Below are 43,101 nucleotides of genomic sequence, written 5' to 3'. Positions count from 1 at the left end.
ATCTGGTATCTTTCTGTTTCGGTCAGTTGTGTATAGGCCATAGTGCATTCTCCTGTGGCGGGAAAGATGCCTACTATAGCAACTGACCGCCCTTCTGAAAAATTGCACTTATTAGTCGAATCCGCCAATGATTAAGAATTAAGGTAAGTTTCAATCACAATACTGAATAACAATTTTGTGATTCTGATTACATCCTCACCAAATGGTAATACTTACAATTTAATATCAAATAAACTAGCCAGGAAAAGAAACATGTCCACTATAGAACACGGTTTAAGCTTGGTAGATATATTGGTATTCATGTTCTATGTTGCTATTATCATCAGCGTGGGGCTCTGGGTATCTAGAAATAAAAAAGATCAGACAAAAGCACTGAAGATTACTTCCTGGCAAGTAAATCTTTACCTTGGTGGACAATAGGCACCTCATTGATCGCGGCAAATATTTCTGCCGAGCAATTTATCGGTATGTCCGGTTCCGGTTATTCCATTGACTTAGCAATAGCGTCTTATGAATGGATGGCGGCAATGACATTAATTATCGTAGGTAAATATTTCTTACCCATTTTCATTGAGAAAGGCATTTATACTATCCCAGAATTTGCGGAACAACGGTTTAACAAAAACTTAAAAGCCATTCTGGCGGTATTCTGGATTTCACTCTATATTTTCGTCAATCTGACCTCTGTACTTTATTTAGGTGGCTTAGCACTTGAAACCATTCTGAATATTCCATTGATCTATTCCATTATTTGGCTTGCAATTTTTGCCTTGGTTTATTCTATTTACGGCGGACTCTCGGCTATATTCAACGTACCTTTGCTGCGAAATCAGTGCAGCAAGCGCAGAAAGGAATTTTTTTCGCCGCTTTTCTGAAACTTAATTCTGCCTAATGTCGATTTTGTCAACCTAAAAAACAAATTATCACCACAATTACAGGCAGGAGTTAAGGAAAAAGCTTAGTCTTTGGGTTCGGTTTTATCAGCACACTGTCTTTGACGCTGTATACGTCAAATTTAACTTCCGAGGAGTTACCATCAATAAGATATAAGTCGCAAGTTCGCCCGTAGGGGATTACTTTTAACATATTTCAATTTCACCTTCTCAAGCACCACAAAAATTTGCTGTTTATCCGAATCCTTTAAATTGTGTTGTTGAATATTCCTCATAAACATTTCTTTGTCAGAAGCGCCTATTTTCTCTCCGGCTTTGAGCAAGATCGCAATTTGTTGGAGGATTTCCGTACTTAACCCGCTAATTTTAATCCGAACATCATCTAGCGGCTTCGGTTGCCAACCATTTTCAGGGAGTGACAACCAATCAGCTCGATAGCGATATTGAATCGCCTTTGCCGCATTCATCTGGATTATAATGAACGGTGTGACTGATTCTCCATTTAACCCGAAAGATTCAGCCTCACTTATTGATTTAGCAAGAACCTTCTCTTCTTGAGCCAAAACCTCAACAGGTAAATGGTTTTCAGCCTTGTATCCTGCCACATCTTTCATGTAAGAGAGGCGCTGATTAATCAACTGAGCTACCGTCGTCTTTGCCTCCATGGCTAACGTCACCGTTGGTGCCATTGTGCTCATAACCAATGCCAAGCCAACAATAAAGCCAGCCCTTACTTTTTTCAGCCGTTGCATCTTTTCACCCCGAAATTTATTCCAAACAAACTAATCAACATACCAAACTAATTATAAGCTTAAAATGTTGAAATTACCTTTCGATAGGTGGCGGATAAAAGTTCGATTTTTTGATTCTTTCTACAATAAACTCATTGTTCAACGACAAGCACTTTTTGGTCTAAAAGCTGTGACTACCTTATCATCGGTTTCCACATATGGGCCATCTAGCAATTGGATACAATACGGCACACTGGCAAAAATGCCGGATACCAGAACTTTGCCATTTTCGTCTTTCAAACCTTCCAACGTTTCTGCGATTGCTTTTGGTTGCCCCGGCAAATTCAAAATCAGCGCCTGCTTGCGGATAACACCAACCTGACGGGATAAAATTGCCGTTGGAACAAATTGCAAACTAATCTGACGCATCTGTTCGCCATAACCCGGCATTTCACGGTCTGCAACCGCTAATGTAGCATCAGGCGTCACATCTCGGTGTGCGGGGCCAGTTCCACCAGTGGTCAAAACCAGATGACAACCGATTTCATCCACTAGCTCACACAAGGTTTGTTCAATGATGATCTGCTCATCCGGGATCAGACGAGCCTCTATCTGAAAAGGGGTGGTAATCGCACTTTTCAGCCACTCTTCTAATGCCGGAATCCCTTTGTCCTGATAAACACCGCTTGATGCACGATCAGAGACGGATACCAGGCCAATGCGCAATTCATTCATATAAACCTCAATCAACACAATTAAATAGCAAAAAGGCGGCCAATTATGCCGCCTTTAACACTATACCTGTCATCCTTCAAGTTGCCTCTTTGTTGGCTGCACTCACTCACCCCGGTCACATAGTTATCTATGCTCCCGGGGATTTGCTCCCTTGCCGCCGCGATGCATCTTGAAATCCATAAGGTATAAAAGAATAGTTTATCGCCTATCATTACAGCAGATCAGCGATCATCTTCTCAAGTTTGCCCTGATCAATAGCAAATTTACGGATACCATCCGCCAGTTTTTCTGTTGCCATTGCATCCTGATGATGTTCCCAGTAGAACTGAGCTTCACTCAATGGCTCTGGACGCGCTTTAATTTCACCGGTATAACCCAGTTTACGTTCAACTTCACCCTGAGCTTCAGACAGCTCTTTCAACAGCGCAGGCGCAATAGTCAAACGGTCGCAACCCGCCAATTCCAAGATCTCACCGGAATTACGGAAACTTGCCCCCATAACAACGGTGTCATAGCCATGTTGTTTATAATATTGGTAAATTTCAGTCACAGAAATGACGCCAGGATCTTCGTGTGGAGCGAACTCTTTCTGATCGCTGTTCGCTTTATACCAGTCAAGAATACGGCCAACGAACGGCGAAATCAGATAAACCCCGGCTTCCGCACAAGCACGCGCCTGAGCAAAAGAGAATAGTAGTGTCAGGTTACAGTTAATCCCTTCTTTTTCTAGCTGTTCAGCCGCGCGGATACCCTGCCAGGTTGAAGCCAATTTGATCAAAATCCGATCATTGCTGATACCCGCCTCGTTATACAACTTAATCAGGCGTTTAGCTTTAGCAACACTGCGTTCAGTGTCATAAGACAAACGAGCATCAACTTCTGTCGAAATACGGCCAGGGATCAGTTTGAGAATTTCCAAGCCAATATTTACCGCCAGTTTATCACTGGCATCCACAATCTGCTGCTCGCGGGAATCGCTCTGTTCACGCGCCCATGCAATTGCTTCATCAATTAATTTACGGTATTCAGGAATTTGTGCAGCGTTAAGGATCAGAGATGGGTTAGTTGTCGCATCTTGTGGCTGATAAAGCTTCATCGCCGCAATATCCCCGGTATCTGCCACTACTGTTGTCAGTTTACGCAGGGAGGTTAGTTTATCGGTCATTTTGTCATATCTCATCGTTATGCGTGAAATTGTGGCATTGTCATTGAGCCATCCACTGATAATAACACGGTAAGACCTTGCTGCAAGGCGGTAAAACGATCACTCGCAGTCACTCACTCTGTAGCCAATCTTTTCATACCACTTCGCTAATGTTCAATATTGAACCAATAGTTTCCATGTGTGAGACAACGATTATTTTCTTATTTTTATCAATTCTATTTATTAATTTCCTGCAATCAAACTCATCAAATATAATCACATCTGAATCCGAGTTGTTAAGATAATCTAAAAATCTATCGTTTGCTAAATAGGGATCAAAATTATGATCTATATATATTATTGATAGAACATAAGCCTGATTTTTAGTCATAAAAAACAGACTTAGATTATTAATCACATTCAAGATAGGTTTCAACATTACAATAAGGAATTGTTATTATAAAAATAAAAAAAAGAAGATAATAAATTATTATCCCAATAGGATAACAGAATTAAGGTACTATATTGCTTCATTAAATCATTCTTAATTGCAGAAATGTTCATTTGCCACCTTATTTTTTAATAGCTAAATTAGGTCTTCTTTACTCCCTACATAAATTACTTCAATGTGAGTTTATTCTCAACATCAGCGCTTATTTTCTTTGCAACAAAAACTGAGCTCAAAGAACACATTGCAAAAAAGACAAACAACACACTACTTCCTAGCAAAGGGATTAACCATATTATTATAATACCAAAGGCTGATTGATAACTTCTTGAAATTGCATCCGAAGACGATATTATTCTCGCAAAGTATTTTTCTGGTGTCAGCTCTTGCCCTGATGTATAGAGAGATATCCTTAAAAAAGAAAGTCCGATAAAAATAAGCATAGTTCCCAAAGTATAAAATAACAGGACAATTCTTGACAAAGGCATAGCCCAAAAAATAGATCCAACAGCAATCAAAAGAGAGCCAAGAAAGAAAGATTTTTTTAATTTACTTATATTAAAATAACAACCAGATAAATAAGATCCAAATAACATTGAAATAGAAGCTAAAAAGGAAAAATAAGCAACCAAATCAGAAAAAGAAAACGAATATAATCCACTAAATAAAGAGACAATCGTTGTATAGTTAGAAGTCATTATATAGGTTGAAATCACTTGGTATGACACCATTGCAGTTAAAATACTTATCCTGAACAATAATATATTTCTCTGGGTATTATTCTTGATAATATATTCCAACCCACCATATTTCATAGAAATATCTTTTTCCTTTATTTTAGTTCCCCAATCGCTGATAAAGAAGAGAAATATAATTGATAAAATAAAACACATTGATTCAATAAGAAACAAGGATCGTATTGACATCATATTTATCAAAAAACCGGCTATCAATGGAGAAGATATAGAGAGTAACCCATAATAGAATTGTTGCTTTGATATAAAAGCAACTCTTTCTTCTGAGCTGAAAAATACCTGGTATGCCGCTGACCTTATCGATATATTTAAACCTGAAAAAAATGACAGCAGGAAAGATATGAAAAATAATAAATATATATTATTCACAAATACAGCAAGGAATATTGTTACTGCCCGAAATAAATCCGAAGAAATACAAATAGCCCGCATATTAAACCGAGCCGTTAACCCGCCAATAACCACAAAAACTAATATACTCGCCATTAGCCTCACAGATACCATTAAAGACGTATCTATCTCCGACTTGGTAATTGAATATACAAGTGAAAGAAGCGCTATTTCACTTATTCCTGTACCAAAGATAGATATTATATCAGAGGATAATAACCTGTTTTTATTCTCCATATCTTATCCCATTTATATTTTATTTATCCAATCGATTTCATTAATGGTATTTCCCCGACTTCAATTAAATAAGAACAATGATTACAAACGTGCCTAAATTTCCTATTATCAAAATCATCACCGTAAGCATGTGTATATGTAATTCCACAATTATCACATACATCATATTTAGGATTTTCTATATACCCTATGGATTTCAAGATGGATCGCGACGGCAAGGGAGCGAATCCCCGGGAGCATAGGCAACTATGTGACCGGGGTGAGCGAGTGCAGCCAACAAAGAGGCAACTTGAAAGATAACGGGTATATTATAATTTTTATATAATCGCTCAAGTGACTCAAAAAAATTGAATCCCAACCCTGGCCAAACACCCGATAATAAATCAGCTATAAAGTAATTTATATCCCTATTATGATCTCCTCTATCATAGTCTGTAGGCGATCCCTGTTTCGAATGATGTTCAGGAGCCACAATTTTAAGATATAATGTCAATTCTTTTTTAGTTATTGTCCATAATGGTGATACATGCGTAAACTCCCCCCATGTTTTCAATGGAGCCGACTCACCTAACAAGATTCCCAAAGTATATGTTCTAAATATACTGGTAAATAAATCTTCAAAATGGTAACCAAACGATAAATTAAAAACTCCCTTCTCTCTTGCAAATCTTTCAACACAAGCTCTCATAATGGTATGCCACAAAGTAATTGAACGTCCACGTCCACTTGTTACAAGCACTTTTTCAATAACGTTTTCAAAACCATTTGTAAAATGCATCGTTTCATTAACATAAGAAAGCGGTAATATCGTATATACCCGTCATCTTTCAAGTTGCCTCTTTGTTGGCTGCACTCGCTCACCCAGGTCACATAGTTATCTATGCTCCCAAGGATTCACTCCCTTGCCGTCGCGATGCATCTTGAAATCCATAGGGTATATAGTCTCTTACACCCAAATTTGCGATAGCCTCAGCAGCCACTTTAACATCTGCGCCTGATGCTGCCGTATCAGCAACAGTAACTCCAATTAACTCATGCTTTGGCAATTTATCCACATTTCTTCTCAAAAGATATAATAATGCCAGACTATCTCTACCTCCAGATAAGGCAAGTATAATTTTATCGTTTTCCTTAATCAAAGACTTAGTAAGAATCCCTTGAACAAACATGTCATCAATATATTTTACGAAACTATCCTCATTAAATTGTGTTTGTTTTAGATCGCAAATACCATTCTCTTTAAACCAGAGTATTCTCTTAGTATAAATTGAATCTGTATTTTCCTGTGTTACCTCAACGCCATCATCTTCCCATAAACGTAAAGTTCTGCAATATTCTGGGAGTTGATATGCCCTTACCATCTCCAAAACTATTTTATCGCTTTCTTTTACTACATAGCTTTGATCATCTGTTATTTTATCATTCACATAGCAAAGTACAGAATCTTGGGGTATGTAATTCTCCTTCAGGAATCTTCTCAACGGGATCCCAGACTTTGTAGAAAGCACATGAATTTTATCTAACCTATCTTTAAGCAACACGGTGTGTTTTTTCATAATAATCTCTTACAAGAAAGAGCCTGTTGTTAGATACAACAGGCTTCTATTTTAAATATGGGCGATACTCTCACCGACACTCATGAGCAAGTCAGCATCACGTTTAATACGTCCAATAATCATTTGATTGATTTCTTCGAAACCAATTTCATCCTGCGAAACACTAAATAACCTTATAGGTTCAGCTTTACGAGTAAATATAGGCTGAAATAGCTTTTGAGCTGTTGATTGCATCTCTATTCCTCCAATTTTATAAAAAACAAATTTGCAAGAAGTGCTCTCACCTTTAGAATAATTACACTATTACAATCCAAGAAAAATAGATCAAATTCACAAAAATTAATATTTAAAAAATCAATAAAACTTTATTTATATTTATATATAAAGTTAAATTAAAATATACCATGATAAATTATTTAAATATTATTCTCATTAAAGGTAATATCGGTCAATAAAATGGAGTGTAAAATTATCAGTTTGTTACCCCATAGATATTAAATACACAGTTTCCGCTATCATTGTTACTCATTCTTTATTATCCTATCTTTTGTTAAATTAACTTAATCTGAACAATCTGGACAATATTATGCTTATTACTATTTCACCTGCAAAAACCCTTGATTATGAAAGCCCGCTTACCACGGAAAAATATAGTCAGCCAGCATTACTCGACCAGTCAGAACAGCTAATTAGCATTTGCCGTAAACTAACGCCTGCCCAAATTGCGAGTTTGATGGGTATCAGTGATAAACTTGCCGGCCTGAATGCCGCTCGTTTTGGCGAATGGCATGCTGATTTCACGCCAGAAAATGCCCGTCAGGCTATCCTGGCATTTAAAGGTGATGTTTATACCGGTATGCAGGCTGAATCTTTCTCCGATAAGGATTTTGATTTTGCTCAGAATCATCTGCGTATCCTGTCTGGCCTTTACGGTGTACTTCGTCCGTTAGATCTGATGCAACCTTACCGGCTGGAAATGGGGATCAAACTGGAAAATAAACGCGGTAGAGATCTCTACGCTTTCTGGGGAGATCTAATCACAGAAAAACTCAATGAGGCGTTGGAACAACAAGGTGATAATGTGTTGGTTAATCTGGCTTCTGATGAATATTTCAAATCTGTAAATACGAAAAAGTTAGCCGGTAAAATTATTAAACCGGTATTTCTCGATGAGAAAAACGGTAAGTATAAAATCATCAGTTTTTATGCGAAAAAAGCCCGTGGGCTAATGAGCCGGTTTATTATTCAAAACCAATTAACGCAAACTGACCGTCTGGTGGAGTTTAATCTGGATGGCTATGCCTTTGATGAATCGTTATCCAAAGGGAATGAGCTGGTATTTAAGCGCCCAGAACAATATTAAGACCTTATTATCAATAATAAACGCCGCATGATCTGTGCGGCGCCCACTTTCATCATGACTTGGGTGCTCTTTCCATCAAGAAATATCGCAACCTAGCAAAATCTGCCGGCAAGTAATGGGACTGCAACTCCAGATCAGCCCGTTCAGCCAAAGCTTTGGGTAAGGGTAATTCCTCACCCAGAATCTGCTCCACGCTCTCTTTAAATTTCGCTGGATGCGCCGTACCGAGAAATACCCCGTATTCACCGTCTTGTAATTGATCACGCAGAACACGATAAGCAACCGCGGCATGAGGTTCAGAGATATAACCCAGTTTAGCCAATTCCTTAATCGTCTCTTTAGTCACGTCATCACTGACTACACCATATCCCAATTCACTCAACGGCCAGGATTTACGGTGGAACAGTTCTTCAATACGTGGCCAGTTGTTTGGCTGACTCACATCCATTGCGTTGGAAAGCGTAGCAACCGTCTGATGAGGCAACCATTTTCCATCCTCTAGATAACGTGGAACCGTATCGTTAACATTAGTGGCTGCGATAAAGCGTTTTACCGGTAATCCCATCGATTTTGCCAATAAACCCGCGGTCAAATCACCAAAATTCCCACTCGGTACAGAGATAACCAGTTGTTCACGTTTATCTTCTGGTAGCTGAGCAACCGCTTCAAAATAGTAGCAAATTTGTGCCAACAAGCGGCTGATGTTAATTGAGTTAGCGGAATTGAGATACAGAGCCTGTTTCAACTCTTGATCATCAAACGCTTGTTTAACCAACGCTTGGCAATCATCGAAATCGCCGTCAATCGCCACCGTGTGAATATTACCGCCCAAGGTACAGAACAGTTTTTCCTGTAACGGGCTGATTTTGCCCTGTGGATAGAGGATCACCACTTGTACGTTATTTAGCCCATAAAAGGCGTGCGCTACTGCTGCCCCTGTATCGCCGGAAGTCGCCGTCAGGATAGTGACTGGCTGTTCACCGGCAACTTGTGCCAACATTTGCGCCATAAAACGGCCGCCAAAATCCTTAAATGCCAGCGTCGGGCCGTGAAATAATTCCAGCGTTGCAACATCATTTTCCACGTCGGTCACAGGCACCGGAAAAGTAAAAGCATGCTTAACTCGTGTCGCCAGTTGTTCTGGCGGAATTTCCTCGCCAATAAACGCGGAGAGAATGCGACCGCTGCGGGTGACAAAATCCAGTTTCAACAGTTGATCAATTTCTTCACGACTAAATTCGGGTAAATCTTGCGGGAAGAAAAGCCCTTGCTGTTTGCCTAACCCCTGTTTGACTGCTTGTGCAAAACTCACCTGCTCGCGGTTGTCTTTCAAGTTATACAGTTTCATTAGTTACCCTATTTGTCGTGCGCCTGCGAGATCCAGACGGCAAATGTGTACAAAACCTTCATCATTCTGAACATAATGCTGTTGCAGCCACTCAGCTATTTCCTCTGCGGTCGCCATATCATTACAAATGGAGAACAATGTCGGGCCAGAACCAGAAATACCACACGCCAATGCCCCTACCCGTTTTGCTGTTTCACGCGCATTGGCAAAACCCGGTAACAGTTGAGTACGATACGGTTCAGCAACCACATCTTTCATCAATCTGGCTGCCAGCGCTGGTTGCCGTGTATGACAAGCATGAATAAACCCGGCAAGGAAACGTCCATGATCGATAACATCCTGCTTCGAATAGTTCACAGGTAAAATTGCTCTGGCTTCTGCGGTAGAAACTTTGATGCCCGGATAGGCCATCACCCATAACCACTCATCAAACGTAGGTACTGGCTGACAGATAATATCTCCTTGTTCCATAATCAGTTGCAAACCGCCGAGATAACATGGAGCGACATTATCATAGTGAATACTGCCGGAAATACGTCCTTCCAGTTGCCCCATCATTGCCAGTAATTGGCTTTCATTAAATGGGAGACCTGCAAACTCGTTCAGTGCCATCAAACCTGCAACAACAGAACAAGCACTGGAGCCAAGGCCAGAACCAATTGGCATATTTTTTTCCAGCGTCATTTCCACTGGTAATTGTTTGCCCAAACGCTGGCAGAATAATTGCCAGCATTGATAAACGATGTTGTGCTCCAGTTTCTCAGGTAACTTCCCTACAAACTGCCCTTCATTACGCAAACTGAAACTCTTCGCTGCCCGGACAGTAACGCAGTCACCTAATAAAGCACCATTAACTGGAGAGACCGCCGCTCCCAGTACATCAAACCCAACACTAACATTGCCAATAGATGCAGGCGCATAGACTTTAATCACAATTAAACTCCCTGTTTCCAGGACAAGGTACGCAGCATATCTGCGAAAACACCTGCGGCAGTAACATCATTACCCGCCCCGTATCCCCGCAGTACCAGCGGTATTGGCTGATAGTAACGCGTGTAGAATGCCAACGCATTTTCGCCATTTTTGACTTTATAAAGCGGATCATTACCATCCACTGCGGCGATTTTCACCTTACAACGGCCCTCTTCAATTATGCCAACATAGCGCAATACTTTTCCCTGCCCTTTGGCTTCTGCCACCCGCTGGTTGAAAACCTGATCAAGAGAAGGTAAACGTTCAAGGAAAGCATCCACGTCCCCTCGGTTATCAAAGGAGGCTGGCAGTACAGGCTCCACATCAATACCATCCAATTCAAGTTCATAACCTGATTCACGAGCGAGGATCAACAGTTTACGGGCAACATCCATACCGGACAGATCATCACGCGGATCGGGTTCGGTATAGCCTTTCTCTTTTGCCAGTAACGTTGCCTGAGATAGTGACATTCCTTCATCCAGCATACCGAAAATAAAAGAGAGAGAACCAGAAAGAATGCCATTGAACTGAATGAGTTCATCACCCGCATTAAGCAGGTTTTGTAAGTTTTCAATAACAGGCAGGCCAGCCCCTACGTTAGTGTCATACAGAAATTTGCGTTTAGATTTCTCTGCCGCCTTACGAATCTGATGATAATAAGCCATTGACGAAGTATTGGCTTTTTTATTCGGCGTGACCACATTGAAGCCATCACTCAGGAAACTGACGTATTGATCAGCAATTTGCTGATTAGAGGTACAATCCACTATCACCGGGTTCAGTAAATGGTACTCTTTCTCTAAACGGATCAGGCGGCTCAAACTAAAAGGTTCTTTGGCCTCTGATAAACATTGCTGCCAATTATCAAGGCAAATACCTCTCATGTCCGTCAACATGGCCCGTGAATTAGCAATACCACATACCCGCAAATCAATGTGCTTTTGCTTCAACCATGTTTGTTGACGACGGATCTGTTCAATCAAAACACTGCCTACACCACCAACACCGACAACAAAAACTTCGATCACCTGATCGGTATTAAATAACATCTGATGGCACAAACGAACAGCTGTCGTTGCCACTTCATTATCGATAACCGCAGAGATGGAACGTTCAGAAGATCCCTGTGCGATTGCAACAATATTGATATTACCGCGCGCCAATGCCGAGAAGAAACGGGCAGAGATGCCGCGCAGGGTACGCATACCATCGCCAACAACGGAGATAATGGAAAGATTTTCCATCACATCCAAAGGATCAAAAACCCCCTCTTTCAGCTCAAGATAGAATTCTTCACTCAGTGCCTGACGTGCGCGTTCCAATTCACGTTGAGGGACACAGAAGCTGATACTGTATTCTGAAGATGACTGAGTAATCAGCACAACAGAGATCCCTTTGCGGGACATGACAGCAAATACCCTTGCCGCCATACCCACCATCCCCTTCATACCAGGGCCTGATACGTTAATCATTGCCATATTGCTCAGGTTGGTAATCCCTTTTACCGGCGTACTTTCATCTTTCTGCCCGTCACCGATCAGTGTTCCAGGCGCATCTGGATTGGCGGTATTTTTAATCAAACAAGGGATCTGAAATTGAGCAATTGGAGCAATGGTCCGTGGATGCAATACCTTGGCACCGAAATAAGAGAGCTCCATCGCTTCCTGATAGGACATGCCTTTTAATAACCGTGCATCCGGCACAACTCTGGGATCACAGGTATAAACACCATCCACATCAGTCCAGATTTCACAACATGTCGCCCGCAAGCAAGCCGCCAAAACTGCAGCAGAATAGTCAGAACCATTACGCCCCAGAACAACTAGCTCCCCTTTATCATTTCCAGCCGTAAATCCAGCCATCAGAACAATATGGTCATCAGGAATATTCAGAGAAGCAATGCGCTTCGTAGACTCGTTGATATCTACCGTAGATTCAAGGTAATGACCTTGTGCCAACAAATTTTCTACCGGATCAATCACCGTGACCTTGTGACCACGTGCCTGCAATACAGACTCCATGATGGCGATAGAGAGTTTTTCCCCACGACAAATCAGGGAAGCGTTAATGCTGTCCGGGCATTGGCCCAGTAACGAAATACCATGCAGAACCTGTTTCAATTGAGCAAATTCTTGCTCAACCATCATTTTTAACCGTTCATAAGCAAAACCGGGTTGCGCCTGTGCCACCCCCTGTAATAAATCAACAAAGATCTGCTCAGCATCGTGCATATGGGTAATGATCTCTTGCCCAGCTACCGTTTTTTCAATCATAGCCACTAAATGATTGGTAATTTTTGCCGGAGCAGAAAGCACCAACGCAACCCCTCCTTGAGAAAGTTTTTTCTCTGCAATATCGGCAACGCTCAACACTCGCTGGTAATTAGCGATCGAAGTTCCTCCAAATTTAAGCACTCGCATTAACATTTTTCTCCTGATTCCGCGCCAAAAAAAAGCCCGCATCTGATTTGGATGCGGGCTTTTTTCTCTGTTTTATATATGCGTCAGCCCGCTCCGCAACCTGTGGTTCCGGTGGTGGTAATAATTGTGGTTTTCAGGCTGATAGTTCGCATAGGTTCCTGTCTGTCATTTAATGGGTTCGACCCTATATTGGTTAAATGAATTTGTGCGCAAAGTCAAACATTTTATCTAAATAACCTTACGCTTTTGATATTTTTAATATTGGAATAATTCATTTCATGGTCATCAAGACAAACAAATATTTCTTACTGAACCCAATCTTTTAGTTGTTAAATCCATTTTTAACAAAATTAACAATATATTTTATCTTTTCGTAAAAATCAGTTATTTTTGTTCACCGCCAAGCTCATGGGGAATTATTTTTCGAACAAAACCACTCTGTGTGTTAACAAGAATTTGTCATTTGCATGACAGAATACAAGGTATAAAATAACCAATATAAATAATATTAACGTGCTACAATCAATTTTGATGTACGTCAATAAAAGGTAGTTTTTTTAGATGGTAAATGCATTGCAAGCTGTTATATTGCTGTTAATGGACTAACATAACACTGTTTAACCAGTTTTTTTGGGTATATACCCACCAAAGGAAAAGCAACTTTTACTTTCAGTGTAAAACATATCAATAAAATGTTATTACTGATTTGGGCTATAATTTCAGTGATGACAAATAATAACCAGTAAATATCCTGAGATAAGAGTAGTTTGAATCATTCTGATTTATTTTTAAGCGATTCTAGGTAGCAACCATGCAAACCCCGCACATTTTGATTGTTGAAGACGAAATTGTCACTCGCAATACCCTAAAAAGCATTTTCGAAGCTGAAGGGTACATAGTTTATGAAGCCACCGATGGTTCAGAAATGCACCATATTCTGTCAAACAACGACATTAACCTGGTGATTATGGATATTAATCTTCCAGGCAAAAATGGCTTGTTACTTGCCCGCGAACTGCGTGAGCAAGCAAATGTTGCCTTGATGTTCCTGACCGGCCGTGATAACGAAGTAGACAAAATCCTTGGCTTGGAAATTGGCGCGGATGATTACATCACCAAACCATTTAATCCGCGTGAATTGACTATTCGCGCCCGCAACCTGCTTTCTCGTACCATGAATCTGAGTAATGTCAGCGAGGAACGCCGCCAAGTTGAGAGTTATAAATTCAACGGTTGGGAATTAGATATCAATAGCCGTTCTCTGATAAGCCCAGCTGGTGAGCCGTATAAATTGCCACGCAGCGAGTTCCGCGCCATGCTTCATTTCTGTGAAAATCCAGGCAAAATCCAAACACGCGCAGATTTACTGAAAAAAATGACAGGTCGTGAATTGAAACCTCACGACCGTACTGTTGATGTAACGATTCGTCGTATCCGTAAACATTTTGAATCGACGCCAGATACGATGGAAATTATCGCCACCATTCATGGTGAAGGCTATCGTTTCTGTGGTGATTTGGAAGCATAACTTGAACCTATACCCTATGGATTTCAAGATGCATCGCGACGGCAAAGGAGCGAATCCCCGGGAGCATAGCGAACGATGTGACCGGGGTGAGTGAGTGCAGCCAACAAAGAGGCAACTTGAAAGATAACGGGTATATCAGTAAGTCTCTAACAATGACAGGATGGGATATCCCTGTAAGAACCCATCCTGCCCCTCAATTTTCCACCGTCTTCCACGGCATAATGGGTACAGCACTGAGCGCATTCTTCGGTGAACCATCGATCATCTTATCGGAATATGTCAAATAGACTAATGCATTACGGTTTGCATCATAGAAGCGAACGACTTGAAGTTTTTTAAACACCAGTGAGGTTCGTTTCTGGAAAACCACCTGACCTTTTTTGCTGCTCTTTTTAATCTTGTCTGTGAGTTCAATCTCTCCAACCTGCTGACAAGAAATAGCCGCATCAGAAGTATCTTCCGCAAGTCCTAAACCCCCTTTTATTCCGCCTGTTTTTGCCCTGCTCAGGTAGCAAGTCACATTTTTAACATCAGGATCATCAAACGCTTCCACGACAATTTTGTGATCAGGCCCGATAAATTTAAAAACAGTGTCTACCGAGCCAATCTCTTCAGACAGAGCCACCACAGGTATGCACAACAATGTCGTTGTTACGAGTATCTTTATGATTTTTAACATATATAGTCTCATTCCTTAATTAATTCAGCGTAAAATTTCACCGCTGAGATACCAAATAGGATGGTAATACCATCAATAGAAATAATTAATCATTAATATAATTTCATAAAGTAATGAGTGAAATAATAATACGAATAAGTATCCTATTGTAAATATAAGACTTGTTTTACACTTAGTGCTCATATCCAGTAGAGTTATTGTTGAATGCCACGCTTGTCAATTAATTATGAACACGAACAGCACGCAGAAATCAGAACAGACATACGATGTACAAGGAATGATTCGTTTTACCACTCTGTGGGACTGTTCAAGTGGCAAACAAAATAGCCTAGTAGTATAGGTTCTTATATACCCTATGGATTTCAAGATGCATCGCGACGGCAAGGGAGCGAATCCCCGGGAGCATAGCGAACTATGTGACTGGGGTGAGTGAGTGCAGCCAACAAAGGGCAACTTGAAAGATAACGGGTATATTGTTCTTTTGGTCTTAATGACTAAGGAGATGTATGGATCAAACCGGCATCATTCGTGATTTATTACGTTGGCTAGATAACCATTTAGATCAACCATTATCACTCAATAATGTTGCAGCTAAAGCAGGTTATTCTAAATGGCACCTGCAACGTATGTTTAAAGACATTACCGGCCAGGCTATTGGCTCCTATATCCGTGCCAGAAGGTTATCACGGGCAGCCGTTGCTTTACGTTTAACCAGCCGCCCTATTCTGGACATTGCTTTACAGTACCAGTTTGACTCCCAACAAACTTTCACTCGCGCATTTAAAAAACAATTCAATAAAACACCAGCACTTTATCGACTCAGTGAGGAGTGGTGCGCCACGGGTATTTGCCCTCCCATATTGCTGGATAACAGGTATATTCCCGAAGCAACCTATCTCACACTAGAGGAACAACCACTGGTGGGTATAGAACAGACCTGTTCCTATACGCTGGAACAATGGTCCAGTTTTTGTACTGAAATGCGCCACAATTTCTGGACATATTATCTGCAAAATGCAGAGGTGTTACCTCCTGTACTTTATGGCCTTCACCATGCAACTCCCAATCCAGAAAAAGAAGATGAACAAACCGTATTGTACACAACAGCGGTAGAACCCCAATATGCCCAGTTTGATGTGGCAGGCAGCCAGCCTGTTACATTACCGGCTGGAGAATACGTCTCATTTAGTTACTACGGTACCAAAGATGGCTTACAGGATTTCCTGTTTACCGTCTATGGTATTTGCCTGCCAATGCTAAACCTGACACGTAGGAAAGGATACGACATCGAGCGATATTATCTTACCAATACCAATGATAGAGACAAGGAAGCGGCGAATCATATCATCGAATTTCAGTATCTCATTCCTATCCAGCATTAGCGTTGTAATTCATCCAGTGCGGGCGTATCCAGATGTGTGATATCGCCTGCCGTTTCTACAATCCAGCCCGACGCTAGCCACGGACTGTGCTGATAATCCACTCTGGACAGAGAGCAATTTCGCAAGCGAAGACGACGTTCAGCATGTGCGGGCAATCCCAGTATTGTGCCAACCAAACATCCCAAAGCGATGCCATGACTGACTAACAACGGTCGGCTACCAACAGGCAGATTACGACAGCCCTCCAGCGCAGCCCTCATACGCACAGCCAATTCATCCATAGATTCGCCTTTGGGGATACGTCCACCAGGTGTGCCATCAAGGACTTTCTTACGCCAGTTCTCTTCTTCCGATGTTAATGAATCAATATTTCTGCGTTCAAGAACCCCCATGTGCAATTCACGCAAACGTGGCTCCAGAATAATTTCACAACCACAAACCTCAGCAATGATTTCCGCCGTTCGACGTGTACGTCCAAGGTCACTGGTAATAATATGGGTAATACTTTCAGATTTTACTCTTTGCGCCACTAATCTGGCTTGATGTTCGCCTGTTTCAGTCAAAGGGCTGTCAGATTGTCCCTGAATACGACGTGCTGCGTTCCATTCAGACTCCCCATGCCGAACAAGATATACCTGTAACATTTTCATTTTCCGTTATACTGCGTAAATACTCGTTCAAAGGATAACTCATCTATTATGTATCACGTTATTGCCGCAACCACCAACCCTGCAAAAATTAAAGCCATTAGTCTCGCCTTTGATGATGTTTTTGGGCCAGGTACTTATCGGATCGAAGATATCAATGTAGACAGTAGCGTCCCACAACAACCTATTGGTAACACAGAAACCCGTACTGGCGCCCGTCAGCGTGTCATGGCGGCCAGACAAGTTCGCCCTGAAGCAGACTTTTGGGTAGGTGTGGAAGCGGGTATTGAAGACGATATGACATTTGCCTGGATGGTTGTGGAATATCAGCAAATTCGCGGAGAATCTCGTTCAGCCAGTCTGATGCTACCAGAGAAAATTCTTGATGGTATCCGCGAAGGTCGGGAATTAGGCCATGAAATGGCTTACCTTACAGGTATTGATAACATCAAGCAGAAAGATGGTGCAATTGGCTTTTTCACTGATGGCATCCTGACTCGTACCAGCGTGTACCACCAAGCTCTGATATTGGCTTTAGTGCCCGTACATCATGAAATGTATAAAGAGCTGAACGCCCGTTAAACAAACATTCCGCCTAGGCCGCAATTGGCGGCCTGCTATTTCAGTAATTGCTGTTCCAACCAAGCCTTAACATCGTTTGAGGCAAATTTCAGGCTATTAGAGCCGCGCGTAATCGTCGCAATACCCACTCCAAGTTCATTTTTCAGCTCACGCTGGCTCATTTTTCCACTCATCAACTCCTTGATAATGCGTACCCTGGTAGCCAGTGCTGTCCGTTCATCTGGTGTCAATAATAACTGCAAAATCGGATGCTGTAGATTTTCAGCAAAAGCCTGTTGGAGTAATGTCACGAAACATTGCCAATCTTCATGATCTTGCGGCGAAAGTGCTGGATCTGTCAGATGATTTGTCGTCATAATTAATCAGTCATCATACTATTTAACTAGTACAGCAGCATAACATAGTTTGCCATAAATCAATAACGCCTTTGCCATTCCGCGTTAGTCAGCACATTTGATGCTTTGCCCATGAAATGACTATAGAAAACATCATAAACCAAAACATTTTTGACATAATTGCGGGTCTCAGAAAATGGAATGCTTTCAATAAAGGCTATCGCATCGAGTCGCCCACCACTGTCAGATAACCAGCGATCTACCCGAGTTGGTCCGGCATTATAGCCAGCGCTGGCAAGTATCCGATTATTTCCAAAACGCTGATAAACCGATTCGAGATAAGCAGTACCGATTTCGATATTCGTCAGCGGGTTTATAAGTTGGCTACTGTTCATATATCCTTGGATTCCATTTTTCTTAACCGTATCCTCTGCCGTTTCTGGCATTACCTGCATCAACCCAATTGCCCCAACTGGCGAATTAGCTTGCGGATTCCAGGCACTTTCCTGGCGGGCTATCGCCATTGCATAACTTTGAGAAATTCCTTTATTTGCAGTGAAGTGACTAAATTCCCGCCGCCATGCCAATGGAAAACGCTCTTCAAGGTAGTCCCACATTTTTCCGGTTATTGTCGCCTGTACACTAAGCGCTGCCCATTTTTGATTGAAAGCATAACGCGCCAGTTGCTGTTGTTTTAATTTAGCCTGGCTGGCGACCAGATAGCTCCACTCTATGCGAGCAAGATTATCCATTTGCCAATATATCAATTCTCTGACTCTCTGCACTTCAGGTATTGAAGCAATGGCAGCATCTGGCTTTTTTGCGATACTTATCGTCAGCGGATAGTTGACATTCAGTTTTTGCGCAGCAGCCATTGGATAAAAACCACGGCCTTCTGTCAGCTTACGTAGTATCGCTTCACCTTCACTTTTATTACCCTGTGCCAATAGAATGTTGGCTCGCCAATAACGCCATTCCTCTTTGCCTTGGTCCTCTAACGGCAGCAATTTTATCCATTGAGCCAAACCACGCTTATCTGCATGACCCAATGCCAACCGAACACGACGCTCAAGCAATGCAACAGATTGACTACTGCGGATCGCATCATCACGCCACTTTTCCTGTTCATCGCTCACATCCCCCATTAACTGCCAGGCAACAATATCTTTCAACCGCTGACGTTCACTTACATTCATCTTTTGCACTCTGACAATTGATGGGATGATCGCTCTTGCCTGCTCCGGATCTTGGCGAGCGAAACGCGAGAAAGCCGCTAAAGTAGCTACACGGGTAAAATCAGTCGGCCCGGTATGATTAGCAAAATCCGCCACGGTAGCCGGATCATTCTGCAACTTAATCAGGTCTTCACTGATACTTTTGTATCCCAGTGGCAATTGTTTAGCGAGGTAACTGACCAGTGACGTATTCCCCGCTTTTAACGCGAGACTAATACGCTGTAATATCAGTTTCACTGATAAATGACCAGTTTGCTGCCAAACATCAAATAATTTATCGCAACTGGCTGGTAAAGAACGCCCATTCAACCAAATTTCTTTTGCTCCCTGCCAGGCAACCTGTTCCTCACCTGTAGACCATTTAGCAAAATAGTAATGACAGCGAGCTGTAATAGATTTCGGTGCTGTAGGAGTGAACGCCAGTATCCCACGCCACTCTTCGCGGCGTGCAAGCTCATTGATAAAACGGGATGGTAAAGAACGTGCAGGGGGCAGATTAGGGTAACGATCAATAAAATCACGGATCTGCGTTGGTGTGACAAGTGCCAAATCCTGAGTCAGCTCCCGGTATTCTAGATAAGGATAAAGAGGATAGTCTTTCAATGTCGGCATCAGCCTCGCGATTTCATCCCTATCACTGACATTCCACGCTTGCTTAATCTGCTGATATCTCTGCCGCTGATTTTCCAGAGAATCAGCATTTGCTGCTACAGAGATAAAAATCAACCCTATAGCCATCGCAAGGTATTGCCACTTAGCCATTATCACGTTCCTCTGGGAGATAAAATCAAACAGGTTAATATTACGAATGCATAAACACCATAATAATATAATTACCACCACTTACCACATTAATTTTCCCTATGATGAGATATATAACCATATATTTATAATAGATTAGTTTTTTATATAATAAATTGATTAGCTTTAACAAACTCAACCTAGGATCATTTTATTCGAGCAATTGGGTTATAGAGTTTATTGACTTAAATCGGGTAAACTGTGATAAATCGTGCTCAGACGAGCATAAATAACCTAACTTGATATAATCAAATACCAACACGCCCTGTTCATGCGACTTGCTTCGCAAAACAGGCACTATAACAATCAGAGATAGCGAGGCTTATAGCAACGTGGCTCAATATGTCTACACCATGCATCGGGTCGGTAAAATTGTTCCCCCGAAACGTCATATCCTGAAAAATATCTCCTTAAGTTTCTTTCCGGGAGCAAAAATTGGTGTTCTTGGCCTTAATGGTGCCGGTAAATCGACCTTACTGCGTATTATGGCTGGCATCGATAAAGACATCGAAGGAGAAGCTCGCCCACAATCAGGAATTAAAATTGGCTATCTACCGCAGGAACCTAAATTAAACCTTGAGTACACTGTCCGCGAAGCAGTGGAAGAAGCGGTTAGCGAGGTAAAACATGCGCTGACCCGTTTGGATGAAGTCTATGCAGCCTATGCTGATCCTGACGCCGATTTTGACAAACTGGCTAAAGAACAAGGTGAGCTGGAAGCGATTATTCAGTCCCACGATGGCCATAACCTTGATAACCAGCTTGAACGCGCCGCTGATGCCCTGCGTCTGCCGCCGTGGGAGGCAAAAATCGAGCATCTATCTGGAGGGGAACGCCGCCGTGTGGCAATTTGCCGCTTACTGCTGGAAAAACCCGACATGCTGCTACTGGACGAACCCACTAACCACCTTGACGCCGAATCTGTCGCATGGCTGGAACGCTTCCTGCACGATTACGAAGGTACCGTTGTTGCAATTACCCACGACCGTTACTTCCTTGATAACGTTGCCGGCTGGATTCTGGAACTTGATCGTGGTGAAGGCATTCCGTGGGAAGGTAACTACTCTTCATGGCTGGAACAGAAAGATGCTCGTCTGGCTCAAGAAGCCGCAACAGAAGCCGCACGCCGTAAATCCATTGAGAAAGAGCTGGAATGGGTTCGCCAAAATCCGAAAGGCCGTCAGGCAAAAGGTAAAGCACGTCTGGCCCGTTTTGAAGAATTAAATAGCGTTGAATACCAGAAACGTAACGAAACCAGCGAACTGTTCATTCCACCTGGACCACGCCTGGGTGACAAAGTTCTGGAAGTGGAAAATCTAACCAAATCCTATGGCGACCGGGTTCTGATTGATAATCTGAACTTCTCTCTGCCCAAAGGGGCGATTGTTGGGATTATCGGGCCTAATGGTGCAGGTAAATCCACCCTGTTCCGTATGATCTCCAACCAGGAACAACCCGATTCCGGCACCATCACGTTAGGTGAAACCGTCAAACTCGCTTCTGTCGATCAGTTCCGTGACAACATGGATGATAAGAAAACCGTTTGGGAAGAGATCTCCGGCGGCCAGGATATCATGCGTATCGGTAACTTTGAGCTACCAAGTCGCGCCTATGTTGGCCGTTTTAACTTCAAAGGTGTTGATCAAGGCAAACGTGTCGGTGAATTGTCTGGTGGTGAGAGAGGACGGCTACATTTGGCTAAACTGCTGCAAGTCGGCGGTAACATGCTGTTGCTTGATGAACCAACCAACGATCTGGACATTGAAACTTTGCGCGCACTGGAAAACGCCTTGCTGGAGTTCCCAGGTTGTGCAATGGTTATTTCCCATGATCGTTGGTTCCTTGATCGTATCGCAACCCACATCATTGATTATCAAGATGAAGGTAAAGTCACTTTCTTTGAAGGTAACTTTAGTGAATACGAAGACTATAAGAAGCGGACTCTCGGAGCAGAAGCACTGGAACCGCATCGCATTAAATATAAGAGAATCAGCAAATAATCATATTGAAAATGGCCTGGTAACCGGCCATTTTCCACTCAATTATTTAGATATAAACTCATAGTCTTATTCATCATGCTATGTGTAAGATAAGTATCATGGATAATCTTTCCTTCTTTCAAAGTAATAATACGATCCGCATGTTTAATAAGCCTATTATCCTGTGAAGCCACAACAACTGTACCTCTTTGGTTATAAGCAATAAAACTTAAGATATCAATAGCTGTTTGGCAGTCATAATTATTAAGATGACGGGTTGGCTCGTCAGCAAACAAATACCGAGGGCTTTTCACAATGGCACCAGCTATTGCCACCCGTTGTTTTTCATTATCACGTAATTCCTTGGGATATATATCTTTCTTGTGTTTCAGGCCAACAATATTGAGTGCCTTAGTTGCCCTGACTATTGCTTCCTGATGAGAGGTCGTGATTCCACAAGAGAGAGATAATAGCAAATTATCCAAGACCGTAAGTTCATTAGATAAATTAATTCTTTGAAAGATAAAACCACAATTTATCAAATGGAATCTATCTAACTCGAAGTTATTCATCCTCCCCAATTCATTATCAGAAATTAATATTTTTCCTCCGTCGAGAGGCAATAACCCAGAAATCATTGCCAGCAAAGTACTTTTCCCTGAACAAAGATCCCCATTAATCAAAGTAAATTCACCTGGAAAAATAGAAAGAGTGATGTCTGAAATCATTTTCTGGTTAGCTTTACTTTTCGAAAAACCATATGAAATATCAATGGCTTCAATCGTAGCGATTTGATTCAAATTCATTATCTCAGCATAATTAATAGTGTAAGAAATCTGGCATTATCAATAACTCTTACAGCCAGAGCAATCCGTAAAAATACAGATATTCATCATTATAAGATTACACAAACGAGGGAAAATCATATAAGAAATATCTCAATTGAAAGTATATCAATATTTCTATCAGTGACTATTTCAAATGACTATCTGTATGCTAAAATCAAAATTTCACTAAACAAGATCAATCCATTCCTATCAACCATTCATTAGCAACAGGCCATTATCTTGTTTGTACAAATAAAAAAATAACATCAGACAAATAATTTTTTATAGATAAAAACACCTTAATATCATAACAACATGTTAAAATTAATATTTAATTACCATAATAACAACGATACTTCTAACATTAAATTATTAATAGAAAAATCAACCTTATCCTTATTCTCCAACCAATCAAAAACAAAAAAATTTTATTTAAAAATCAACTGGGAAGTATTTAATTATTAATCTTGTTTTTATTCAAGAAATAAATAATCAATAGAAGTATCAAAAATATTAATAGCTGTTATATATTTTATTACTTACAGGAGATAAAAATATCCAGCCACAATGCATATTGTGATTAGATATATATTTACTAATTTATCATATAAAATATTATATATAGATCTAATTATAAACGATTCAACTAACGTATCATTTAGGATTAGCCGCTAAAAATTGCTGAATGAGTTCAATACAACGCAGGAAACGCTGATCATAATCGGGTGAATCCACATTGACATATTCAATATTATTACTTTTCAGCATATCCTCCAGCAGTTGCTGGAACTCTTTACGATCCTGCTCGCTGCCAAGGCTACGCAAACCGTCAGCAACCCAAGGGGTGTTGTTTTCCAGTAGAATGACCAAATCAAATCGATATTCATCAATTAATGCCTGAACAAACGGGTGTTCACGTCCTTCATATCGCTTACAAAATGCTTGGGTAGTGACAAAATCGGTATCTATAAATGTAACCTTATTCGCATATTTTACAGCAAAATCAATATATTGGGCTTGTCCCAATGCAATCTTGTCATAGTCCGAATATTGTAGCGCCATCTCATCTCCCCCCAGATGAGAAAAAACATAATCACGACCATATTCCCAAGCACTTGTCGTATTAAAAATATTTGCCAATTTGTTAACTAACGTAGATTTACCACTGGACTCTCCACCAAGAATCGCTACGGTACGAACAAAGAAAGGTTTCACTTCCGTAGGAATATATTCCCAATGACGGAATGGGTCTTGGCGAATATGCCGACCACTGATTTTCATAAATGAACGTTGTGGATCGATAAGAATTGTCTCAATTCCTAAATGTTCTTTATATCGGGGAGAATCCTGAGTTTCGCTGGAATATATATAAGTTGGATTAATGCCTTTTTTTGACATAAAGGCTTTCATGCCGTCACTCCACACATCCCAACCATGTGGATAGGGCTCAATTCCCTGTTCATCAAAAGAGTGAATATGAATATTTTTCTGATACTTAAACGTTTGGAGCAACCAGCGCAGACGATCACTCACCGTAGGTTGCTGAGACATGGAACTGCTCATAAACAGCTCCCGATCTCTCAGCTCATCATGGCAAAGGATAATATGCAACTCATCCACCTGACTACAGGCCCGTTGAATCAGATAGATATGCCCAGTATGCAATGGATAGAATTTGCCAAATACCACTCCAACAGTTTTATTTTGCACAGGATATTGCAACCTCAGATAGTGATGGAGAGCAGCCAGTTTTTGGGCACTGGGACTTTTAATTTTGTCATTAATTAATTGGCTGAGATAACCTTTGGTCATACCACTTGCATCAGCAACCTGCTGCAACGTATAACCTGTCTGTTTAATCGCTTCTTTAAGGTAGTCAAATTGCCCCATATCTCCTCCCTGTTTAACCAAAATCTTCCATAACAGATAACGCATCCGCCAACTTTTTCACACCAAAAACTTCCATCCCTGGCAGCGCTTTTTTCGGCATATTGGCATAAGGCACTATTGCCCGTTTAAAACCATGTTTAGCGGCTTCGGATATGCGCTCCTGTCCACTGGGCACAGGACGGATTTCCCCTGCTAGCCCCACCTCTCCAAATACAACCAAATCACGGGGTAACGGCCGATCCCGAAAACTGGAGACTAAAGAGAGCAGTAAAGCGAGATCCGCGCTGGTTTCCGCAACTTTAACGCCACCCACAACATTCACAAACACATCCTGATCGGACATTTGCAAACCACCATGGCGATGAAGGACAGCCAACAGAATAGCCAACCGGTTTTGCTCCAACCCCACAGCCACCCGCCGTGGATTGGTCATCATAGAATGATCCACCAGCGCTTGAATCTCTACCAACAGAGGACGAGTCCCTTCCCACACCACCATGACAGAACTGCCAGCGGTAACTTCATCACCACGGCTCAGGAAAATCGCTGATGGGTTACTAACCTCACGCAATCCTTGTTCTGTCATGGCGAATACGCCAAGCTCATTAACGGCCCCAAACCGATTTTTATGACTGCGTAAAGTGCGAAAGCGGGAATCTGCTTCACCATCAAGCATCACTGAACAGTCAATACAGTGTTCCAACACCTTCGGACCCGCCAACGAGCCATCTTTGGTCACATGACCAACCATAACAATGGCAACACCACGAGTCTTAGCAAACCGAGTAAGATAAGCGGCAGTCTCTCTGACCTGAGCGACACTCCCCGGCGAAGATTGAATATCCGCCATATGCATCACTTGAATGGAGTCAATCACCATCAACTTTGGCTGCTCCTGCTCCGCAATCAGACAAATTTGTTCAATACTGGTTTCTGACAACATATTCAGATTATCAGCCGGCAATCCCAACCGGTGCGCACGCATTGCCACCTGTTGTAACGACTCTTCCCCAGTGACATATAAAGTTTTCATCCGTGCAGACAACTGACACATCGTCTGCAACAATAAGGTACTTTTCCCTGCTCCCGGATTACCGCCAATCAGAATCGCGCTACCGGGAACAACACCACCGCCAAGCACCCGATCGAACTCTTTAAATCCCGTAGAAAAACGAGGAAGTTCTTCCAGACTGATCTCTGATAATTTCTGAACCCTGCTGACACCAGCATCTCCCGCATAACCACTGAACCGCTCATTACGGGAGGAAGGTGCTGCGGCTAAGCGCACCTCCGTAATGGTATTCCAAGCATGACACGCACTACATTGCCCCTGCCAGCGCGGATAATCCGCCCCACACTCATTACAGACAAATGCCCGCTTTGCTGCTTTCGCCACTCTGTACTCCTAAAGATTCTATACCCGTCATCTTTCAAGTTGCCTCTTTGTTGGCTGCACTCACTCACCCCGGTCACATCGTTAGCTATGCTCCCGGGGATTCGCTCCCTTGCCGTCGCGATGCATCTTGAAATCCATAGGGTATATTAACGCTCTTCGTGTTTAAGACCGCCACTTAACACACACAATACTCCCATGAGATCAGCATGACGGATGGTCACTTTCGACTGTGCATAAACTTTCGGCTTAGCATGGTAAGCAATACCTAACCCTGCTTTGCGGATCATCTTCAAGTCATTAGCGCCGTCACCAATCGCGACAGTTTGCTCCAATGAGATATCCAGTTTTTTTGCCAGTTTCACCAATGTGGCAGCTTTATATTTAGCATCAACAACTGGTCCTATAACCTTACCTGTCAACTTACTATTTTTTACTTCTAACTGATTGGCTACCGCAGCCACCAAACGTAAATTCTGGCGCAAATGGTCAGCAAAATAGGTAAAACCACCCGATGCGATTGCCACATGCCAATCAAAGGATTGTAACTTACGCACCAGACTGGTCAGCCCCGGCATAAGTGGTAAATTTTCTACAACCTGTCGCAGAATATCAGCATCAGCCCCTGCCAACTGGGCAACTCGCTCCCGCAGACTATCAGAAAAATCCAGCTCTCCTTGCATTGCCCGCTCGGTAATCTCGGCTACTTTGTCACCTACGCCAGCCAAACGAGCAATTTCATCAATACATTCAATTTGAATTGCTGTTGAATCCATATCCATCACCAGCAAACCTGGTGACCGCAACCGTGGGATCTGCCCCAAAGGAACCACATCTAACCGACACTCATCAGCTAGCCGTTTAATACGAGCCGTCAAATTTCCGGCAATACGTACTACCTGATAATCATCAATACGCCATGAAGAAACGATGACAATAGCAGCACCAAGCCGATGTTGAAAATTACTAATACGTTGTTTATCCAGGCCACGGCCATATATCAACCAACCACTGTCACCCGCTCGGTAATCCAACGGCATAACTTCTTCACCACTTAACGAAAGTGGTAATCCCGGCCACTTATGGACCTCTTCCGGCAAATAGTGATAAGCCAGGTTATTAGACATTAATCCCTACTCCTGTAATCCCACATGATTTGACAGCAAAAAATTGTGCTTCAAACTATCCTCTCTGTACTGCATCTGGCAACATTGCGTTGACCAAAGCTTGGAAGAGATAACTATGATCAAAGCTAAATTAAAATTCCGACTGCATAAAACAGCTATCATCTTGATTTGCATTGCTTTATTAGTATTTCTAATGCAGGGTGTTTCTTATTTTAGCCGTTCTCACCAACAAGCCCAGATGGATCAATTTGAGGAATTGGCAAAAACCTTGGCAAAACAAGTCGCATTCAGCTTATCTGATTATATGGAGAGTGGCAGCAAAGATCTTAATAATGAGCGGATACTGGCTAATTTGCATCATCTAACGACAAACAGCCGCATACTTGATGCCAGTGTTTATCTTAACAATGGAACACAGGTTGCCCATAGTGGAGAGAACGTCTCGGTGCGGGATCGTCTATCTTTGGATGGTAAAAAAGCGGGCAGCTACTTTAACTACCAGATAGTCGTCCCCATCCCAGGAAAAGATGAGCCCAAAGGTTTTCTGCGCCTGACATTAGATACCCACAAATTGGCAACCGAGTCCAAGCAGGTGGATAACACGACTAACTTACTCCGGATCATGATTTTACTCGCTTTAGCAATTGGTTTTATTCTGGCACATAACCTATTGCAATTAACGCCAAGTCGATGGCAACAATCGCCTTATTTACTGACAGCCAACAGTAAATCAAGCGCAAATGAAGAAGAAGAGAAATAAGATGAAAATTTCTTACTAAATCATTTTGATATTTAAACTAATAGAGGCGGTTATTTCTACCATCCCATTATCTCAGTCACTTCGTAGATAGAATTAGGGCATGGCTCGGAACATTTAATTGTTGCTAGAGCCTCCTTTGCCAAGAAATTTCATAGCCGAATAAACACGCTGTAACTAATAAAAAATCATCAATCTTAACTGAAAGAAACAAGCTCTCCCATTATTTAATAACCAAAGTAATAGTTTATTTTGTTACTTTAACTTCAATTACACAATAATATTCTTAGTGACATATATCACATATTTACCAATATTTAGAATTAAATTAGAGCATCTGGCAACGCCCACATAACCAATTAATTAATAAAGTATTTTTTATTATCGCTCATTTTATAAAAAATCATATCCAATTGTTTTTATTGATAATTTATAACAATCCATATTTCTCAATTATAGCATTAAGTAATATCTACATATTGATTATTAAGTCAAATTCATGACTAATAGCGCCCCAAAAATTATATGAAGCGCGCGGGATGCCAAAGAATAATGAAAAAAAAGATTATTATTTTTACTAGTTTTCTTATTGTTACTACCGATGTTAAAGCCGCCGAAATTTCAGATCAGCAACTCATTCATCAACAAGAACGACAGAAAGCACTGGAAGCTCAATTAACACCACCACCGGCGGATATTCGTCTGTCTGTTCCTGAAACAGCAGTACCTTCTAAATTTCCTGACGATACGCCCTGCTTTCCTATTACGCATGTTGTTCTTGAAGGCACGGAACATTTTCCTCACTGGTTACCTTTAAAACGTTTAGCCCAACAGGGAGAAAACCAATGTCTGGGCACCCAGGGGATTAATATATTAATGACTCGGATACAAAACCGGTTAATTAATCATGGCTATGTCACTAGCAGAGTATTAGCTCCCAGTCAGGATCTTAATTCCAAGACATTAAAACTCATGATCATACCGGGCAAAATTGGGCATATTCGCTATACCGCTGAAAGTGGCAATTATATTCAACGGATAACCACATTTCCTCCCCGCGAAGGAGAGCTGCTTGACTTACGGGATATTGAGCAGGGATTAGAAAATTTACAACGTTTTCCTACCGTTCAAGCTGACATGGAAATTGTACCAAATGAACAGTTAGGAGAAAGCGATATCGTGCTGAACTGGCGTCAGTCAAGACATTGGCGACTAGCTAGCTATCTGGACGATTCGGGTTCTAAAACTACCGGGCGTTACCAAGGCGGATTAACTTTATATCTGGATAATCCTCTTGCGTTGAGTGATCTATTTTATATCTCCGGTGGACGCGATATTCACTCTCCTTCTGGTCGCAGCAGCAAAAACTACACCATCCACTACTCCCTACCAGTGGGATACTGGATGGCAGGCATCACTGCCAGTAATTACGATTACAACCAAACAGTAGCCAGGCCAAATAAAGACGACAAATACAGTGGCGAAAGCAAAAACCTGAATGTCCAACTCAGCCGGATCTTGCATCGTAACGCCAGTCAAAAAACCTCAGTTAACGGCGAAATTTATCGTCGCACATCCAAAAGTTTCATTAATGACCTGGCAATCGGCGTACAGCACCGGGAAACGGCTGGCTGGAAATTGGGATTATCTCATCGTCACTATATCGGTAGTGCGACCTTGGATACCGGAGTGACCTACCAACAGGGAACACGCTGGTTTGGAGCTCAGCCCGCACCAGAAGAGGTCCGTGGTGAAGCCACTGCCTTACTTAAAACAACCCAGTTTTCCGCGGCACTTTCGGCACCATTTACCCTATTTTCTCAGCCATTCATCTACAAAACCCAGTACCTGCGCCAAATAAGCGCCAGAACGTTGACGCCACAGGATCAATTTTCAATTGGCAACCGCTGGACCGTACGCGGATTTGACGGCGAACGCACGCTAAATGGAGATCATGGTTGGTACAGCCGTAACGAACTGGAATGGCAAACGCCACTGAATGGTCAATCCCTATATATGGGCGTGGATTATGGCGAAATCGGTGGGCCGGGAAATGAGCAACGCCTGGGAAAACACCTAGCGGGCGGCGTTCTAGGCTATCGCGGCACTCTTAAAGGCGTGAGCTATGACCTGTTTGCCGGTATCCCGCTATCCAAACCGGATGGCTTTCAAACCTCATCAGTCACAACTGGATTCAGTTTGTACTGGCAGTACTAACTCAAAATAACAACGCAGCCAAAATTATCGCAGATAAAAAGTGTTAGTGGAGAAAAACAATGAACAAGCATCTGTATCGTATTATCTTTAACAAAGCCCGGAACATGTTGATGGTCGTGGCCGATATTGCAACTTCCGGGCAAGGTAGTACGGTACGCCGCCGCAGTCGTCGGCAATTACCACAATGCCTTTGCCGGTTAACAGCGTTACGACTGAGTTTGTTATTGGCAACCGGCTGCATCTCCCTAACAGCGCAGGCCAATATTGTGGCCGACGGACAAGCACCGGGTAATCAGCAACCGACTATCCTGAACAGTGCAAACGGTACGCCACAAATCGATATTCAGACCCCTAACGCCGCGGGTATCTCGCGTAATACCTACAGCCAATTTGATATCGATAAACGAGGCGTCATCCTTAACAACAGTCACAATGCTGTCCAAACTCAACTAGGCGGTATGGTGGCAGGAAATCCGTGGCTTGCCAAAGCGGAAGCCAAAATCATTCTCAATGAAGTGAACAGCATTAACGCCAGTAAACTTAATGGCTGGATAGAAGTCGCCGGACAAAAAGCCGACGTTATTATTGCCAACCCGGCGGGCATCACCTGCAACGGTTGTGGATTCATTAACGCCCATCGCGCAACACTCACCACAGGACAGGCCATGATGGAAAAAGGCCGACTGAAAGGCTTTGATATTGAGCGGGGAGAAGTGCGCATTGAAGAGCTGGGAATAGACAGTTCACAACAAAATTATACCGAAATTATTGCCCGCTCGGTGGTAATCAACGGCAAACTGCACGCGAAAGACCTAAAAATCACAACCGGACGTAATATCGTTGATGCTGCTCACCAGAACATTAAGAAAAAATCTACTGACGGCAGCAAGAATCCATCATTTACGCTGGACGTAGCCGCACTCGGTGGCATGTACGCCAATAAAATCGTGCTGGTGGGTACCGAATTTGGTGTAGGGGTACGTAACGTCGGCCACATCGGAGCAATCGCCGGTGAAGTCCGCCTCACGGTTGATGGACGGATTGAGAATAGTGGCACAATTGCCGCGCGAAGTCATACCACAATCAAAGCGGAGTCGATACAGAGTGCCAAAGGCAGTATTCTGGCCGCCGGAATTGATGATAAAGGGAAAGCCACGCTGCCCGGATCGCTGACATTGACCGCCAAACAGCAAATTCAGGCCAATGGACAAAACCTGGCGACCAATACTCTGGAAGCACAGAGTAAAAAGATTGATCTCAGCGGCAGCCAAACTTCTGCCAACAACATTCAACTCACTGCCAGTCAGCAAGAGATTAGCACCGCCAACGCTACAGTCACCGCGGACCGCTTTACAGCTAAAGCACCAGGCCAATTTAACAATGACGGCGGCACACTGGTAGCACGAAAAATCAACTTAACGACTCCAGACTTATCCAACAAGCAGGGGAAAATTAATCAAACCGGCAACGAAGAGCTGGTATTGAATACACAAACAGTGAATAACCACAGCGGGACCATTCTCAATGAGGGGAAACGACTGACTCTCACCACAAGAAATCTGGACAACAGTCATGGAAAAATCGCCAATAACGGGAATGATCTGAACCTAATCGTCCACGAGAAAGCGGACAACACGGAAGGAGGGACAATTCAACTCGCCGGCAAAGGTAAACTGTCACTCAACACCCATCAGTGGATAGGTGACGGAGGCAAACTGCTCTCCAATGGTGAACTGGAGATACAAGCCCACAACCTGCAACTGAACAAAAAAGCAGTCACTACCGCCGACAAAATTACAATAAAAGCAGATATATTAAGCCATCAAAGTGGAGTAATGCAGCAACAGAGTAAGGACAAAATGTCCCTTACTGCCAAGACGCTGAATAACCAAAATGGCGAGATTCAAAGTAATGGCAACCTGAAAATCGATGCCACTACCTTAGATAACAGCAAAGGCAAAATCGCTGCAACCGGTGGCAGCACAGAACTGATCATTGGGAAAAACATTGAAAACGTTGACGGACGAATCGAAGCCAAAACGACGCTCACCACAAAAAGTCAGGCGTTGAATAACCATCAAGGATCATTACTGGCTCAACAGATAGACAGCCAAACCAAAGGGCATAAATTCACCAACACCGCGGGACAAGTTATTGCCCAAGAAAAACTCACCCTAAACAGCGGTGAACTGGATAACACGTCTGGTTTGTTACAATCTGGCAATGACATGATAGTCAATACTCATGGACAGAAACTGACTAACACTAAAGACACTAAAAATGGTGACGAAAAAGAGATCAAAAAAGGCACCATATTAAGCACTGGCAATCTGGAACTCCGTACAGGGGATATCAACAACACCGCCGGCATCATCTCTGCTAAAGGAAAAACCACCCTTAACGCCGGTCACGTTGACAATACCGACGGCCAACTCTTATCACAACAGATGGCGGAACTGACCACACAGGCATTAAATAACACTCGTGGACAGATCCAATCAGAGTCAAGCCTGTTGCTGGATACCCAAAACCAAGCCCTGACCAATACCGACAGTGGCAAAACTGGCGGTATTATTGCCAAAGACTCATTACGTATTTCCAGCGGTAAACTGACTAATGACTCGGGCGTTATCCTTGGTCATGGCATTCACATCAACACCCATGAACAACGGCTAAGCAACCAAAAAGGCACCATAGAGAGCAAGAAAAATCTGCAACTTGACAGTGGAGAACTCGACAGTACCAGTGGACAAATAAAATCTGATGGCAACATGACATTAGACACCCACGGGAAAAAGCTCACCACCGCAAAAAGCAGCGACACTAGTGGCGTGACCAGTAAGGGAACACTCACCTTAAAGACAGGCGAGATAGACAACCACGATGGCACCATCACTGGAACAGGGACGACAACGATAACGGGTGGAGAACTCCACAACCAACGAGGAAAACTTGTCAGCCAAACCAGCTCCCTGACATTAACGGTAAACAACACTGACAACAGCGGTGGACTACTGCAATCTGCGGGTGATCTGACACTGGATACGCAAGGTGGGCTGCTAACCAGCACCAACAGCGGCAAAGACCGGGGCATAATCAGCATAGGCAACATGAAGCTGACGACCCAAGGCGTTAACAATGATGCGGGCCTAATCCATGCGGGTAAGAACCTGACCCTTGACGGGCAGAAGGGAACCATAACCAACCGCAACAGCCAGCCTCATCAGGGTATCCGTAGCTCAGGAGACTTGACGCTGACTGCAAGTGCTATTGATAACCATCAAGGATCTGTAGAAGCTGATAAACAACTCACCGTGACATCCGGGACCGTTGACAATACCGGTGGCCTGTTGAAATCCAGCACAACCCTGTCGCTCAACACCCAAGGCCAGAAACTGATTAACACACAGAGCGGAGAAAAACGCGGTATCCGCAGCGGCAGTGATCTGATACTGGACGCCGGTGAAATTGATAACACCGCTGGCGTGATAGATTCACAAGGTGAAACCACGCTAACCAGCCAAAACCTCAACAATACCAGCGGTAAAATCCTCTCACGGAAAAAAGCCGATCTGACAACACAAACGGTCAACAACCAAAGTGGACAGATACAATCCGCAACCCGTTTGAAATTAGATACACAACAGCATGAACTCACTAACACCGATAGCGGTAAAAATGGCGGAATCATCGCGGAAGAGGCCTTGGAACTGACTACCGGTAAACTGATCAATGACCGCGGATCTATCCGTGGCGGTGAAACCCACATTAACACCCATCAGCAAGCGCTAAACAATGTGGCTGGCACCATAACCAGTAAGAAAAATCTAAAACTCGATAGCGGAGAACTCAACAGTACTGGCGGAAGAATAGAGTCTACCGGTGATATGACGCTGGACACGCACGGAGAAAAACTGACCACTGCCAAAAGTGGTGATACCGGTGGCGTTATCAGTACAGGAACATTGATGCTGACTACTGGCGAGATCGACAACCAAGATGGTTTTATCAAAGGTAGAGGAACAACCACCGTTACTGGCGGTGAGCTGAAAAACCAAGGCGGGACCCTCGCCAGTGAAACCAGCACACTCACATTGACCGTGAAAAAAACCGACAACAGCGGCGGCCTGTTGAAATCCGCGGGTGATCTGACACTCGATACACAAGGTGAGCTACTGACTAACCTCAACAGTGGCAAAACCGGGGGCATAATCGGTGCAGGCAATGTCAAGCTGACGGCTCAAGGCATCAATAATGAAGCTGGCTGGATCCATGCGGATAAAAACCTGACTCTAGATGGGCAACAAGGCAAAATAACCAACCGCAACAGCCAACCTATACAGGGGATCTCAAGCCTGGGAGAGTTGACAATAACCGCGGGCACCATTGATAACCAACAGGGAAGAGTTATCGCCGATAAGCAGCTCAACGTGACATCAACAGGCACCGTTGATAATACAAACGGTAAAATGCTCAGCCAGAATCAACAACTGGAACTGAATACCGGCGAACTGAATAACGCCGGTGGTCTGTTGCAATCCAACACCACCCTTTCTCTTAACACCCACGGCCAGAAGCTGATTAACACTCAAAGCGGGGATGACCTCGGCATACTCAGCGGCAGTGACCTGACTCTGGAAGCCGGTGAAATTGATAACACCGCTGGCAAGATAGATTCACAAGGCAAAACCACGCTGACTAGCCAAAACCTCAACAATACCGACGGTAAAATCCTCTCGAAAGGAAAAGCCGATCTGACAACACAAGCATTCAACAACCAACGTGGGCTGATACAATCCGCAACCCGTCTGAGATTAGATACACAACAGCATGAACTGACCAGCACTGGCGGCAATATCGTTGCGGAAGACGCTTTGGAACTGACTACCGGTAAACTGATCAATGACCACGGCGATATTCGTGGTAACGAAACCCGCATTAACACTCACCAGCAAGCACTAAACAACGTGGCTGGCACCATATTCAGTAAGAAAAACCTACAGCTCGACAGTGGAGAACTTAACAGTACTGGCGGGAGAATAGAGTCTACCGGCGATATAACGCTGGACACGCACGGAAAAAAACTAACCACCGCCAAAAGCGGCAAAACCGGTGGCGTTATCAGTAAAGGAACATTAACACTAACCACTGGCGAGATCGACAACCAAGACGGTGTGATTATCGGTAGAGGAACAACAACCGTTACCGGTGGTGAACTGAAAAACCAAGGCGGAACTCTCGCCAGTGAAACCAGCACACTCACATTGACCGTGAAAAAAACCGATAACAGCAACGGCCTGTTACAATCCGAGGGTGATCTGACACTCGATACACAAGGTGAGCTACTGACTAACCTCAACAGTGGTAAGACCGGGGGCATAATCGGTACAGGCAATGTCAAGCTGACCGCTCAAGGCATCAATAATGAAGCGGGTCTGATTCGTGCGGATAAAAACCTGACTCTAGATGGGCAACAAGGCAAAATCACCAACCGCAACAGCCAACCTGAACAGGGGCTCTCAAGCAAGGGAGAGTTGACAATAACCGCGGACACCATCGATAACCAACAGGGAAGAATTATCTCTGATAAGCGACTCAACGTGACATCAACAGGCACCGTTGATAATACAAGCGGTAAAATGGTCAGTCAGCATCAACAACTGGAACTCAATACCGGCGAACTGAATAACGCCGGTGGTCTGTTGCAATCCCACACAACTCTTTCACTCAACACTCACGGCCAGAAGCTGATTAACACTCAAAGCGGAGATAAACACGGCATACTCAGCGGCAGTGACCTGACACTGGAAGCCGGTGAAATTGATAACACCGCCGGCAAGATAGATTCACAAGGCGAAACCACGCTAACCAGCCAAAACCTCAACAACACCGACGGTAAAATCATCTCGCGGAAAAAAGCCGAGCTGACAACACAAGCGGTTAACAACCAACATGGGCTGATACAATCCTCAGCCAGTCTGAAACTAGATACCCAACAGCAGAAACTGACGAATACCGATAGCGGAGAGCTGAACGGAATCCTCGCACTGGATGGCTTAAAACTGATTACAGGTGAACTCATCAATGATCTCGGATATATCCGTAGCGATGAAACACATATTGATACGCATAAACAGACATTAAGCAATCTGGCTGGCACCATATTTAGCAATAAAAATCTGCGGCTCAACAGCGGGAAGCTCGACAGCACCAGCGGGCTGATAAAGTCTGATGGCAACATGACGCTAGATACTCACGGAGAGAAACTGACCAACGCCAAAAGCGGTAAGACCAAAGGCGTTATCAGTAAAGGAACGATGACACTGACCACCGGTGAAATCGACAATCAGGATGGTGCAATCATCGGTACAGGAGCCACAACAGTTACCGGCGGTGAACTGAAAAACCAAGGCGGAACACTCATCAGCGAAAAAGATGCGCTGACATTATCGGTGAACCAAACTGACAATAGCGGTGGCTTGTTGCAATCCGCAGGTAAGCTGACTCTCAATACACACGGCCATTCCCTGACTAATAAAAACAGTGGTGATCGGGGCGGTATCCTCAGCCAGGACGACATGTTAATTACCAGCGGTGATTTACATAATCAGGCCGGCATGATTACTAGTCGTAAAATCACAACCCTGAACACTGCCGCCATGAATAATACTCAGGGCACTATTGCTGGTACTCAACAGATAAAACTCACTACCCAAGCATTCAATAACCAACAAGGCAATGTCCATTCTGATGGCAACCTGAACCTCAACACTCAAGGCCAACGCCTGGATAACACCGGCGACAAAGATAAATCAGGCGAATTCTCTGCTCGGGGCGATTTAACACTGGATATCGGAGAATTAAACAACGACTCTAGCTTTATCGCCGCGGATGGCAAAACTAAGATTACCAGTACAACCCTCACCAATAAAAAAGGACTGATTGCTGGTAACAGTGGACTGGACATTCATAGCCAGACGCTTACCAACAGCAATGGCTCATTGAAGTCAGCAAAAACCGTCAATATTGACACAAACGGGCAGCGACTGGACAACCAGCATGGCCGTATTATTGGCGATGACAACACTACCGTGACCAGTGGCAAACTGAATAACCAACACGGACACATTCAGGGCAAAAAACTCACCATCAACACCGGACAAGCCGATACGGATAACCAAGACGGTAAGCTGTTGTCAACAGACACCATGAGCCTGAATACCCTACAGCTCGACAACCGCCGCGGGCAGGTCAACGCCGTAGGTGACACGACGATTGACGCGCAAAAACAAACGAACAACACTGGCGGTTTGATCCACAGTAACCAACAACTGACACTCAAAACAGCAGAATTCATTAACCGGGAGACTAATCACCCTGACCAGGGTACCGAAGCCCAAGACCTGATAATTGAAGCTCAACAGGTGGATAACACCCAAGGAGCATTACGGGGAGTCAACCGCCTGCAAGCCATCATTAACCAGTCGCTGAAAAACGAACAAGGACTAGTATCCAGTGGAAAACAACTCACCATCGAAGATAAAGCCCAGAAACTGACGGTGAATAACCAGCAGGGCACACTGATCGGAAGTGAAAAGGTCAATATTAAAGCCAATGCCTTGAGCGGTGATGGTCAGACCTTATCGCAGGGCGATATGGAAGTGAAATTAAAACAGGACTTCCACAACACTGGTAACATCGCCGCCGACGGTAAGCTGTCTCTGGAAACCGACGGCAACATTATCAATGACAGCACAATTAAAGCCGGGCAAACATTGCATCTGGGAGCCCAAAACCTCACCAATACCCAGACTGCGGAAATCAGTGCCAAGCAAACCGAAGTCAACGTTCGCAACACACTGACCAACACCGGGCTCATTGACGGCGAACTGACCCATCTCACCACCAAAGTACTGGACAACACCGGAACCGGACGTATTTACGGTGACCAAATAGCCCTCAAGACTGGCACTCTCAATAACACAGCGAAAGATGGCAAAGCCGCTGTCATTGCCGCCCGAGACCAATTAGATATCGGTACCGGAACCCTCAACAACAGTGACCATGCCCTGATTTACAGCGTGGGTGACATGCGCATTGGTGGACAACTGGATGAGAACCTGACTGCTACCAGTCTGGCCGGGATGCTCGACAACGACGCGGCAACCATTGAGGCCGGAGGTAACCTAAGGATTGATGCCGCTATTATCAAAAATACCAACAAAGGTCTGGTCACCCAGATCGTTGAAACAGAAAAATCTCAACATCATGAAGCGGTACTCAGTGGTCACACTACCCGCTATGACTGGTCACAGGTGGACACCTCCTATCGAAACAGATATGGCATACGCGATGCCATTATGCCGGACGGTAGCAGAGATAATGAATTTTACGAGTATCAGTATACCCGTACCGTTACAGAGACCCAGATAAAAGAGAATAACCCAGGTAAAATTCTGGCCGGCGGTAATATGACCATCAATAGCACGATGCTGACCAATAACGACAGTCAGATCATAGCGGGTGGAATACTAGGGGGTGATATTGACGAATTGCACAATAACGCCACTAAAGGCGAACGTATCACCGCAGATGAAGGCAGTGAAATCCGCTGGTACCCTAAAAAGAAAAAACGTCGACTGAGAAAGAGTAAAAGATCCCAAGGAAAAGACTGGAGTGATTATCGCCCGGCACCGATAATCGAAACCATTGACCTGAAAGCCCTAGCCTGGCAGGGCAACACTCGTCCAAATTCTACCGACATAACAATAGGTGACAGGCAGACAAGCCGTGTTCAAAGTGCGCCAACCGGGATTAATCTGACCCCAAGAATGGCGGAAGCCGGTGAAGTTACGTTTACAAATGCCACTATCAACGCCATCACACTACCGAACAGGGACATACCGACTGATCGCCCATTACTTTCACCTACAGGCCAACAGACTGAGCAGATATTATCGTCCGGTACAGTGGCGCTACCAAACAGAGACGCACTGACTGAACACCCAATACTTTCTCCTACGGGCCAACAGACTGAGCAGGTATTATCGTCCGGTGCAGTGGCACTACCAAACAGAGATGCACTCACTGAACACCCAGTACTTCCACCCGCTCAACAAACTGAACGGGTACTCCCCCCTGTGACGGTCACTCTACCCAATAGTGGTACATTAGATGATCGCCCGCTGGTGTTACCAACAGGCCAACAATTTGAACTAACGCTACCGTCTGATAACGTTAAAGGCCAAAGCGTCGACCCCCTTATCCGTATCGTTGCTCCAGATACCCGCCTGCCGAACAACAGCCTGTTTGTCGTACAACCGGGCAGTGACAGCCATTATTTGGTAGAGACCGACCCTAAATTCACCCAATACAAAAAGTGGCTAGGCACGGATTACATGCAACAACAGTTAACCCACGACCCGGTACTGGCACACAAACGCCTGGGCGATGGGTTCTACGAACAGCGCTTGGTGCGTGATCAAATCACCCAACTGACCGGGCAGCGTTATCTGGCGGGCCACAACAACGATGAAACTCAGTTCAAAGCGCTCATGGAAGCCGGCGTTGCCTTTAGCAAGCGGCAACAACTTACCCCCGGCATCGCCCTGAGCCCATCGCAGATGGCACTGCTCACTTCAGACATTATCTGGCTAACCAACCGGACTGTGACCCTGCCAAACGGCACAACACAGGTGGTCACCGTGCCACAGGTCTACGCTCGCGTGAATAAAGGCGACTTGACCGGTGACGGCGCCCTGCTCTCCGGTAAAAACGTGACAATCAATAGCCGAGGAGATATCACCAACAGTGGTGCCATCAGCGGACGTGAAATCACCAAACTGACAGCCAGCAATCTGACCAACAGCGGCTTTATCCAAAGCGGTAAAGTGGATTTAACCGCCCGGCAGGACATCACCAACCTCGGCGGACAAATTCGGGGCCGCGACCACGTTTCTGCACTGGCAAACCGGGATATCACCAGTGCCTCTACCCTGCGCGGAGAAGGTGCTGACCGCTGGCTGGATCGACCTGCGGGCATTTATGTCCAAAATGACAACGGCACCTTATCGCTGAAAGCCCTCAACAACATCCGTCTCACGGCCAGTGAAGTAAATAACGCGGGCAAAGACGGCCAGACAGAGATAACGGCAGGCCTCGACCTGACTCTGGACACCCTGCGCACTCATCGCACAGAAAACAGTGACTGGGGAAGCGACAACTATCGCCATCTGACACAGGAGCGCGACACGGGCAGCCAGATAACCACCGCTGGTAACCTAGCCCTGCGAGCGGGCAATAACCTCAATGCTACTGCGGCTAACGTGAGCGCCGGTCAACAACTTACCGCTCAGGCCGGAAACAACATCACCCTGGATGCCGGTACCGCTTCATCAGACCTGGTAGAACACAGCAAACAGACCAGTAAAGGCTTACTCTCCAAATCCTCCGTCGAAACCCACGATGAGGTGCACGAACGCCGGGCACAGAGCACTACGCTCAGCGGCGACAGCGTAACTGTACAGGCCGGGAATGACCTCAACATCATCGGCAGCAACGTAGCCGGCACTCAGGATGTTAATCTGGCCGCAGGCAATCAGCTCACCATCACCACCGCTGATGAAGCCCGTCATGAAACGCACTTCAAACAAGAGAAAAAATCCGGTCTGATGGGGACCGGCGGTATCGGCTTCTCCGTCGGCAAAGCCAGCCAAAAATCCACTACCGATATCGACAGTAACCTCAACAAAGGCAGCACGGTAGGCAGCAGCCAGGGCAGTGTAACATTCAGCGCCGGAAAACAGCTCAACATTCACGGCAGTGATGTAGTAGCGGGCCGCGATACGCAACTTTCCGGCCAAAACATTAACATCACCAGTGCGGAAAACAGTCATACCGCTGTCACCAAAACCGAACAGAAACAAAGCGGCCTGACCGTGGCGCTGTCCGGCACCGCGGGCGGGGCCCTGAATTCCGCTGTTCAAACGGTTCAAGCCGCCAACAATGAAAGTGACAGCCGAATCAAAGCTTTACAAGGCACCAAAGCCGCTCTTAGCGGAGTACAGGCAGTCCAGGCAGCCCGACTGGCCGACGCTAAAGGCGGTGACGACAAAGCCAATAACAATCTGGTTGGCGTCAACCTCTCCTACGGCAGCCAGTCCTCCCGGTCAGAGCAGAAACAGCACCAGACCACTCAACAGGGCAGCAGCCTGATGACCGGGGATAATCTCACCCTCACCGCTTCCGGTACTCCAGACCAGAACGGCGATATCCGTATTCAGGGCGGCCAGTTGCAGGCGGGCAAAGACCTGCAACTCAATGCCAGCCGGGATATCCAGCTCTCATCCAGCCAGAACACCGAACAGACCACCGGCAAAAACAGCAGTCGCGGCAGCTCACTGGGCGTCGGTTTCACTGCCGGACCGGGAGGCACGGGTATCAATCTCTCCGCCAGTGTTAACCACGGCAAAGGCCGTGAAAGCGGTAACGGCGTCAGCCATAATGAAACTACACTGGATGCGGGGCAAACCGTCACCCTCAACGCCGGCCGGGATGCGACGCTCAAAGGCGCTCAGGTCAGTGGCGAACAAATTACCGCCGACGTCAAACGCCACCTGACACTCAGTAGCGAGCAGGACAGCAACCGCTACGATATGAAGCAGCAGAATGTCAGTGCCGGCATCAGTGCCACTGTCGGTCCACAACCGAGCGGTTCATTGAACCTCAGCGCCAGCCGCGACAAAATCCACAGCAACTTTGACTCCGTACAGGAACAAACCGGACTGTTTGCCGGTAAAGGCGGCTATCAAGTAAAAGTGGGGGAACATACTCAGCTTGACGGCGCAGTCATTGCCAGTACCGCAGACAAAGACAAAAACACCCTCGATACCGGCACTCTGGGCTTTGGCGATATCAAAAACAAAGCGGATTTTAAAACCGAACACCATAGCGTGAGTATCAGCACGGGCGGTTCAGCCGGCGGCATGTTCCTCAGTAATTTGGCAGCCAATACCCTGGGCGGCGCTAACCGGGAAGGCCACGCTCAAAGCACCACTCACGCCGCGGTCAGTGACGGTACCCTGATTATCCGGGATAAAGACAACCAGCAACAGGATATCACCACCCTGAGCCGGGATACCGACCATGCCAACAATGCTCTCAGCCCTATCTTTGACAAAGAGAAAGANAGCACCACTCACGCCGCGGTCAGTGACGGTACCCTGATTATCCGGGATAAAGACAACCAGCAACAGGATATCACCACCCTGAGCCGGGATACCGACCATGCCAACAATGCCCTCAGCCCTATCTTTGACAAAGAGAAAGAACAGCAACGGCTGAAACAGGCTCAACTGATTGGCGAAATCAGTGCGCAGGTGATTGATATCGCCAGTACCGAAGGGGCAATTATCGCCACCAAAGCAGCCCACGCCAAACTGGAGAACATCAGTGACCCGGATAGAGAAGCGGCCATAAAAGTACTGAAGGATAAAGGTAAAACTGACATCACCCCGGAACAAATTAAAGACCAGATTTACAAGACCGCCTATAACCAGGCATTGAATGAATCTGGCCTGGGCACCGGTGGGAAATACCACACTGCTTTACAGGCGGCTACCGCGGCCATTCAGGGACTCGCGGGCGGAAATATGGGTCAGGCACTGGCGGGCGGCGCTTCCCCTTACCTGGCCGGGGTGATTAAAGACCTGACTACCGACCCGAAAAC

Annotated in this window: 31 protein-coding genes, 2 pseudogenes and 1 other annotated feature; of the genes and pseudogenes, 12 read left to right on the top strand and 21 right to left on the bottom strand. The window is 44.5% G+C overall.

Features of this window, described 5'->3' with window-relative positions:
- Positions 1-252 precede the first annotated feature (252 nt).
- Both CKY02_RS25880 and CKY02_RS18715 read left to right on the top strand, forming a co-directional pair.
- Positions 253-420, top strand: coding sequence for a hypothetical protein (locus CKY02_RS25880; RefSeq protein ID WP_240002090.1), 168 nt, complete (start codon positions 253-255; stop codon positions 418-420).
- Between the two features lie 8 nt (positions 421-428).
- The gene (locus CKY02_RS18715; RefSeq protein WP_240002089.1) at positions 429-875 is read left to right on the top strand and encodes a sodium:solute symporter family transporter; all 447 of its coding nucleotides are present in this window, start codon (positions 429-431) and stop codon (positions 873-875) included.
- A gap of 161 nt (positions 876-1,036) precedes the next feature.
- Here CKY02_RS18715 and CKY02_RS18710 read toward each other — a convergent pair whose 3' ends face one another.
- The 9 genes from CKY02_RS18710 to CKY02_RS18670 all read right to left on the bottom strand — a co-directional run bounded on the left by CKY02_RS18710 (position 1,037) and on the right by CKY02_RS18670 (position 7,123).
- Positions 1,037-1,645, bottom strand: a complete 609-nt coding sequence (locus CKY02_RS18710; protein WP_112896450.1) for a chorismate mutase — start codon at positions 1,643-1,645, stop codon at positions 1,037-1,039.
- Between the two features lie 138 nt (positions 1,646-1,783).
- Positions 1,784-2,359, bottom strand: coding sequence for a molybdopterin adenylyltransferase (mog, locus tag CKY02_RS18705; RefSeq protein ID WP_112896449.1), 576 nt, complete (start codon positions 2,357-2,359; stop codon positions 1,784-1,786).
- Positions 2,360-2,379: 20 nt separating this feature from the next.
- Positions 2,380-2,571 (bottom strand): hypothetical protein, encoded by a 192-nt coding sequence (locus CKY02_RS24100; RefSeq protein ID WP_146747474.1) that lies wholly within the window; start codon positions 2,569-2,571, stop codon positions 2,380-2,382.
- Positions 2,571-3,524: a transaldolase gene (tal, locus tag CKY02_RS18695; protein WP_112896447.1), complete on the bottom strand. Its 954-nt coding sequence runs from the start codon at positions 3,522-3,524 to the stop codon at positions 2,571-2,573. The genes CKY02_RS24100 and tal overlap by 1 nt, the downstream gene beginning before the upstream one ends.
- A 597-nt stretch (positions 3,525-4,121) precedes the next feature.
- Positions 4,122-5,333: an MFS transporter gene (locus CKY02_RS18685; protein ID WP_112896445.1), complete on the bottom strand. Its 1,212-nt coding sequence runs from the start codon at positions 5,331-5,333 to the stop codon at positions 4,122-4,124.
- Positions 5,334-5,529: 196 nt separating this feature from the next.
- Entirely contained in the window at positions 5,530-6,111 is a 582-nt protein-coding gene (locus CKY02_RS18680; RefSeq protein ID WP_112896444.1) for a hypothetical protein, read from the bottom strand.
- Positions 6,063-6,203, bottom strand: coding sequence for a hypothetical protein (locus CKY02_RS24910; protein ID WP_162120506.1), 141 nt, complete (start codon positions 6,201-6,203; stop codon positions 6,063-6,065). The genes CKY02_RS18680 and CKY02_RS24910 overlap by 49 nt, the downstream gene beginning before the upstream one ends.
- Positions 6,204-6,211: 8 nt before the next feature.
- A complete protein-coding gene (locus tag CKY02_RS18675; RefSeq protein ID WP_112896443.1) occupies positions 6,212-6,889 on the bottom strand; it encodes a tRNA lysidine(34) synthetase in 678 nt (225 codons plus the stop codon).
- 51 nt (positions 6,890-6,940) lie between these two features.
- A complete protein-coding gene (locus CKY02_RS18670) occupies positions 6,941-7,123 on the bottom strand; it encodes a hypothetical protein (RefSeq protein WP_054477352.1) in 183 nt (60 codons plus the stop codon).
- 352 nt (positions 7,124-7,475) lie between these two features.
- On the opposite strand from CKY02_RS18670, the gene yaaA reads away from it, so the two are divergent.
- The gene (gene yaaA / locus CKY02_RS18665; protein WP_112896442.1) at positions 7,476-8,252 is read left to right on the top strand and encodes a peroxide stress protein YaaA; all 777 of its coding nucleotides are present in this window, start codon (positions 7,476-7,478) and stop codon (positions 8,250-8,252) included.
- Between the two features lie 52 nt (positions 8,253-8,304).
- Here the strand turns inward: yaaA and thrC are convergent, their stop codons facing one another.
- The 4 genes from thrC to thrL form a co-directional block, all read right to left on the bottom strand.
- Positions 8,305-9,600: a threonine synthase gene (thrC, locus tag CKY02_RS18660; protein ID WP_112896441.1), complete on the bottom strand. Its 1,296-nt coding sequence runs from the start codon at positions 9,598-9,600 to the stop codon at positions 8,305-8,307.
- A gap of 3 nt (positions 9,601-9,603) precedes the next feature.
- A complete protein-coding gene (gene thrB / locus CKY02_RS18655; RefSeq protein ID WP_112896440.1) occupies positions 9,604-10,533 on the bottom strand; it encodes a homoserine kinase in 930 nt (309 codons plus the stop codon).
- 2 nt (positions 10,534-10,535) lie between these two features.
- The gene (gene thrA / locus CKY02_RS18650; protein WP_112896439.1) at positions 10,536-12,995 is read right to left on the bottom strand and encodes a bifunctional aspartate kinase/homoserine dehydrogenase I; all 2,460 of its coding nucleotides are present in this window, start codon (positions 12,993-12,995) and stop codon (positions 10,536-10,538) included.
- 25 nt (positions 12,996-13,020) lie between these two features.
- Positions 13,021-13,140, bottom strand: a sequence feature (Thr leader region).
- Positions 13,079-13,147, bottom strand: a complete 69-nt coding sequence (gene thrL, locus CKY02_RS18645; protein WP_112896452.1) for a thr operon leader peptide — start codon at positions 13,145-13,147, stop codon at positions 13,079-13,081. It overlaps the preceding feature by 62 nt.
- Before the next feature lie 659 nt (positions 13,148-13,806).
- Here thrL and arcA point away from each other — a divergent pair.
- Positions 13,807-14,523: a two-component system response regulator ArcA gene (gene arcA, locus CKY02_RS18640; RefSeq protein ID WP_011144944.1), complete on the top strand. Its 717-nt coding sequence runs from the start codon at positions 13,807-13,809 to the stop codon at positions 14,521-14,523.
- Between the two features lie 193 nt (positions 14,524-14,716).
- On the opposite strand, the gene creA is transcribed toward arcA, so the two are convergent.
- Entirely contained in the window at positions 14,717-15,202 is a 486-nt protein-coding gene (creA, locus tag CKY02_RS18635) for a protein CreA (RefSeq protein ID WP_112896438.1), read from the bottom strand.
- A 506-nt stretch (positions 15,203-15,708) separates the two neighbouring features.
- On the opposite strand from creA, the gene robA reads away from it, so the two are divergent.
- On the top strand, positions 15,709-16,584 hold the full coding sequence (gene robA, locus CKY02_RS18630) for an MDR efflux pump AcrAB transcriptional activator RobA (RefSeq protein ID WP_112896437.1): 876 nt from the start codon (positions 15,709-15,711) through the stop codon (positions 16,582-16,584).
- Here the strand turns inward: robA and gpmB are convergent.
- Positions 16,581-17,228 (bottom strand): 2,3-diphosphoglycerate-dependent phosphoglycerate mutase GpmB, encoded by a 648-nt coding sequence (gene gpmB, locus CKY02_RS18625; protein ID WP_112876419.1) that lies wholly within the window; start codon positions 17,226-17,228, stop codon positions 16,581-16,583. The two genes, robA and gpmB, sit on opposite strands and share 4 nt — an antisense overlap.
- A 54-nt stretch (positions 17,229-17,282) precedes the next feature.
- Here gpmB and yjjX point away from each other — a divergent pair, with 54 nt between their 5' ends.
- Positions 17,283-17,813: an inosine/xanthosine triphosphatase gene (yjjX, locus tag CKY02_RS18620; protein ID WP_112896436.1), complete on the top strand. Its 531-nt coding sequence runs from the start codon at positions 17,283-17,285 to the stop codon at positions 17,811-17,813.
- 35 nt (positions 17,814-17,848) lie between these two features.
- Here the strand turns inward: yjjX and trpR are convergent, their stop codons facing one another.
- Positions 17,849-18,169, bottom strand: a complete 321-nt coding sequence (gene trpR / locus CKY02_RS18615) for a trp operon repressor (RefSeq protein WP_011144939.1) — start codon at positions 18,167-18,169, stop codon at positions 17,849-17,851.
- A 59-nt stretch (positions 18,170-18,228) separates the two neighbouring features.
- Positions 18,229-20,145, bottom strand: coding sequence for a murein transglycosylase (sltY, locus tag CKY02_RS18610; RefSeq protein ID WP_112896435.1), 1,917 nt, complete (start codon positions 20,143-20,145; stop codon positions 18,229-18,231).
- Between the two features lie 371 nt (positions 20,146-20,516).
- Between sltY and ettA the strand changes: the two genes are divergently transcribed.
- Complete coding sequence (gene ettA, locus CKY02_RS18605; RefSeq protein ID WP_112896434.1) at positions 20,517-22,184, top strand: energy-dependent translational throttle protein EttA; 1,668 nt, start codon at positions 20,517-20,519, stop codon at positions 22,182-22,184.
- A gap of 38 nt (positions 22,185-22,222) precedes the next feature.
- Here the strand turns inward: ettA and CKY02_RS18600 are convergent, their stop codons facing one another.
- The 3 genes from CKY02_RS18600 to radA all read right to left on the bottom strand — a co-directional run bounded on the left by CKY02_RS18600 (position 22,223) and on the right by radA (position 26,276).
- On the bottom strand, positions 22,223-22,969 hold the full coding sequence (locus CKY02_RS18600; RefSeq protein WP_112896433.1) for an ABC transporter ATP-binding protein: 747 nt from the start codon (positions 22,967-22,969) through the stop codon (positions 22,223-22,225).
- Between the two features lie 675 nt (positions 22,970-23,644).
- The gene (nadR, locus tag CKY02_RS18595) at positions 23,645-24,880 is read right to left on the bottom strand and encodes a multifunctional transcriptional regulator/nicotinamide-nucleotide adenylyltransferase/ribosylnicotinamide kinase NadR (RefSeq protein WP_112896451.1); all 1,236 of its coding nucleotides are present in this window, start codon (positions 24,878-24,880) and stop codon (positions 23,645-23,647) included.
- 13 nt (positions 24,881-24,893) lie between these two features.
- On the bottom strand, positions 24,894-26,276 hold the full coding sequence (gene radA / locus CKY02_RS18590; protein WP_112896432.1) for a DNA repair protein RadA: 1,383 nt from the start codon (positions 26,274-26,276) through the stop codon (positions 24,894-24,896).
- Between radA and CKY02_RS25215 the strand changes: the two genes are divergently transcribed.
- A complete protein-coding gene (locus CKY02_RS25215; protein WP_193493168.1) occupies positions 26,261-26,407 on the top strand; it encodes a hypothetical protein in 147 nt (48 codons plus the stop codon). The two genes, radA and CKY02_RS25215, sit on opposite strands and share 16 nt — an antisense overlap.
- Positions 26,408-26,422: 15 nt before the next feature.
- Here the strand turns inward: CKY02_RS25215 and serB are convergent, their stop codons facing one another.
- Positions 26,423-27,400 carry a phosphoserine phosphatase gene (serB, locus tag CKY02_RS18585; RefSeq protein WP_112896431.1) on the bottom strand — a complete coding sequence of 326 codons (978 nt, stop codon included), beginning with the start codon at positions 27,398-27,400 and terminating at the stop codon, positions 26,423-26,425.
- Positions 27,401-27,515: 115 nt separating this feature from the next.
- On the opposite strand from serB, the gene CKY02_RS18580 reads away from it, so the two are divergent.
- The 4 genes and pseudogenes from CKY02_RS18580 to CKY02_RS26900 all read left to right on the top strand — a co-directional run.
- Positions 27,516-28,160 (top strand): YtjB family periplasmic protein, encoded by a 645-nt coding sequence (locus tag CKY02_RS18580; protein WP_112876412.1) that lies wholly within the window; start codon positions 27,516-27,518, stop codon positions 28,158-28,160.
- 549 nt (positions 28,161-28,709) lie between these two features.
- Entirely contained in the window at positions 28,710-30,374 is a 1,665-nt protein-coding gene (locus CKY02_RS18575; protein ID WP_167405335.1) for a ShlB/FhaC/HecB family hemolysin secretion/activation protein, read from the top strand.
- A 59-nt stretch (positions 30,375-30,433) separates the two neighbouring features.
- A pseudogene (locus CKY02_RS26565) lies at positions 30,434-38,869 on the top strand (two-partner secretion domain-containing protein); the annotation flags it as partial.
- Between the two features lie 720 nt (positions 38,870-39,589).
- Positions 39,590-43,101, top strand: a pseudogene (locus CKY02_RS26900) (hemagglutinin repeat-containing protein); the annotation flags it as partial.

Origin of the sequence: Photorhabdus bodei, from assembly GCF_003287735.1 — a bacterium.
Lineage (GTDB): Bacteria > Pseudomonadota > Gammaproteobacteria > Enterobacterales > Enterobacteriaceae > Photorhabdus > Photorhabdus kayaii.
This window is presented reverse-complemented; position numbering and strand designations above follow the sequence as displayed.

Excerpts from the sequence above, each read along its gene's own strand:
- tal (WP_112896447.1), bottom strand. The coding sequence starts at position 3,524 with ATGACCGATAAACTAACCTCCCTGCGTAAACTGACAACAGTAGTGGCA.
- CKY02_RS24100 (WP_146747474.1), bottom strand. The coding sequence starts at position 2,571 with ATGATAGGCGATAAACTATTCTTTTATACCTTATGGATTTCAAGATGC.
- CKY02_RS18680 (WP_112896444.1), bottom strand. The coding sequence starts at position 6,111 with ATGCATTTTACAAATGGTTTTGAAAACGTTATTGAAAAAGTGCTTGTA.
- CKY02_RS18580 (WP_112876412.1), top strand. The coding sequence starts at position 27,516 with ATGATCAAAGCTAAATTAAAATTCCGACTGCATAAAACAGCTATCATC.
- robA (WP_112896437.1), top strand. The coding sequence starts at position 15,709 with ATGGATCAAACCGGCATCATTCGTGATTTATTACGTTGGCTAGATAAC.
- CKY02_RS25880 (WP_240002090.1), top strand. The coding sequence starts at position 253 with ATGTCCACTATAGAACACGGTTTAAGCTTGGTAGATATATTGGTATTC.
- CKY02_RS18600 (WP_112896433.1), bottom strand. The coding sequence starts at position 22,969 with ATGAATTTGAATCAAATCGCTACGATTGAAGCCATTGATATTTCATAT.
- CKY02_RS18670 (WP_054477352.1), bottom strand. The coding sequence starts at position 7,123 with ATGCAATCAACAGCTCAAAAGCTATTTCAGCCTATATTTACTCGTAAA.
- arcA (WP_011144944.1), top strand. The coding sequence starts at position 13,807 with ATGCAAACCCCGCACATTTTGATTGTTGAAGACGAAATTGTCACTCGC.
- creA (WP_112896438.1), bottom strand. The coding sequence starts at position 15,202 with ATGTTAAAAATCATAAAGATACTCGTAACAACGACATTGTTGTGCATA.
- CKY02_RS18675 (WP_112896443.1), bottom strand. The coding sequence starts at position 6,889 with ATGAAAAAACACACCGTGTTGCTTAAAGATAGGTTAGATAAAATTCAT.
- CKY02_RS18710 (WP_112896450.1), bottom strand. The coding sequence starts at position 1,645 with ATGCAACGGCTGAAAAAAGTAAGGGCTGGCTTTATTGTTGGCTTGGCA.
- thrA (WP_112896439.1), bottom strand. The coding sequence starts at position 12,995 with ATGCGAGTGCTTAAATTTGGAGGAACTTCGATCGCTAATTACCAGCGA.
- nadR (WP_112896451.1), bottom strand. The coding sequence starts at position 24,880 with ATGGGGCAATTTGACTACCTTAAAGAAGCGATTAAACAGACAGGTTAT.
- yaaA (WP_112896442.1), top strand. The coding sequence starts at position 7,476 with ATGCTTATTACTATTTCACCTGCAAAAACCCTTGATTATGAAAGCCCG.
- CKY02_RS18575 (WP_167405335.1), top strand. The coding sequence starts at position 28,710 with ATGAAAAAAAAGATTATTATTTTTACTAGTTTTCTTATTGTTACTACC.
- trpR (WP_011144939.1), bottom strand. The coding sequence starts at position 18,169 with ATGACGACAAATCATCTGACAGATCCAGCACTTTCGCCGCAAGATCAT.
- mog (WP_112896449.1), bottom strand. The coding sequence starts at position 2,359 with ATGAATGAATTGCGCATTGGCCTGGTATCCGTCTCTGATCGTGCATCA.
- serB (WP_112896431.1), bottom strand. The coding sequence starts at position 27,400 with ATGTCTAATAACCTGGCTTATCACTATTTGCCGGAAGAGGTCCATAAG.
- sltY (WP_112896435.1), bottom strand. The coding sequence starts at position 20,145 with ATGGCTAAGTGGCAATACCTTGCGATGGCTATAGGGTTGATTTTTATC.
- thrC (WP_112896441.1), bottom strand. The coding sequence starts at position 9,600 with ATGAAACTGTATAACTTGAAAGACAACCGCGAGCAGGTGAGTTTTGCA.
- gpmB (WP_112876419.1), bottom strand. The coding sequence starts at position 17,228 with ATGTTACAGGTATATCTTGTTCGGCATGGGGAGTCTGAATGGAACGCA.
- CKY02_RS18685 (WP_112896445.1), bottom strand. The coding sequence starts at position 5,333 with ATGGAGAATAAAAACAGGTTATTATCCTCTGATATAATATCTATCTTT.
- yjjX (WP_112896436.1), top strand. The coding sequence starts at position 17,283 with ATGTATCACGTTATTGCCGCAACCACCAACCCTGCAAAAATTAAAGCC.